Here is a 55,628-nt window from a genome sequence, read left to right as displayed (position 1 = left end):
CGGCGCGGAAGGGGCGGAGCCGTTCTACACCGGTGACATCGCCCGTGCGGTGTCCGAACGGGTGTGCGCGGGCGGCGGCGTGCTGACCCCGGCCGACCTCGCGGCCTACCACGTCGTGCCGCGCGTCCCGCTGCGCGTCGACTACCGCGGGCGCGAGGTGTTCACCAACCCGCCGCCGAGCGCGGGCGGCACGCGGCTGGTGCGCGCACTGGCGCAGCTGGACGCCGAACCGGGTGCGCCGGACGTGGCCGGCATCGCCGCGGCACTCGCGGTGGGGGAGCGCGCCCCGGCGCCGTCCGCCGCCGGAAGGCTCGGCTCCACCACCCACGTCTCCGTGCTGGACGCCGACGGGTGGGCCTGCTCGGTGACCTGCTCCAACGGCGCCTGCTCCGGCGTCACGGTGCCCGGCACCGGCGTCCACCTCAACAACATGCTCGGCGAGCACGACCTCGTCGGCCCGGCCGAACCCGGGCAGCGGCTGCCGTCCTCGATGGCCCCCACCGTGGTGCGCCGCGCCGGCGCCGCCGAGCTCGTGGTCGGCTCCGCGGGCTCGCGCCGCATCCGCAGCGCGCTCCTGCAGGTCCTCGTGAACGCGATCGACCGGGGCATGTCGCTGCAGGACGCGGTGGACGCCCCGCGGTTGCACGTCGAGAGCGGGATCGCCTACGCCGAGCCCGGAATCGACCTCGCGGCGCTCGAGGCCGTCTGCGGGCGCGTCATGGTCTTCGACGCCCCGAACCTGTTCTTCGGCGGGTGCCAGGCCGTCCGCCGCGACCCCGGCACCGGCGCCGTCACCGGGGGAGCGGACGCCCGGCGGTGCGGCGCCGTGGCGGTGGCTTGAACGGCCTCTCTACGCGGGTCACTGCCGCCGCGCCCGCGCCCGCCGCTTCCCCTCGTGCATGGCGGCGACCCGCGCGATCGGGATCTCGTGGCCTTCCTCCAGCAGGTCGGCGGGTGGCTTCTGCGGCTGCGGCATGCGCTCGCGCCACGGGTCGGCGTCGCCGAGCAGGCCGACGGCCGTGTGGACGGTGAAGTCGCGGGGCGTCACCCGGTCGAGGTCGTCCCAGGCCACCGGGAACGACACCGGCACGCCCGGCCGCACCCGCGGGCTGTACGCCGCCACCACCGTGGCACCACCCGACCGGGTGGAGTCCAGGAACACCTTCCCGTCCCGGTCGTCCTTGATGTACGCCGTGGTGGCGACGTCGGGATCGACGCGCTCGGCCCGCGCGGCGAGCGCCCGGGTGGCTGCGGCGGCGTCCTCGAAGCCGACGTCGTCGGCGAGGGGCACGAAGATGTGCAGGCCCTTCGAGCCGCTCGTCTTGACCACGCCCTCGAGCCCGCTGTCGGCGAGCGCCTGCTGCACCAGCCGCGCCGCCCGCACGACGTGCGCGAAGTCGTCGCCGGCGGGCGGGTCGAGGTCCAGGACCAGGTACGTGGGGTGCGGCTCACCCACGCGCATCAGGGTCGGGTGGAACTCCACCGAGCGCTGGTTGGCGAACCACAACAGCGTGCGGCGGTCGTTCGCCAGCGCGTAGCGCACCTGGCGCCGCGACGCCTCGGCCCACACCGTGGTGGTCTCGATCCAGTCCGGGGTGTACTTGGGCACGTTCTTCTGCATGAACGGCTCCTGCCCCGGCCGGACCCGGATCACCGAGAGCGGCCGCTGCCGCAATTCGGGCAGGATGCGGTCGCGCACCGCGTCGAGGTAGTCGACGAGGTCACGCTTGGTGGCGTCGGCGCCGTCGAAGAGCGGCTGGTCGAGGTTGGTCAGCTCCACCCCGTCCCGCGTCTCCACGGTCTTCGCGCGGCTCACCAGGGCACTCAACCACGCCCGCCCGTGCTCAGCCAGGTGGCAGGTGGTGGAGATCCACGTCGATGAGGGCGCCGTCGGCGACCCGCGCCGTCATCCACGTGAACGTCGGCTGCCGCCGCCGGTCGGTGGGGGAACCGGGGTTGAGCAGGCGCAGCCCGCCCTCCGCCGTGGTGTCCCACGGGATGTGGCTGTGGCCGAAGACCAGCACGTCCACGTCGGGGTACGCCCGCGCGCAGCGCCGCTCGCGCCCCGCGGAGGCGCCGGTCTCGTGCACCACGGCGAACCGGACGCCGCCAAGCTCGACACGGGCGACCTCCGGCAGGCGGGCCCGCAATGCGGCGCCGTCGTTGTTGCCGAACACCCCGACGAGGCGCTGCGCCCTGGCCTCGAGCGCGTCCAGCAGGTCGACCGACACCCAGTCACCCGCGTGGATCACCACGTCGGCGGCGTCGACGGCCGCCCACACCGGCGCGGGCAGGTCCTTCGCCCGCACCGGGACGTGGGTGTCCGAGATCAGCAGCAGGTCCAGGATCAGTGCACGTTCACGAGGTCGACGACGAAGATCAGCGTCTCGCCGGGCTTGATCGCACCGCCCGCGCCGCGGTCGCCGTAACCGAGGTGCGGCGGGATCACCAGCCGGCGGCGGCCGCCGACCTTCATGCCGGCCACGCCGCGGTCCCAGCCCGCGATGACACGGCCCGCGCCGAGCGGGAACTGGAAGGTCGAGCCGCGGTTCCAGGAGGCGTCGAACTCCTCGCCGGTGGAGTGGGCCACGCCCACGTAGTGCACCTCGACGGTGCGGCCCGGGGTCGCCTCCTCCCCGATGCCGGGGTTCAGGTCCTGGACCAGCAGGTCCGCGGGGGCCGGGCCGTCGTGCGGGTCGACGTCGGGTCGTTGCAGTGCCACGTTCTTCCTCCTGACGGTGGGCCCGCCCAGCGTGCCAGACCGCGCGGCGGCGGGTAGACAGGGCTCGTGGCGACGCCGGATGCGCGGCGGTCCGACGCGGAGGCGCCGGACCCGAACCGGTGGCGGGCCCTGTCGGTCACCCTGGTGGCCGGCTTCATGAGCCTGCTCGACGTCAGCATCGTCTCGGTGGCGCTGCCGTCGCTGCAGCGCAGCCTCGGCGCCGAACCGGCGGCCGTGCAGTGGGTCGTCTCCGGGTACGCGCTCACGTTCGGACTCGCGCTCGTCCCCGCGGGCCGGCTCGGCGACGCGCTCGGGCGGCGGCGGATGTTCCTCGGAGCGCTCTCGGCGTTCGTGCTGTTCAGCGGGCTGGCCGGCATGGCCCCCGGCATCGGGCTGCTGGTCGCCGCCCGGCTCGCGCAGGGTCTCGCCGCCGGGGCGCTCGCCCCGCAGAACTCGGGGTTGATCCAGCAGCTCTTCGACGGCGACGAGCGCGGGAGGGCCTTCGGCCTCTTCGGCGCCACCGTCGGGATCTCCACGGCGGTCGGCCCGGTCGTCGGCGGCGTGATCCTCGCGCTCGCGGGCGGGCCCGACGGGTGGCGGTGGATCTTCCTCGTGAACGTGCCGATCGGGGTGGTCGCGCTCGTGCTCGCCGCCCGGCTCCTGCCCCGGGCGGCGCCCGGGCGCACCGGGCAGATCGACGTCGTCGGCGGCCTCCTGCTCGGCGGCGCCGTGCTCGCGGTGCTGCTCCCGCTCGCCGACGCCGACTCAGGCGGCGTGGGCAGGATGTGGTGGCTGTTCCCCGTCGCGGCCGGGTTGATCACCCTGTTCCTGTGGTGGGAGCGGCGTGTGATGCGCAGGCGCGGCGCCCCGCTGCTCGACCTGCGTCTGTTCTCCGGCACGCGCGGCTACGCCCCCGGCGCGGCGCTCGGCACCGTCTACTTCCTGGGGTTCTCCGGCATCTGGCTGGTGTTCGCGCTGTTCCTGCAGAACGGGCTGGGCTACACCCCGCTGCAGTCGGGGCTCTCGGTCACCGCGTTCGCGCTCGGGTCCGCGGTGTCGGCAGCCGTCGGCGGGCGGCTGGTGGAGCGCTTCGGCCGCCGGCTGACCGTCATCGGGTTGGTCGGCGTGCTCACCGGACTGGTCGCCACCGTCGGGGTGGTGCTGCTGGTGCCCGCGCACCAGCTCACGGGAGCGCTCGCACCGGCCCTGCTCGTCGCCGGGATCGGCGGCGGCCTGGTGATCTCCCCGAACATCACGCTGACGCTGCGCGAGGTGCCGGTGCGGATGGCCGGCTCGGCCGGGGGCGCGCTGCAGACCGGACAGCGGGTCGGCGCGGCGGTCGGCACGGCCGCGCTGCCCGGCGTGTACTACCTGGTCCTCGACGTCACCGGGCAGAACTTCCGGCTCGCCGCGGCCGTGGCGCTCTCCGGCGCGGTGTTGTCGGTGACCGCGGCGCTCGTCATCGCCGTGTGGGACCTGCGGCACGAGCGCATCGCGCGGCGCCGCTGCTCCGAGGAGGAGGTGCACGGCTACGACCACGCCGCGCACGGCTGACACCCCGCGAGTCCCCCGTCCGGCGGCGTGAGTCGCGCGTTTGACGGCGTGAGTCGCGCGTTCCCTGGGCCGAGTTGCGCGCGGTGCGAGGGGACGGTCGTCGGGCCCCGACGCGGGGACGACGCCACGCGCGGGTGCCGCGGCCCCGTCGGATGCGCGAACGGGGGCCGCGGCCCGGAGACGGGAGACTCGCGCGTCGAAACGGGAGACTCGCCCCAGGGGTCCGCGAGTCTCGCGTTTGGCGGCGTGAGTCGCGCCTTCCCTGGGCCGAGTTGCGCGCGGCGCGAGGCGACGGTCGTCGGGCGCCGACGCCGAGGGCCACGTCACGCGCGGCTGCCGCGGCCCTGTCGGATGCGAACGGGGGCCTCGAGCCTGGAGACGGGAAACTCGCCCACCTCAGACGAGGGACTCGCCGACCGAAGGGGGGACTCGCGCACCGGATGGGGGACTCGCGCACCGAGATGGGGGATTCGCGCGTCGAAACGGGAGACTCGCCGTCCTGAACGCGAGACTCGCGCATCGGATGGGGGACTCGCCGCCTGAGACGGGGGACTCGCCCCCGGTGCGCGAGTCTCGCGTTTCGGGGGGTGAGTTGCGCGCGGGGTCAGGGCGCGGTCATGCGGCGCCGATGCCGAGGGACTGCTTCAGGAACTGGACCTGCAGCAGCAGCAGGTTCTCCGCCACGACCTCCTGGGGCGTCATGTGCGTGACCCCCGACAGCGGGAGCACGCTGTGCGGCCGTCCCGCGGCGAGCAGGGCCGACGACAGGCGCAGGGTGTGGGCGGCCACCACGTTGTCGTCGGCGAGGCCGTGGACGAGCAGGAGGGGCCGGGTCAGCCGGGGCGCGTCGGCGATCAGGGACGAGCGCTCGTAGGCCTCCGGGTCGGTGTCCGGGCGGCCGAGGTAGCGCTCGGTGTAGTGGGTGTCGTACAGCGCCCAGTCGGTGACGGGGGCGCCGGCCACGGCCGCGTGGAAGACGTCCGAGCGGCGCAGCACGGCGAGCGCGGCGAGGTACCCGCCGAAGGACCAGCCGCGGATGCCGACGCGGGTGAGGTCGAGGTCCGGGTGCTGTTCGGCGGCGGCGTGCAGCGCGTCGACCTGGTCCTGCAGGACGGGGCCCGCGAAGTCGCCGAGGATCGCGCGCTCGAAGTCCGGCCCGCGCCCCGGCGTGCCCCGCCCGTCGGTGACGACGACGGCGAAGCCCTGGTCGGCGAACCACTGGCTGGTGAGGAACGCACCCCGGGCGGCGAGCACGCGCTGGGAGTGCGGGCCGCCGTAGGGGTCCATGAGGACGGGCAGCCGCGTGCCCGGCTCGTGGTCGGTGGGGAGCAGCACCGCGGTGCGCAGCGCCCGCTCGCCCGCGCTGAGCAGCGTGACCCGCGGCGTGAGGCCGGGGAGGTCGGCGAACGACGCGATCGTGCGTTCGGTGCCGTCGCGCCGCACGGTGGTGGTCGTGCCGTCGGTGTCGAGGTCCTGGCGCGTCACGACGAGCGTGCCCGCGGTGAGCCGCCCGCCGTGGACGCCCGGACCGGTGGTGACGGCGGCGAGGCCGTCCGGTCCCCACGTCCACAGCCCGATCGAGGTGGGGTCCTCGCTCGCCCGGAACAGCACGACGTCGCCGTCGATGTCCGCGACGTCGCGCACCTGCAGCGCCGGGGGCGTGACGGGCTCCCCGTCGGCGAGCAGGCGCAGTCCGCCGTCGACGGCGCCGACGGTGAGGAGCGCGCCCGACGCGGTGTGGGCGGGTACGCCGGGCACGAGGTCGACCCACGCGGGATCGGTCTGCTCGTGCACGGGTGTGGTGGCGCCGGTGTCCGGGTCGACGCTCAGGATCCGCAGGGCGCGCTGGTCGCGGGGCTGCACGACGATCATGAGGCCGTGGCCGTCCCAGACGGCGTCGGCGAGGTACTCGTCGCGCTCCTGGTCCCACCGCACCGGAACGACGGTGCCGTCGAGGTCCACCACCTCCAGCGTGACGCGGGCGTTCGGGGTGCCCGCTGCCGGGTAGGCGACGACGGTGGGTTCGCGGTCCGGGTGCTCGGGGTCGGCGATGTGCCAGCGGTGCACGGGCGAGTCGTCCACCCGCGCCACCAGCAGGGCGTCGCCGTCGGGTGCCCACCAGTAACCGCGCATGCGGCCCATCTCCTCGGCGGCGACGAAGTCGGCGAGGCCGTAGGTGACGTGCGGGCCGTCGGGCTCGGCGAGCGCGGTGGTGACGCGGGAGGTGACGTCGTGGACGTGGAGCGCACCGCCTGCCACGAACGCGATGCTGCGCCCTGAGGGGTCGGGCCGGGGGTCGATCACGCCGGGCGGGGTGTCGACGAGGCGCGGGGTCAGCCCGCCCGCGAAGTCGGTGAGGTAGAGCCGCCCGGACAGGGCGAACGCGGCCGTGGTGACGGGCCGGTCGGTGGCGTAGCCGACCACGCCGCCCGCCTGCTCCCGGGTGCGCTCGCGGCGCGCCTTCTCCTCGGGCGGCAGGTCGTCCTCGCCTGCGGCGTCGAGTTCGCGCGGGTCGACGACCAGCCGTTCCTCGCCGGTGCCGAGGTCCAGCGTCCAGAGGCAGGTGACGGGGTCGGTGCCGCCCCGGCTGCGCAGGAACACCACCCGCTGACCGTCGGGGGACACGGTGATGCCGCGCGGCGCGCCGAGGGTGAAGCGACGGGTGCGGGCCTGCCGGCGGGGGAAGCTGTCGGTCACGGGAGATCAGTCTGCCCGGCCGCCGGTCAGTTCACGCAGGGCACGCCGGTGGTGATCACGGGAGGCGCGGACGTGCGGGTCGACCCGGGCACGTCCGCGGGTTCGACGGTGAGGTCGTCACCGTCGTCGTCGGTTTCGGGCGGCGTCGTGGTGGGCGCCGGTGCCGGTGCCGTGGGCGTCGCCGTCGTGGGGGTGTCGGCCGGGTCGAGGAGCGATCGGACGAACGTGCGCACCTCGTCGCGGTCGATCTGCACGGCGATGCCGTCGACGGGGGTGCGCAGGTCGGGGCGTCCGGTCGGGATGGTGTGGAACGTCAGCGACGAGCCGGAGACCCGGCGGAGCTGGGCGAGGGCCTTGTCGAGCTGCCAGCCGCGGTCGAGCACCACGTAGCGGGTGGCGATGTCGACGAGGCGCTGCAGCTGCGCGGGGGCGGTGACCGTGCCCGTGGCGAGCACCCGTTGGGCGAGGCCCGCGGCGAAGGCCTGCTGGCGGGCGATGCGGTCGAGGTCGCCGCCCTCGAGGCCGTGCCGCTGCCGGACGAACGCGAGCGCGCCCGGGCCGCTGACGAGGTGCCTTCCTGCGGGCAGGTCGACCCCGGAGTAGGAGTCGTGGACGGGGGCGTTCAGGCACACGGGCACGCCGCCGAGTGCCTCGGTGAGCTCGACGAAACCGGCCATGCCGATTTCGGCGAAGTGGTCGATCCGGGCCCCGGTGAGCTGTTGGACGGTGGCGACGAGGGTGCGCCTGCCGGACTCGCGGGCGCGCCGGTCGAGCTCCGCGCCGTCGAGGCCCTGGGCGCGCAACGCCTCCGCGGAGTCCTCCATCCCGCGCCGGTACGCGGAGTTGATCTTGTGGGTGCCCTTGCCGCCCGCGATCGGCACGAACGAGTCGCGCGGGATGGAGATGGCGACCGCGCGACCGTCGAGCCCCGCGGGCACGTGCAGGAGGATGATCGTGTCGGTGTGCAGCTGACCCTCGTCCGGGCCCGCGTGCAGGGCGTCGAGCACGGCGGGTGGGAGCGGGTCGCCCTGTGCGTCGGTGCGGGCGTCCAGGCCGACCAGCAGCGCCGTGAACGCTTCGCCCTCGGGGGTGGGGCGCGGGGTGGGGATCGCGGCGTCGCTGGTGACGACGGCCGTGTCGACGCGCTGGTGCAGCGACCACGCGAACCCGGTGGCGACGAACGCCGCGGCCGACGCGAGCGCGACGAGCGTGCGCACGGCCGCGAGCGTCGTGCGTCTGGCATCCATGATGTGCACTCCGGGTGACCCGCGGCGGCCCTCGCGTCGCGCGCCGCGACCGTGCAGGGCTCCCACCACCGCCGTTGCGGCTTCCGTCCACTGTAGTCACGCAATGTGCGAAGCGACTGCTCCGAACGGAGCAGGTCACACGTCCGGTGTGCCGTGTCACGGCACGGTCGGTGACCAAAGCATGATCAACGCGCTAGTGTCGCCGCCTACTTGACGGTGCCACCGGGGGGAGACGCGCGATGAGCGACCTGAAGAGCACGTGCCGGGAGGCACCGAGAGCACGGCCGGACGTGCCCGGACGCCACCCGTAACGGCTTCCGGTGCAGCCCGAGGTCTACGACAAGATCACAGCGCAGAACGGACGTTCGCGATGACCGCTCCCCACCAGTCACGCCGCGAGTCGGCGTTCCCGGAACGACCCCTACCGCACGAGCCCCACCAACCGCCCCAGCAGCCGACGCGGCCGCCGGTGGCGCCGGGCCAGCACCTGCGGCCCTGGCCGCTGAACCCGGAGCAGCAGCCGCAGCACGCCTACCCGGAGCAGCCCTACCACCAGCCCGGCCAGCCGGAGCCGCAGTCGGGGCGCCACGCCGCCGAGGAGGAGTTGCGCCGGGCGCGCGCCCAGGGCACGGCCCCCGGGGCCCCCGACACCGGGTCGATTCCGATCTTCGTGCCGCGGCAGCGGTTCGTGGGCCTGGCCGTCACGGCGCTCATCCTCGGCATCGTCGGGCTCGTCGGAGGCGTCGTCGGCGCGCTCGTCGGCACGTCGGTGGCCGCCCTGCAGTACCTCACGATCGGGCTCGCCGCGCTCGGCGCCGTGCTCGGGGTGATCGCGATCCTCGGCACCCGCAAGGTCCTCGCGGCCCTCGGTACGGTGCTGTGCGTCGGCGCGGTCGTCGTGGCGCTCACGGCCCAGGTGGCCGAGGTGCCGGAGGGCGAGGCCAGGCTCGGCGGCACCGACGACGCGATGCAGGACGTGGCGCTGCAGGACTGCACCGTGGTGCGCGAGGGCGCCGAGGCGCGGGCCGAGGCCACGCTGGAGATCAGCAACCGCACCGACCAGCGCCAGTCGTACAACATCACCGTCACGGTGAACGACAAGGGCGGCCCCCGCGTCGGCGAGATCCACGCGATCGCCACCACCGTCGAGCCGGGCCAGACCATGGTGCTGTCGGGCGCGCAGGCGAGCGGCACCGTCAGCGGGCGGGCGCAGGCCGGGCCTGCGGACTGCCGGGTGTCCGACGTCAACCGGCTGGAACTGGGCTGACCGTTTCAGGTCGGGCCGGCTCGGGTCAGGTCATCGCGCGGGCGCTGTCGGCTGCCTCGAGGAGCGCGCGGGCGAGCTGCTCGGCCTCGTCCGGGCTGAACGACCACCGGTGGGCGCGGCTCTCCGGGCGGCCGTCCCCTCCGCCGGGGAACACGACGACCTGCGCCTCGGCGTCCGCGTCGTCGTTCCGCGCAGCGGCGGGGATCCCGATCTCGACCTGCAGGTCCATGGCGAGCGTCGTGTCCTCCTGGATGCGCATCGGCCCACCATGCCCCACCGGGCGGCGGGCCGCCGGATGTCAGGGGAAGGGCCTAGCGTCACACCCGTGACCACAATCGAGAACCCCCCGGGGCGGGGCATCGCCCGCCTCGGCGTCGTCGCGCTCGACTGCCCGGACACGGTGGCCCTCGCGCGCTTCTACAGCGCGCTCACCGGGTGGCCGCTTCCCCCGCCCGACGAGGACGACCAGTGGGTCCAGCTCGACCCGCCCGACGGCCAGGGGGCGGCGCTGGCGTTCCAGAAGTCGCCGGACCACCGCCCGCCGCAGTGGCCCGACGGCGACGTGCCCCAGCAGCTGCACATCGATTTCGACGTGCCCGACCTCGACGAGGGCGAGCGTGCGGTGCTGGCCATCGGGGCGCGCAAGCACGAGGTGCAGCCCAAGCCGGATAGCTTCCGCGTGTACCTCGACCTGGCGGGCCACCCGTTCTGCCTGGTGCGGGCCTGACGGTCTCGTTCCGCCGAGCCTCACTCCGGAGGCGTCAGCCGCCGTGGTGTCGTGTTCGGCAGAGCTGGCCGGCTGGTTCGCCACTCACCGCGGTCCAGGACGTCTTCGCGGAGGAGTTGGGGGTGCCGTGGCCCGCTCGGGCCGGAGCGGTGCCGGACGCCGACGCGCGGGTCGAGGGCCATCGGCTCACCGTGTGGTTCGGGGCCGAGTCGGCGCCGGCCCTGACGCTCGCCCCGGTGCCGCTGGGCCCGTGATCCCCGCGCGAGACGTACTCCTCGTCGTGATGGGCGCCCTGGCGTACTGCTCACGCTGATCATCGGGCGTCAGCAGTACCTGAGGGCCGTCGTGACCGCGCTGGTGCGCTTCGGCGTGGCCGGGTCGGCCGGGCCGCGCGTCAGCTCACCAGCCGCGTTCCCGCCATTCGCCGAGGTGCGGGCGCTCGGCACCGAGGGTGGTGTCGTCGCCGTGGCCGGGGTACACCCAGGTCTCGTCGGGGAGCGGGCCGAAGATGCGCTCCTCCAGGTCGTCCATGAGCTGGTTGTGGTCCTCGGCGGTGGTGGTCTTGCCGTGGCCGCCGGGGAAGAGCGAGTCGCCGGTGAAGACGTGCGGGTGGCCGCCCTCGGCCGGGTCGCGGTAGACGAGGGCGATCGAGCCGGGGGTGTGGCCGCGCAGGTGCACCACCTCGAGCTCGATGTCGCCGAACCGGATGGTGTCGCCGTGTTCCACCAGCAGGTCCATCGGGATCGGCAGCTCGGGCGCGTCGAGCGGGTGGGCGATCTGGCGGGTCTGGAACATGCCGGCCACGGCGCCGAGCGCCTGCCAGTGGTCGTAGTGCTGGTGCGTGGTGACCAGGTGGTTCAGCTCGGGGCGGCTGTCGTCGGCGCCGACGAGGTCGGCGAGCCGGTCGGGTTCGTTGGCCGCGTCGATCAGCAGCGCCTCGTTGGTGGCCCGGCAGACCAGCAGGTAGGCGTTGTTGTCCATCGGGCCGACCGAGATCTTGGTGATGCTGAGGGCCTCGAGGTCGCGACGGGTGGCAGCGCCGCCCGGGTCGACGTGGCCGGTGTAGCTGTCGAGGACGTCCACCCGGCCAGCCTAGTCGTGTCGCCGGACCGTCACGATCGGATCGCGGTGGGATGCGCGGTTAGCCCGAATCGTTGACAGCGGATCCGTCGCTCGACAACGATCCGTCGACACTCGGCCCGGCATGACGAGTTCGACGAGGAGCTGTCTGCAATGGATCCCCACCTGCTCACCCGACGGCGTCTGCTGGGTCTCTTCGGCGCGGCGGCGTCCGTGCCGGTGATCTCGGCCTGTGGGAGCAGCGTCGGCGGCTCCGGTGGCGGGGAGACGGGCGGCGGGGGAGGCGGCGCGGTCAAGGTCGGGCTCGTCGTGCCGCAGTCGGGCGTCTACGCGGCCCTCGGCACGGACATGCAGCGCGGCTGGGAGCTCTGGCTGGAGCAGAACGGCGGCAAGTTCGGCGACCGCACCGTGGAGACCGTGATCGCCGACGAGGGCGAGACGCCGCAGACCGGCGTGCCCGCCGTGCAGAAGGTCCTGCAGAGCGACGGCGTGGACGTGGTGGTCGGGCTGGTCAACTCCGCCACCGCGCTGGGCGTGCGGGACACGATGGCGGAGGCGCGCAAGCTCCTGATCGTCACCAACGCGGGCGCGGAGGACGTCACCGGCCCGGGCCGCACCCCCTACGTCTGGCGCAGCTCCTTCACCAACGGCCAGATCGCGGCCGCGATGGGCACGCACCTGGCGGAGTCGGGGTTCGCGGAGGGGGTCTTCGCGATCGCGCCGGACTACGCCGCGGGCAAGGAGGTCATCTCCAACTTCACGCGGGCGTTCGAGACCGGCGGCGGCCAGGTCGTCGGGTCGGCGACGCCGCCGTTCGGCACCACCTCGGACTACCAGCCCTTCCTGACGCAGATCCAGGGGTCGGGTGCGCGGGCCACGTTCTGCTTCTTCTCCGGCTCCGAGGCCATCACGTTCGTGCAGCAGTACGCGCAGTTCGGGCTGGCCGACACGATCCCGTTGTACGGGTCGGGGTTCCTCACCGAGGGCAACGTGCTGCCGCAGCAGGGCGACGCCGCGCTCGGGGTGCAGACCACGCTGCACTACAGCGACCAGCTGGACACCCCGGTCAACAAGGCGTTCGTCGACGCCTACTCGAGCGCCCACGGCGAGGCGCCGAGCTGTTTCGCCGTGCAGACCTACGACGCCGCGAACGTCCTGAACCGCGCCCTGCGCACCGCCACCGCGCTCGACGGCGACGCGCTCGGTGCGGCGCTCGGCCAGGTGGGCACGATCGACGACAGCCCGCGCGGCCCCTGGGTGTTCGAGAACCAGACGCCGCGCCAGAACATCTACCTGCGGCGGGTGGAGAACGTGGGCGGCACGCTCGTGAACGCCGTGGTCCAGGACCTCGGGCCGCAGAGCCAGCCGGCTCCGGCGTGACGGTGGCCTGATGCTCGTCAGCGTCCTCAACGGGCTGGCCGTCGGGTTCCTGCTGTTCATCCTCGCGGTCGGGCTGTCGCTCGTCTTCGGGATGATGGACGTGCTCAACCTCGCCCACGGAGCGCTCTTCGTGCTCGGCGCCTACCTCGGTGCCGCGTTCTCCGGCAGCTGGGGCGGCTTCCTCGCGGCGCTCGGGATCGCGGCGGTGGCCGGGCTCGCCGCCGGTGCGCTGCTGTCGCTGATGACGGCTCCGCTGCGCCGCCGCTCGCACCTCGACCAGGCGTTGCTTACGCTCGGGGTGGCGTTCGTCGTGGCCGAACTGCTGATCATCTTCTTCGGCGACGACCCGTTGTCGGTGGCGGCGCCGCCCGCGCTGGACGGCTCCGTCACCGTGTTCGGCGCGGTCTACCCGGCCTACCGGCTGGTGCTCATCGGTGTCGGGGCCGTGCTGGCGGTGGTGGTCTACCTGGTGGTGGAGCGCACCCGGGTGGGCGCGCTGGTGCGGGCCACCGTGGCCGACCGGGACATGGTGGCCACCGTCGGCATCGACAACCGGCTCGTCACCACGGCCGTGTTCGCGGTCGGCTCGCTGCTGGCCACCACCGCGGGCGTGCTCGGCGGGCCGATCTACGGGGCCCGGCCGGGCCTCGACGCCACCGTGCTCATCCTCGCGCTGGTCGTCGTCGTGATCGGCGGACTCGGCTCGGTGCGCGGGGCGCTCGTGGGAGCGCTGATCATCGGCCAGGTCGACACGCTCGGCCGGTTGATGCTGCCGGAGCTGGCCTCGTTCGTGCTGTTCGCGGCGCTCGCGGTGGTGCTGGTGCTGCGCCCGCAGGGCCTGTTCGGCGGGCCGGTCGCGGCGGGTGCCCGGTGACGGCGGTGGAGGCTCCGGCGGTCCCCGGCGGCGCGGCGGCCGCCCCACCGCGGGCGCCGCGGGGCCGGGTGGGCCTGCTCGTGACCGCGATCGTCGTCGTGCTCGCGGCGGTGCCGCTCTTCCTGGCCCCGTTTGCCACCACCACGCTCACCCGCATCCTGGTGTTCGCGCTGTTCGCGGTGAGCCTCGACCTGCTCGTGGGCGTCACCGGGCTGCCGTCGCTCGGGCACGCCGCCTACTTCGGGTCGGGCGCGTACGCCGCGGGCTGGGTGTCGATCAACGTCACGGCGGAGGCACCGGTGCCGCTGCTGGTCGGGGGCGCGGTCGGGGCGCTGGTGGCCGCGCTCACCGGCTGGATCACGGTGCGCAGCGCCGGCGTGTTCTTCCTGATGCTGACGCTCGCCATCGGCGAGACCGTGCAGCAGCTCGCGAACGCCTGGGACTCCGTCACCGGCGGCGCGAACGGCCTCACCGGCATCCCCTCGGTGCGCATCGCCGGCGCACCGCTCACGAACGCCGGCTTCACCTACTGGTACGTGCTCGCCGTGTTCCTGGTCGGGTTCGTGGTGGTCTGGCTGGTGGCCCGCTCCCCGTTCGGAGCGGCCCTGCGCGGCATCCGCGACAACGAGCCCCGGATGCGGGCGATCGGCTACCCGACGGCGCTCTACAAGTACGCGGTGTTCGTGCTGGCGGGCGGGGTCGCCGGGCTCGCCGGGTCGCTGCTCGCCGCGCAGGCGCGGATCGTCGCGCTGCCCGACCTCGGCTTCCTCACGGCGTCGTTCGCGCTCCTCGCCGTGATCATCGGCGGCGCGGGCTCGCTCTGGGGCGCCTGCCTGGGCGCGGCGCTCGTGATCGTCATCCGCGACGCGCTCGGCCCCAGCCTCGGCGGCCACGGCACGCTGGTGCTCGGGGCGGTCTTCGTGCTGGTCGTCTACTTGCTGCCGCGCGGGGCGGCGGGGATCCGGCTGCGCGGGAGGCGGTCGTGACGGCACTGCGGTGCGCCGGGCTGCGCCGGTCCTTCGGGGCGCTCAACGCCGTCGACGGCGTGGACATCACCGTGGAGCCGGGCGCCCGGCACGCGCTGATCGGTCCCAACGGCGCCGGGAAGTCCACGCTGTTCAAGCTGGTCAGCGGCACGATGCGGACGCACGGGGGCACGGTGGAGCTCGCGGGCCGCGACGTCACCCGGCTGTCGGAGGTGGCGCGCTGCCGGCTCGGGATGAGCCAGACGATGCAGCACGCGAGCCTCTTCGGCTCGATGACGGCGGCCGAGACCGTGGCGCTGGCGGCGGCCCGGCACGGCGGCGGGCGGATCTCGCCGCTGCCGCGCAGGCAGCCCGCGGTGCAGGAGCGCGCCGAGGAGCTGCTCGAGGGCGTCGGGCTCGCCGACCGGCGCGACGTACCCGTGCCGGCCCTCTCGCACGGGGAGCGCAAGCAGCTGGAGGTGGCGCTCGCGCTGGCGTGCCGCCCGTCGCTGCTGCTGCTCGACGAACCGGCGGCCGGGATGTCGCCCGCCGAGAGCGCGCGGCTGCTCGAGCTGCTCGCGGGGCTTCCCGCGGAGATCACGGTGCTGTTCGTGGAGCACGACCTCGACCTCGTGTTCTCCCTCGCCGACTCGGTCACCGTGCTGCACCTCGGCCGGGTGCTGCTGTCCGGCACACCCGACGAGGTGCGCGCCAGCGAGGCGGTGCGGGAGGCCTACCTCGGGGCGGGCCGGCGCGAGGAGTTGTTCGGGTCATGAGCTTCCTGCAGGTCCGCGGGCTCGTCTCCGGCTACGACCGGGGCGTCGTGCTGCACGGTGTCGACCTCGACCTGGACGCGGGCGCGGTGCTCGGGCTCCTCGGGCGCAACGGCGTCGGCAAGTCCACGTTGATCATGACGCTGGCTGGGCTCGTGCCGCCCTCGGCGGGCTCGGTGCTGCTGGACGGCCACGAACTGGCCGGGCAGCGCGCGGACCGGATCGCGCGGGCCGGGGTGGCGCTCGTGCCGCAGGGGCGGCGGGTCTGGGCCACGCTGACCGTTGCCGAGCACCTCGCGCTCGCCGCCCGCCGCGGCCGCTGGACCGTCGCCACCGTGCTCGACCTGCTGCCCCGCCTCGCCGAGCGCCGCAAGCAGCTTGCCGGCCAGCTCTCCGGGGGCGAGCAGCAGATGCTCGCCATCGCCAGGGCGCTGCTGACGAACCCCCGGCTCGTGCTGCTCGACGAGCCGTCCGAGGGGCTCGCGCCCGCGGTCGTCGACCAGATCGCCGGCGTCGTCACCACCCTGCGCGACGAGGGGGTGGCGGTGCTGATCGTCGAGCAGGACCTGCACCTGGCCTTCGCCGTGGCCGGGGAGATCGCGGTGATGGAGAAGGGCGCGCTCGTGCACCGGGTGCCGACGCCGGAGTTCCGGCGCGACCCGGACACGGCGTACCGCCTGCTCGGCGTGGCCTGACGGGTGCCTGGCGTGGCCGGCATGACGGAGCAACCCGACGACGTCTCCCGGTTCCGCGCGGAGCTGGACCAGCGCTCGGCGCACGCCAAGCGCGTGCTGGACCTGGGACCCGACGTCGTGCACCCGCTCTCCGACGTCGTGCGGAGCGCCGACGGCCCGGACGACGTGCCGGCGTGGGCCGTCGAGCTGTTCCGGCGCGCCGAGGAGCAGGAACCCTGGAGCCGGGCCGGCGAGATGCCGCCGCCCTGACCCCGCGGCGCCGGGGCTACCCCGTCGTCAGCACCGTGCGGATCGTCACCGCATCGCGCAGCAGCACCGTGATCGGCGTGCTGTCGACCACCGCCGCGAGCTGCTCCCGCAGGTCGGTGCCCACCTCGCCGTCCACGGTGACGCGCCGGTCGAGCATCGGCGGCGTCTCCGGGTGCACACCCACGTGCACCGTGACCGCGCCGGGGTCGACGTGCCAGCGCTGCAGGAACGTGCGCACCGACATGGCCGTGCAGGCCGACAGGGAGGCCGCGAGCAGGCCGAACGGGGTGGCGCCCGGCGGTTCGGCCCCGGACCCGTCCGGCACGGCGCAGCTCAGCTCCAACCCGTTGACGACCAGGTCGGCGGCGTCGCTCCCCGCCTCGGGCAGGCGTGCGACGGACCAGACGTTCGGCTCTCCCACCGGGGCAGCCTATGGCCCCACCGGGTGGTTCAGGAAAGCCACATTCAAGGCCTCTCCGGCCCTGAATGTGGCTTTCCTGAACTTAGGGAGGCCGCGCGGACCGCGCCGGACCAGCCCCCGCCGGGGGAGATCGAACGTGTGTGCGATCCTTCTCGTGGCTGCCCGGCTCCCGGGGCAGCCGCCCGCCGGGCGACGCACCGGTTCTGTCGGTGGCCGCGCCTAGCATGGATCGAGGGCCGCTCTCGGCCCTCCACCCGCATCTCAGGAGGCTTCCCCACCGTGGCCGACCGTCTGGTAGTACGCGGCGCCCGCGAGCACAACCTGCGCGGCGTCGACCTCGACCTGCCGCGCGACAGCCTCGTGGTGTTCACCGGCCTGTCCGGGTCCGGCAAGTCGAGCCTCGCGTTCGACACGATCTTCGCGGAGGGGCAGCGCCGGTACGTCGAGTCGCTGTCGGCGTACGCGCGGCAGTTCCTCGGGCAGATGGACAAGCCCGACGTCGACTTCATCGAGGGGCTGTCACCCGCGGTGTCGATCGACCAGAAGTCCACCAACCGCAACCCGCGGTCCACGGTCGGCACCATCACCGAGGTCTACGACTACCTGCGCCTGCTCTACGCGCGCGCAGGCGTCCCGCACTGCCCCGTCTGCGGGCACGTGATCGAGAAGCAGACGCCGCAGCAGATCGTCGACCAGGTCCTCGCGATGGAGGAGGGCAGCCGGTTCCAGGTGCTGGCGCCGGTGGTGCGCACGCGCAAGGGCGAGTTCGTCGACCTGTTCTCCACGCTGCAGGCGCAGGGCTACTCCCGGGTGATGGTCGACGGCACGGTCCACCCGCTCACCGACCCGCCCAAGCTCAAGAAGCAGGAGAAGCACGACATCTCCGTGGTGGTCGACCGGCTCACGGTCAAGGAGTCGGCCAAGCAGCGGCTCACCGACTCGGTGGAGACGGCGCTGCGGCTCGCCGACGGGCTGGTCGTGCTCGACTTCGTCGACCTGCCCGACGACGACCCCCACCGCGAGCGCCGCTTCTCCGAGCGCATGGCCTGCCCCAACGGCCACCCGTTGTCCCTCGACGACCTCGAGCCGCGCACGTTCTCGTTCAACTCGCCCTACGGCGCGTGCCCGGAGTGCACGGGGATCGGCATCAAGAAGGAGGTCGACCCGGAGCTGGTCGTCCCCGACCCGGAGGCGAGCCTCGCCGACGGCGCGATCGCCCCCTGGTCGGGCGGGCAGTCCGCGGAGTACTTCGGGCGGCTGCTGGACGGCCTGGCGAAGGCCGTCGGGTTCCGGATGGACACGCCGTGGCGCAAGCTCCCGGCCGCCGCACAGAAGGCCGTGTTGCACGGCACCACCGACCAGGTGCACGTCCGCTACCGCAACCGGTACGGCCGCGAGCGCTCCTACTACGCCAACTACGAGGGCGTCATCCCGTTCCTGGAGCGGCGCCTCGACCAGACGGAGTCGGAGTCGCAGCGCGAGCGCTACGAGGGCTACATGCGCGACGTGCCGTGCCCGGCCTGCAAGGGGGCGCGGCTCAAGCCGGAGGTCCTGGCCGTCACGCTCGCCCACCGCACCCAGGGCGACCGGTCCATCGCCGAGGTGTCGGCGATGTCGGTGGCGGAGTGCTCGGAGTTCCTCGACGGCATGGTGCTCGACGAGCGCCAGGCGATGATCGCGGGCCGGGTGCTCAAGGAGGTGCAGGCGCGGCTGGGCTTCCTGCTCGACGTCGGGCTCGACTACCTCTCGCTCGACCGCGCCGCGGGCACCCTGTCCGGTGGCGAGGCGCAGCGCATCCGGTTGGCCACGCAGATCGGGTCCGGCCTGGTCGGCGTGCTGTACGTGCTGGACGAGCCGTCGATCGGGCTGCACCAGCGCGACAACCGGCGGCTGATCGAGACGCTCACCCGGCTGCGCGACCTCGGCAACACGCTCATCGTCGTCGAGCACGACGAGGACACCATCCGCTCCGCCGACTGGGCCGTCGACATCGGCCCGGGGGCGGGGGAGCACGGCGGCCACATCGTCCACAGCGGGCCGGTGCCCGAGCTGGAGGCGCACGACACGTCGCTCACCGGCGCCTACCTCTCGGGCCGGCGCTCCATCCCGGTGCCCGACATCCGCCGCCCGCGCGACCGCAAGCGGCAGCTCACGATCGTCGGGGCGCGGGAGCACAACCTGCGCGGCATCGACGTCGACATCCCGCTGGGCTGCCTGGTGTCGGTCACCGGGGTGTCCGGGTCCGGCAAGTCCACGCTGGTCAACGACATCCTGGCCACGGTGCTGGCCAACAAGCTCAATGGTGCGCGGCAGGTCCCGGGGCGCCACACGCGCATCACCGGGCTCGACGGGCTCGACAAGCTCGTGCGCGTCGACCAGTCGCCGATCGGGCGCACCCCGCGCTCCAACCCGGCCACCTACACCGGGGTGTGGGACAAGATCCGCACGCTGTTCGCGTCCACCACCGAGGCGAAGGTGCGCGGCTACCAGGCGGGCCGGTTCTCGTTCAACGTCAAGGGCGGGCGCTGCGAGGCGTGCTCCGGCGACGGCACCATCAAGATCGAGATGAACTTCCTCCCGGACGTCTACGTGCCGTGCGAGGTGTGCAAGGGCGCCCGCTACAACCGCGAGACGCTCGAGGTGCACTACAAGGGCAAGACCGTCGCCGACGTCCTCGACATGCCCATCGAGGAGGCGGCGGAGTTCTTCGCGCCGATCACCTCGATCTCGCGCTACCTGCGCACGCTCGTCGACGTCGGGCTGGGGTACGTCCGGCTCGGGCAGCCGGCGCCCACGCTGTCCGGTGGCGAGGCCCAGCGCGTCAAGCTGGCCTCCGAGCTGCAGAAGCGCTCCAACGGCCGCACGATCTACATCCTCGACGAGCCCACCACGGGCCTGCACTTCGAGGACATCCGCAAGCTGCTCAGCGTGATCAACGGCCTGGTCGACAAGGGCAACTCGGTGATCGTCATCGAGCACAACCTCGACGTCATCAAGACGTCCGACTGGATCATCGACATGGGCCCGGAGGGCGGTTCGGGCGGTGGCACGGTGATCGCGCAGGGCACGCCGGAGCAGGTGGCGGCCGACCCGGCGAGCTACACCGGCCAGTTCCTCAAGAGCCTGGTCACGCCGGAAGAGGCCCCGGCCCCCAAGACCCGCCGGAAGCGGGCGGCGGCCGCGAGCTGATCCCGTACGAACGGCACCCTCGTACCGCTCTATCGGACGAGGGCGCCGTTCGTACTGCGGGGCAGCGCGGGTTGGCGGGGTTGGCGCGGATTTCGGGCGCGCCTCGCGTCGGCCTGGCGGAGACGGGCTGCATCTGGTCTCGGCGCACCGTCGGACCTCCACACAGCGACACCCGTTGGCATGTGGCGCGCTGCGCGCTGCGGTGATCGACGGGGCCGGGTCGGAGATCATCGATCTCGTGGGCGCTCTGCGAGGTGCCCGGTTCGCCTCCCGGACCTGGGCGCGAGCCGTCGGCCCGGGGAGCGGGCTGACCGGCTGTGGTCGCCGTGGGGCGAGGCGGGGCGGGCCATGATCGTTGCGAAGTTGCCCGCAGCGCCCTTGTGAGGGCGCTTCTCTCCATCTCACGCCGATCATGGCGCGTTGATCGTTACGAGATCCTGCTCCGCGCCCTCGTGAGGGCTGGTTCGCGCATCTCGGAACGATCAGCAGCCGGGCCCGCGAGCCACACGTTGGACGAACGGCACCCTCGTACCGCTCCATCGGACGAGGGTGCCGTTCGTACGAGCGTCAGTGCAGGGCGGCCTCGCGGGTGTCGCGTTCCACCCAGGTCATGTCCGGGTAGCGGTCGCCAGCGGGCCGCAGGCCGTCGAGCCGGGCGACGTCGGCGGGCGTGAGGGTGACGTCGAGCGCGCCGGCGTTCTCCTCCAGGTAGCGGACGCGCTTGGTGCCCGGGATCGGCACGACGTCCTCGCCCTGCGCGAGCAGCCACGCCAGCGCCACCTGCCCCGGCGTGGCGCCGTGCGCCTCGGCGATCTCCCGCACGGCGCCCACCAGGGCGAGGTTGCGGTCGAGGTTCTCGCCCTGGAAGCGGGGGAGGGTGCGGCGGAAGTCGTCGTCGGCCAAGGCGGGAAGAGCGCCGGTCAGCAGGCCGCGCCCGAGCGGGCTGTAGGGCACCACGCCGATCCCGTGTTCCCGGCAGGCCGGGAGCACGGCGCGTTCGATGTCGCGGCTGAACACCGACCACTCCGCCTGCACCGCCGCGATCGGGTGCACCGCCACCGCCCGGCGGATCGTGGTGGCCGAGCCCTCGGACAGGCCGAGGTGCCCGACCACCCCGTCCTGCACGAGTTCGGCCATGGCCCCGACGGTGTCCTCGATCGGCACCTCCGGGTCGGGCCGGTGCAGGTAGTACAGGTCGATCCGGTCGACGCCGAGCCGGCGCAGCGAGGCCTCGCAGGCCTGGCGGACGTACTCCGGCCTGCCGTTCACGCCGGCGGGGAGGCCGTCGGTTCCGGGGATGATGCCGAACTTGGTGGCCAGTACGACCTCGTCGCGACGGTCGGCCAGCACCTCGGCGAGCAGTTCCTCGTTGGCGCCGCTGCCGTAGATGTCGGCGGTGTCGAGGAACGTGACGCCGAGGTCGACGGCCCGGTGCAGGGTGGCGATGGCCTCGGTCCGGTCGGCGGGGCCGTAGGCGTAGCTCATGCCCATGCAGCCGAGGCCGAGAGCGCTCACCGGGAGGGGTCCGAGGGCACGGGTGGGTAGGGACATGGGTGTCTCCTGGGTGAAGGGTGAAGGGGTGCGCCGGGCGGCGGGCTACGGCTCGGGGTTGCCGCCGTAGGCGGCGATCTTGAACTCGACGGTCTCGAGCGTGAAGACGAGTTCCTGCAGCTGGGCCCGGATCGCGTCGCGGTGGGCGAGCATCATCGCCCGGCGTTCCGGAACGGTGGCCTCGCCCTGCTGGACGAGGGCGACGTAGCGCTGCAGGTCACGGATGGTCATCCCGGTCATCCGCATCCGGTTGAGGAAGACCACCCTCGCGTAGTCGGCCGCGCGGTACACGCGGTAACCCGCGGCGTCGCGGCCCACCGAGAGCAGCCCGATCCGCTCGTAGTACCGCAGCGTGTGGGCGGACACGCCGGTGCGCTCGGCCATCTCGGCGATCGTCAGCGTGGCGTCCGGTGTGGGTGCCGCGGCGTCCTGCCTCTTGAGGCGGTCCAGCGCGGCGTCCACCGATGCGGTCATGGCGACGACGCTAAAGCTTCGAGCGCGCTCGAAGGCAAGCCCTTCACCACGAAATCGGGAGGGTGTGCACGCCGAAGATCGTGGAGTGGACGCGCAGCGGGACGTCCGCCGGGTCGCAGTCGAGCCGCAGCGTGGGGAACCGGGCGAACAGCGCGGGGAACGCCACCTGCATCTCGACCCGGGCCAGTTGCTGGCCGAGGCACTGGTGGATCCCGTGGCCCAGCGCCAGGTGGCCGGTGGTGCGCCGGCGCAGGTCGAGGGTGTCGGGGTCCGGGTACTGCGCGGGGTCGCGGTTGGCGGCGTGCATCGCGATCGTGACGCTCTCACCCGCCCGGATCAGCTGCCCCTCCACTTCGACGTCCTCGAGCGCGGCGCGGACGTTGGTGTGCGCGATGGTGAGGTAGCGCAGCAGCTCCTCCACCGAGTTCTCCGGATCCGAGCGCAGCGCGGTGATCTGGTCGGGGTGGCGGAGCAGCGCGAACGTGCCGAGGGCGAGCATGTTGGCCGTGGTGTCGAGGCCGGCCGCGAGCAGGAACGCGCCGGTGCCGGCCAGCTCGTCGTCGGAGAGGTCGCTGCCGGTGAGACTGCTGAGGATGTCCTGGCCGGGCCGGGCCCGCTTCGCCCGCACCAGGTCGAGCAGGTACGCCTGCAGGGCGTCGATGGCCGCGCCCTTCTCCTCGGCTGCGCTGATCGTGTCGGTCAGCGTGAGGACGTGGCGGCGGAACGTGTCGCGGTCGCCGTAGGGCACGCCGAGCAGCTCGCAGATGACGAGGGCGGGGATCGGCGACGCGAACTCCGCCACCAGGTCCACCGGCGCGCCCGTGCGCTCCATGGCGTCGAGCCGGTCCGCGGTGATCTCCTCCACGCGCTCGGTGAGCGCGCGCATCCGGCGCACGGTGAACCAGCCGATCAGCAGGCGCCGCAGCCGCGTGTGCTCGGGCGCGTCGATCCCGGTGAGGTCGCCGACCGGGGCGGGCGGCAGCTCGGGCGGCGCGCCCACGATCGGCACCGGCAGGTGCATGAGCTCGTAGCGGGAGCTGAAGCGGCGGTCGGCGAGCACGGCGCGGCAGGCGTCGTAGCCGGTGGCGAGCCAACCGTCGTGCCCGTCGGGGTAGGTCATGCGCACGAGCGGGTGCCGCTCGCGGAACCCGGCCAGCTCGGCTGGCGGGTCGAAGGGCCGGTCCGGGTGGCGCCCGGTCGGGAGGGCGGTGACGCGCGGGGTGAGGGTCTCGGCCATGTCGGCTCCGTTCAGCGGCGGTTGTAGCGGCGGACCGCCCAGAGGTAGGAGCCGATCCCGATCGCGGCGCTCCAGGCGAGGGCGGCGGCGACGTGGCCGCCGGCGGGCGTGCCCATCAGCAGGGCGCGTACGGCCTCGATCACCGGGGTGAACGGCTGGTGGTCGGCGAACCAGCGCAGCCCGGCCGGCATGGATTCGGTGGGCACGAAGCCGCTGCCGAGGAAGGGCAGCAGCATGAGCGGCATGGGCGTGTTGCTCGCGGTCTCGACGCTGCCCGCGCTCATGCCGAGCGCGACGCCGAGCCAGATCAGGGCGAGGGAGAAGGCGGCGATGACGCCGAGGGCGCCGAGCCACCCGGCGACGCCCGCGCCCGGGCGGAAGCCGACGAGCACCGCGACGCAGGCGACGACGAGGACCGACAGCGCCGTCTGGACGGTGCTGCCCAGCACGTGCCCGGTCAGCACCGACGGCCGGAAGATCGCCATGGTGCGGAACCGGGCGACGATGCCCTCGGTCATGTCCATCGCCACCGAGACGGACGTGCCGTTCACGGCGGCGCCGACGGTCATCAGCAGAACCCCCGGGGTGACGTAGGTGGCGTAGTCGCCGCGGTCGCCGCCGAGCCCCGTGCCCAGCGTGCCGCCGAGCACGTACACGAAGAGCAGCAGGAAGATCACCGGGATCCCGGCGAGCATCAGCGTCAACGAGGGGTAGCGCTGCAGGTGCCGCAGCTGGCGGCGCAGCATCGTCGAGCAGTCCCGCAGCGCGAGGGTTGCGGTCATCGGGACATCGCCTCCGTGGGGGCCGGGTGCCCGGTGAGGGCGAGGAACACGTCGTCGAGGTCGGGGGTGTGCACGGTGAGCCGCTCGGCGACGAGGCCACGGCGGTCGAGCTCGTCCAGCAGGTACCGGATCTCGTGGGCGGTGCCACCGCTCGCGACCTGCAGGGCCAGCGCGGCGTCGTCGCGGACGGCGCCGGTGAGCACGCGGGCTGCCGCGTCGTACCGGGCGGGGTCGGGGAAGGTCAGCCGGACGTGGCCGCCGGGTACGAGGTTCTTGAGCTCGTCGGGCGTGCCGGCGGCGACGATCCGGCCGTGGTCGAGCACCGCGACGCGCTCGGCGAGCTGATCGGCCTCCTCCAGGTACTGCGTGGTGAGCAGCACCGTGACGCCGCCGGTGGCGAGCTCGCGGATCACGTCCCAAAGCGCGCGCCGGCTGCGCGGGTCGAGGCCGGTGGTCGGCTCGTCGAGGAACAGCACCCGCGGGCGGCCGACGAGACCCATGGCGAGGTCGAGCCGGCGCCGCATGCCGCCGGAGTACGTGGCCGCGGGCCGGCGCGCGGCGTCGACGAGGTCGAAGCGCCCCAGCAGCTCGCGGGCCCGGCGGCGGCCCTCGGCCCGGCCCAGGTGGTGCAGGTCGGCCATCAGGACGAGGTTCTCCTCGCCGGTGAGCAGGCCGTCGACGGCGGAGAACTGGCCGGTGGCGCCGATCGCCGCCCGTACCGCGTCGGGGTCGGTGGCCGGGTCGTGGCCTGCGACGCGCACGCTCCCGCCGTCGGCGGGGATCAGCGTGGAGAGGATGCCGACGGTGGTGGTCTTTCCGGCGCCGTTCGGCCCGAGCAGCGCGAAGATCGAGCCCGCCGGGATCTCGAGGTCGAGGCCGTCGAGCACGACCTCGGCGCCGTACGCCTTGCGCAGGCCGCGCACGCTGATCGCGGTGGTGCTCATCGGACAGCCCCGGATTCGGGACGCCGGATGACGATGTCGCCGACGGACGTGCGGGTGCTGATGGTCGCGACCTCGTCGGAGTCGCCGGGGCCGTCGGTGGCGTCGAGGCCGTTGCGGACCCGGCCGAACTTCGTGTGCACGTCCAGCCGCGCGGCCGTGCCGGGGCGGATGCCGATCTCGACGTGGCCGTTGGCGGTCTTGAGCGAGATGTCGCCGCGCACGACCTCCTCGACGCGGATGGCACCGTTGGAGGTCGTGGCCTTCACGTCGGCCAGCGCGGTGCCGACGGAGACGTCCCCGTTGGCGGAACGGCAGGTGAGCTCGGCCTCGACCCGCCCGACCTCGGTGGCGCCGTTGAGGTTCTTGATCGTCGTCGGACCGCCGATCTCGTCGATGCGCACGGCACCGGCGGACTTGATCTCGGCGGTCCCGCCGATCCGGCGCGCGGTCACCCGGCTGTTCGTGGCCAGCTTCGCGGGGCCGGTGCGGTCGACGGTGAGATCACCCAGCGAGGTGCTGAACTCGACGCGCCCGAGCTCGCCCGTGGCGTGCAGGTCGGCGATCCACGCCTCCCCGTGCACCTCGGATCCGGTGGGCAGTTCGATCTCGACGTCGAGCGCCCCGGCGTTCCGGGACGGGCCGAGCACGCGCCACGGTTGCGGGGCGCGGATCTCGAGCCGGTCGTCGGCGAAGTCGGTGCGGGTGCGCTCCGCGAGCTCGACGTCCTTGGCGTTGGCCGGGTCGCGGGGTGCGACCGTGACGACGGTGTCGGTGCGCTCGCTCGCACGCAGCCGGATGTCGGCGGCGGTGAGCGTGAGGGTGAGCGTGATCGGGTCCGGTGTGGCGAACGTGGGCATGGCGAAGCCCTCCCGGTAGGGGTGGTGGGGACGGGCAGGTGTCAGCGGACCCAGCCGCTGAGGCTCTGACCGCCGCGTGGGGTGCGTGGCACCGGCTGGGCGGTGCCACGTGTGTCGGATCCGAGTGCCGCCGCGGCCGCGCGCACCAGCCACGCGTTCACCGAGAGCCGCTCGCGGCCCGCGGCCTCCTCGACCCGGGCCTTCAGGGTGTCGGGGAGCCGGAGGTTGATGCGCGTCATGGCGCCTTCGTCGAGCTCGGGTGGTGCCACGCCGGATCCGGGATCGGGGTCGGCGGTGGCGACGTCGGCCGGGGCCGGGGTGACCGCGAAGCCCGGCTCCCGCCCGCGCAACCGCATCTCGACGGAGCCGGGCGCGAGCTCGCGGGTGATCTCGTCGGCGGCCTCGGACAGAGCTTCCAGCAGCATCAACCGCACGGCGGACTCCAGGGGGGCGGTGAGCCGCTCGGCGAGCGCCCGCGCCTCGTCGCCGCCGGCGGCTGCGGCGACCGCGAGCTCGTGGCGCAGCCGTTCCACGTGAGGCGTCAGGTCCATGCGAGCCAGAGTGGCACCACATTGGCACCACGTCAAGCGAGCGATGATGCCACGGGTGGCGCCGCGCAGACTGTGGCTGCGCGGCGTCGCTACGGCGCGCGGTGACACCCCGCTGACGGAGCCGGTGCGCGCGGGCCGCCGCCGGCCCTGGTACCCTCCGGAATGCGACCACCCTGTCGCGCGTTGTTCGATGCGTCAGGGCGTACAAGCGGAGCCCCGCTCCCACCCGCCGCCGCTCAGGCGTCCGGGTTCCGGTCCGCCGGTTGAGCTGCACGGCTCGACCGGTGTATCACGGGTCTTCGCTCCGTCGCGCCGGACGACGTCGAACACGAGGAGACCCCATCAGCACAGAGACGCGCATCAACGACCGCATCCGCGTTCCCGAGGTCCGCCTGGTCGGGCCGAACGGGGAGCAGGTCGGCATCGTGCGCATCGAGGACGCCCTGCGGCTCGCGCAGGAGGCCGAGCTCGACCTCGTCGAGGTCGCGGCTCAGGCCCGCCCGCCGGTCTGCAAGCTCATGGACTACGGCAAGTTCAAGTACGAGAGCGCGCAGAAGGCCCGGGAGTCCCGCCGCAACCAGCAGCTCACCACGATCAAGGAGCAGAAGCTCCGGCCGAAGATCGACACCCACGACTACGAGACCAAGAAGCGCAACGTCGTACGCTTCCTCGAGGGTGGCAACAAGGTCAAGGTCACGATCATGTTCCGCGGCCGCGAGCAGTCCCGCCCCGAGCTGGGCTTCCGGCTGCTCCAGCGTCTCGCAGAGGACGTGGCGGAGCTGGGCACGGTCGAGGCCGCGCCCAAGCAGGACGGGCGGAACATGACGATGGTGATCGCTCCGAACAAGAAGCCCGCCGCCCGCAAGCCGGCCACCCAGCAGGGCTGACGGCACCCAGCGGAACGCGTAGGACGACAACACGACGCCCCCACACCGGGGGCGTCATCGGTGAACGGAACTGTCATGCCCAAGAACAAGACGCACAGCGGGATCGCCAAGCGGGTCAAGGTCACCGGCCGGGGCAAGCTGCTGCGCCAGCAGACCGGTCTGCGCCACCGCCTCGAGGTCAAGTCGAGCAAGGAGACGCGCGACCTGTCCGGCGTCGTGCCGGTGAGCAAGGCCGACGTCAAGCGCGTCAAGAAGCTGCTCGGCCGCTGACCGGCACCGCGAGCTCCCCTCCCGCCTGACCGGCGCGGCCACCCCGCTCCGGCCCGACATTAAGGAATTCCCCCATGGCACGCGTGAAGCGCGCGGTCAACGCTCAGAAGAAGCGCCGCACCACCCTCGAGCTGGCCAGCGGCTACCGCGGGCAGCGGTCGCGCCTCTACCGCAAGGCGAAGGAGCAGATGCTCCACTCGCTGAACTACGCCTACCGCGACCGCCGCGCCAAGAAGGGCGACTTCCGGCAGCTGTGGATCACCCGCATCAACGCGGCTGCTCGCGCCAACGGCATGACGTACAACCGCTTCATCCAGGGCATCAAGGCCGCGGGTGTCGAGGTCGACCGCAAGATCCTCTCGGAGATCGCCATCAGCGACCCGGCCGCGTTCACCGCGCTCGTCGAGCTCGCCCGGGCCAACGTGCCCGCCCAGGACGGGAGCGCCGCCTGAGCGCTCAGGCTCCTGCCGAACCGCCCGGCACCGAACGCACCCCGCGCGTCGTCGCAGCCCGCAAGCTGCTGCGGCGCCCGGGCCGCGATCGGGCCGGGCGGTTCCTCGTGGAGGGGGCGCAGGCCGTCCGCGAGGCGGTCCGGTATGCCCGGGTGCGCGAGCTGTTCGTCACGGCTGCCGCCGCCGAGCGGCATCCGGACCTCGTCGACGCCGCTGCCGGTGCGGGAGCCCGGATCAGCCCCGTCATCGAGCGGGCCGCCGAGTCGCTCTCCGACACCGTCACCCCGCAGGGCCTGGTGGCGGTCTGCGACCTGCTCGACGTTCCCGTCGCGGACGCACTGGGCGGGCGCCCGACGCTCGTCGCGGTGTGCGCCGGCATCACCGATCCGGGCAACGCGGGCACCGTGATCCGGGTGGCCGACGCCGCGGGCGCCGACGCCGTGCTGCTGGCGGGTGACACCGTCGACCCCCACAACGGCAAGGCGGTGCGTGCCTCCACCGGCAGCGTCTTCCACCTGCCGCTCGCCCGTGACCGCGACGCCGCCGCCGTGCTGGACGCCTGCGCCGCCGCCGGGCTCACCCTGCTCGCCGCCGACGCGGAGGGCGAGCTCGACCTGCACGAACCCGCCGCGCAGCCGGTGCTCGCCGGGCCTGTGGCCTGGGTGTTCGGTGGCGAGGCGCACGGCGTGCCCGCCGACCTCGCGGCCCGCGCCGACCACCGCGTCCGCATCCCCATCCACGGCCGCGCGGAGAGCCTGAACCTGGCCACCGCGGCCGCCGTCTGCCTCTACGCGAGTGCTGCAGCACGTCGTCGATAGGATCCCCCACACCATGACTGAGAGCACGGACCTCGACGTTCCCAGCTTGCTGGACCCCGACGCGCTGAAGGCCGCCGTCGCGGCCGCGCAGCGGGCCTTCGCCGAGGCGTCCGACCTCGCCGAGCTCGCCGCCGTGCGCCCGGCCCACCTGGGCGACCGCGCCCCGATCCTGCTGGCCCGCCGCGAGCTCGGCTCGCTGCCCGGCCCGGAGCGCGCCGCCGCGGGCAAGCGCGTCAACGCGGCGCGGCAGGAGGTGCAGGAGGCGTACGACGCCCGCCGCGCCGTGCTCGTCGAGGAGCGCGACGCCCGCGTGCTCGTCGAGGAGACCGTCGACGTCACGCTGCCGTGGGACCGCATCCCGCGCGGTGCCCGCCACCCGATCACGCAGATCGCCGAGCGCATCGCCGACGTGTTCGTCGCGATGGGCTGGGAGGTGGCCGAGGGGCCCGAGGTCGAGTCGTCCTGGCTCAACTTCGACGCGCTGAACTTCGGCAAGGACCACCCGGCCCGCACCATGCAGGACACCTTCTACCTGGGGGAGTCCGAGCAGTCGGGCACGGTGCTGCGCACCCACACCTCACCGGTGCAGGTCCGTGCCCTGCTGGAGCGTGAGCTGCCGGTCTACGTCGTGTGCCCGGGCCGCACGTTCCGCACCGACGCCCTCGACGCCACCCACACCCCGGTGTTCCACCAGGTGGAGGGCCTCGCCGTCGACCGCGGCATCACCATGGCGCACCTCAAGGGCACGCTCGACGCGTTCGCCCGCGCCATGTTCGGGCCTGCGTCGCGCACCCGGCTGCGGCCGTCGTTCTTCCCGTTCACCGAGCCGTCCGCCGAGGTGGACGTCTGGTTCCCGGAGAAGAAGGGCGGGGCCGGCTGGGTCGAGTGGGGCGGCTGCGGCATGGTCAACCCGAACGTCCTGCGCGCCTGCGGCATCGACCCGGAGGTGCACTCCGGGTTCGCGTTCGGCATGGGGCTGGAGCGCACGCTCCAGTTCCGCAACGGCATCCCCGACATGCGCGACATGGTCGAGGGCGACGTCCGCTTCAGCCGCGCGTTCGGCGTCTGAGTCTGCCCCGGAGGGCGAAGAAGTGCGTGTACCGCTGTCCTGGCTCGCCGAGCACATCGGCGAGCTCCCGCCTGTCGACGACACGGCCGAGGCTTTCGTGCGCGTCGGGCTGGAGATCGAGGACGTCCACCAGCCGCCGGAGCTCACCGGCCCGATCGTCGTCGGGCGGGTGCTGGAGTTCGAGGTCCTGGAGGGGCTGAAGAAGCCCATCCGGTGGTGCCAGGTCGACGTCGGCGAGAAGGTGCGGGGCATCATCTGCGGCGCCTCCAACTTCGCGGCGGGTGACCTCGTCGTCGTCGCACTGCCGGGCGCCGTGCTGCCCGGCGACTTCGCCATCTCGGCGCGCAAGACCTACGGCCACGTCTCCGACGGCATGATCGCCTCGGCCCGCGAGCTCGGCCTCGGCTCCGACCACGCCGGGATCATGGTGCTCCCGCCCGGCACCGCCGAGCCCGGCGACGACGCGCTGCCGCTGCTCGGGCGCGACGACCCGATCGTCGAGCTCGCCATCACCCCGGACCGCGGCTACTGCTTCTCCGTGCGCGGGCTCGCCCGCGAGCTGGCAGGCTCCCTCGACGTCGACTTCCCCGACCCGGCCGCCCGGGTCGAGGTGCCCCCCGCCGATGGCGACGCCTGGCCGGTGGAGCTCCCCGACCCCGGCTGCGCGCGGTTCGTCGCCCGCCGCGTCGACGGCGTCGACCCGGCCGCCCCCTCGCCGTGGTGGATGCAGCGCAGGCTCCTCGCCGCCGGGATGCGCCCGATCTCCCTGATCGTCGACGTCACCAACTACGTGATGCTCGAGCTCGGCCAGCCGCTGCACGCCTACGACGCCCACCGCGTGTCGGGCGCGATCGTCGTACGCCGAGCGGAGGCGGGGGAGAAGCTCGTCACCCTCGACGACGTCGAGCGCACCCTCGACCCCGACGACCTGCTCATCACCGACGACTCCGGCCCGATCGGCCTCGCCGGCGTGATGGGCGGGGCGTCCACCGAGATCGGCGAGCCGGGGGAGGACGGGCGCATCGACGTCCTCATCGAGGCCGCCCACTTCGACCAGGCCGTGATCGCGCGCGCCGCCCGTCGGCACAAGCTGCCGTCGGAGGCGTCGAAGCGGTTCGAGCGGGTCGTCGACCCGCAGCTGCCCCCGGTCGCCGCCGAGCGCGCCGCGCAGCTGCTCGTCGAGCACGGCGGCGGCACGATCGCGCCCGGCCGCACCGACGCCGGTGCAGCGCCCGTGCGGGAGCCCGTGCGGATGCCGATCAACCTGCCCGACGAGGTCGCGGGCGTCGCCTACGCGCCGGGCGTCACCGTCCGGCGCCTCAGCCAGATCGGGTGCGCCGTCGACCTGGTCACCGGCGACGACGGCCGCGCCCGCGTGGTCGCCCACCCGCCGTCGTGGCGCCCCGACCTCACGCAGCCCGCCGACCTGGTGGAGGAGGTGCTGCGCCTCGAGGGCTACGACGTGATCCCCTCGGTGCTGCCCGCCGCGCCCGCCGGCCGCGGCCTCACGCCGAGCCAGGAGCGGCGCCGCGCTGTGTCGCGGGCCCTCGCCGAGGCCGGGTACGTCGAGGTGGAGCCGTTCCCGTTCGTGGGCCCCGCCGCGTGGGACGCGTTCGGGCTGCCCGCCGACGACGTGCGCCGCCGCACCGTGCCCGTGCTCAACCCGCTCGACGCCGAACGCGCCGAGCTCGCCACCACCCTGCTGCCGGGCCTGCTCGACACGCTGGTGCGCAACCACTCCCGCGGCGCCACCGACCTCGCGCTCTACCACATCGGGCAGGTCGTCCTGCCGCACGCCGAGGCCAAGCCGATGCCCGACCCGGACGTCACCGGCCGCCCCTCCGACGCCGAACTGGCCCAGATCGAGGCCGCACTGCCGGCACAGCCGCTGCACGTCGCGGCCGTGCTCGCCGGCGAGCGCGAGCGGCGCGGCTGGTGGGGGCCCGGACGCGCGGCCGGATGGGCCGACGCCGTGCAGGCCGCCCGGCTCGTCGGGCAGGCCGCGGGCGTCGAGCTGCGGGTCACCGCGGCCGCGCTGCCGCCGTTCCACCCCGGCCGGTGCGCCGCCCTGCGCGTCGGCGACTGGGTCGTCGGCCACGCGGGGGAGCTGCACCCCAAGGTCGTGGAGGCCCTCGGGCTGCCGGAGCGCACCTGCGCCATGGAGCTCGACCTCGACGCGATCCCGCTCTCCGACCGCAGGCCCGCGCCCAAGGTCTCGCCGTACCCGCCGATCGCGGTCGACGTCGCGCTCGTGGCCGACGCCGCCGTGCCCGCCGCCGACATCGCCGACACCCTGCACGACGGCGGCGGCGAACTCCTCGAGGACGTCCGCCTCTTCGACGTCTACACGGGTGAGCAGGTCGGCGAGGGTCGCCGGTCCCTGGCGTTCACGCTCCGGTTCCGCGCGCCTGACCGCACCCTGACCAGCGAGGAAGCCAACGCCGCCCGGGACGCCGCGGTCGCCATGGCCGCGGAACGGCACCACGCGGTGCTGCGCGCCTGACCCGGCGACCGGTGCCTCGGAGTCCATGATCGCCAGTCGGGCGCGAAACCCGACACCTGGCGTCGGGAAACGCACCCATCTGGTGATCAAGCTCCCCGGTTTCGGGTGAGGAGCTCCTTGCCGCCGGTCCGGGTGTGCTCGCGCGGGCCGAGCAGTACGTGGCGGTGGTGGGGACCGCGCCGGCGTACGGCTCGTGGTGATCGTCTCGGGTGAGTCGCACCTGGGGGTGGTCCCGGCGGCCCTGAGGTACTGGTCGGAAGGATCATGGGTCGGACGGCCCCCGCGGCCCGGGGCACTCGTCGTGCTGTGGGCCGGTTCGGTGGGTCCAGCTCCGGCGGGTTCTGAGCGGCTTCCCATGAGAGGCCGCCGCCGCAGCTCATGATCGCCAGTCGGGTGCAGAATCCGCCGCCTGGCGTCGGGAAACGCGCCGATCTGGTGATCAAGCTCCACGGCGCCGGGTGGGGAGACCCGGTCGGCGCGAGCTCGGATGGCTGTACACGTCAGTTGCTGTGGCCGCGCTGATGTGCGGCTCGTGAGCTCCTCGCGACTGGTCCGGCGGTCAAGCGGGGCGAGCAGTGCGTCACGGTGGTGGTGACCGCGCTGGTGTGCGGTTCGTGATGGTCGTCCCGTGGTGAGTCGTACCCGGGAGTGGTCCCGGCGGCCCTGTGGTACTGGTCGGGATGATCATCGGTCGGACGCGCCGCGCGGCCCGGGGCACCTCTGGTGCTGTGACCGGCTCGGGCGCGTCTCGATCCTGCCGATCATGGGTGTGCGCCCACGAGAGGCCACCGCACGCAGCGAAGCGGGACCGCACACATCGCGGGCGGTGTGTGCCGCCCCCATCTGGTGTGCGGTGGCCCGGAGCCGGTGATCACCTCACCGTGCCGCGGGCGGTGCGGGCGTGGTGGCGAAGAGGTTGCGCTGCACCTCCGCGCGGTAGCCGGCCAGCGCGTTGTCGACGTGGAGGCGCATCGCCGACTCCGCGGCCCCGGGGTCGCCGTCGGCGACGGCGTCGGCGACCGCCTGGTGCTCCGAGGCGCCTCGACGCATCCCCGCACCGGGCTCGTCACCGAGCCCGACCGTCAGCACCCGTCGCTTGAGCGTCGTGACCGTCCCCACGATGGATGTCAGGAACATGTTGTGCGCGGCCTCGGCGAGCGCCTGGTGGAACTGCTCGTCCGCCTCGGCGAACGCGGCCGGGTCGTCGTCGCGGGCGGCGACGAGCGTGCGTTCCGCGAGCTCCCGCAGGGCCCGGACCTGCAGCGGGGTGGCACGCTGAGCGGCCAGCGCCGCCGTCTGCCCCTCGACCGTGCGGCGGCACTCGAACAGCATCTCCACGTGCTCGAGGTTCTCGACCAGCAGGCTGCCCCAGACCTCCGGTGGTAGCTGCTCCTCCGGCTGCCCCACGAAGATCCCCGCGCGTTTGCGGACGGTGAGGTGACCGCGCGCGCACAGCAGTTTGACGGCCTCGCGGGCCACCGTGTGGCTCACCCCGAGGTCGGCGGCGAGCTGCTTCTCGGTCGGCAACCGGTCGCCGGGGTTCAAGCCGGCCGAGCGGATGTGCGCGAGTATCCGCTCCGCCGCGATCTGGTAGCCCGGGCGGTAGGCCCGCTCATCGGTCACGTCCACCTCACCGTTCTTCGTGCGGCCGCCATCCTCCCCCAGCCCATATTTGATGGCAACTATTGACCCCGCGCTCCCTGGCGATCTACGGTCCGCGCGGCGTTAGTTGCTATCTAACGGCAGCGGATCAAGGGAGACCGATGCGACCCGACCTCGTCAGGGCCGGCGCCGTCCGCTGCGTCCACGACCGCCGCTCCCCGCGCGCCGTTCCCCGGCCCTGCGCACGGCGGCACGATCCCGAGGAGAAGACGTGGTTGCCGTCACCGGAGTGACGACCAGGGTGTTCGAGCTCCCCTACACACGCCCGATCGGCGACGCCAACGATCCCGTCGGACGCAGCCGGACCACGGTCCTGGCGGTGCAGCTGGAGACCGACGAGGGGCTCACCGGCCTCAGCATCGGGAACCCGGCGGCCCGGCAGACCGTCGTCGAGTTCGCGGAGATGCTGAAGGGGGAGGACCCGGCAGGCGTCCGGGGGCTCTGGCAGCGGATGGCCGATCGCGCCTTCAAGGGTGGGGTCGAGGGGATCGTCAAGGAAGCCATCTGCCACCTCGACGTCGCGCTGTGGGACCTCAAGGCCAAGGCCAACGGCGAGCCGCTGTGGAAGACCCTCGGCGCCTCGTCGGGCCAGGTCCTGGCGTACGCGAGCGGAATCGACCTGCCGCTGCCGGACGAGGAGATCACCGCGTTCTACCGGCGGATGGCCGACCTCGGGATCACCCTCGGCAAACTGAAGGTGGGCCGCGACCTCGAATCCGACCTGCGGCGGATCGACCTGATGCGCCAAGCCCTGAGCACGGGCGGGCGCACCGCACGCCTGGCCATCGACGCCAACGAGTACTGGTCGCCGAAGGAGGCGGTGCGGTACGTCCGCGAGGTCGAGAAGACGTTCGACCTGGAGTGGTGCGAGGAGCCGACGCGCCGGTGGGACGTGCGCGGCCTGCGCGCGGTGTCGCGCCAGATCAGCACCGCCGTCGCCACCGGGGAGAACTTGAACGGCACGTGGGACTTCCTCCCCCTCGTCCACGGCGAGGCCGTCGACATCGTGCAGGTGGGCCAGTACACGAGCGGTATCACCGGGGCGTTGCAGGTGGCGGAGCTCGCGGCGGCGTACGAACTGCCGGTGGCGACCATGAACTGCCCCGGTGACTTCATGGCGCACATCGGAGCGGTCATGCCGCAGCACCTGGGCGTGGAGCTGGTCTGGCCGGGGTGGGACGCGATCGTCGACAACCACCAGGTGGTGTCCGACGGCTGGATCACCCTGAGCGACCGGCCCGGCCACGGGATGGAGCTGCGCGCGGACGCGGGGCGGTACGAGCTGGCCGAGCTCCCGCACGGCGCGATGGTGTCCACGCAGGGACGGCGCCGCAAGCACTCGTGGTCCGACCACGTCGAGCCGGGTTCACCGGCCGCGGCGGCGGGGAGGGCGTGACGATGGGTGCCCAGAGGACGAGCATCAGCCGGCGCACCCTGCTGCGCGGAGCGGGACTCGCGGCCGCGGGAACCGCCCTGAGCGCCTGCATCCCGGGACCGGGCACGGGGGGTGGCGGCTCCTCCGGCGGATCGCAGAAGCTGCGCCTGCGCTACTGGGCGTGGGTCGACGACCCGACGTCCCGCGTGCTGGACGACCTGGCCGACCGGTTCAACGAGAACCACCCGTCGATCGAGGTCGACGTGGAGTTGATGCCGGCGAGCGCCGTGTACGAGCGGCTGCTGGCCGCGATCAACGCGGGCGATCCGCCGGACGCCTCGGCGATCCACGTGAACAACGTCGCGGACATCGCGGCGATGGGCGCCCTGCATCCGCTCGACCAGTACTTCGACGCCATGCCGGACAAGGACGACTTCGTCCCCACCGCGGTGCTGGGCTCCCGCCTCGGCGACGAGAGCGCCCCGCTGCACACGATGCCGTGGTACGGACTGGTGAGCTACCTGTACTACCGGCCCGACTGGTTCCGGGACGCCGGGCTGCCCGAACCGCGGACCACAGACGACTTCGTGGCGGCCTGCCGCGCCATCACCGACCCGGCCGCCGGCCGGTACGGCTACGGACTGCGCGGCGCCACCCACGGGCACATCCATTACTTCATGTGGCTGGCGTCCCTCGCCGGGCTGGACGCGGTACGGGGACCCGGCGGCGCGCCGGTCTTCCACCAGCCCGAGCACATCGCGGGCACCGACTGGTTCCTGGACCTCGCGCGCACGCACCGGGTCGTGCCGCCCACCGCGTCGGGCGACGGCTTCGAGCAGCTGATGAACAACATGAAGGCAGGCGTCACCGGCACCGCCATCCACCACATCAAGTCGTCGGAGACCCTCGTCTCGACGCTCGGTGCGGAGAACATCCGGGCGGTCCCGATGCCCGTCGGGCCGTCCGGGCGGCGGTGGACCGAGTTCGGGCCCAGCATGAACGCGGTCTACGCAGGCGGGCAGGACCCCGACGCCGCGTGGGAATGGGTGTCCTACCTGGCCTCCCCCGAGGCGATGCGGATCTTCTGCACGGAGGACGGCGGGCTGCCGGTGCGGCAGTCGGTCGGCTCCGACCCGTACTTCCAGGAGAACCCGTTCGCGAAGGTGTCGATCGACAGCCTCCCCGACGCGTACCTCATCCCGTTCACCGAGCGCCCGGGCTACGCGCGGCTGGCCGAGCAGACGTGGCCGCAGCTCACCCAGCCCGCCCTGTCCGGCGAGATGAGCAGCGCGGAGTTCGCCGGCCGGCTCGCCGAGGATGTGCGGTAGACCGTGAGCGCTGGTGCCACCGCCGGCGTCGCGCCCCGCCGCACCGGCCCACCGGCCGCGCCGGTGCGGCGGGCCCGCCGCCGGCCTCGTGACCTGTTGCTCCCGTACCTGCTGCTGCTCCCGGCCTGCGGCGTCGTCGCGCTGGTCGTGGCCTTCCCGATCGTGCAGTCGATCGGCTACAGCCTGCACCACTACAACCTGCGCGAGCCGGACAACGCCTACTTCTCCGGTCTGGACAACTACGTCCGGGCGCTGACCGACGAGATGTTCTGGCGCGCGCTGCGGGCCACCGCGATCTGGGTCGGCGCGGTGCTGCCGATCCAGTTCGCGATCGGCATGGCGATCGCGGTGCTGATGAACCGCGCCTTCCCCGGCCGGCTCGTGCTGCGCGCGTCCGTCCTGCTGCCGTGGGTCGTGCCCAGCGCCGTGGTGGCCCTGCTGTGGCGCTGGCTCCTCGACGGCAACCTCGGCGTCGTCAACGACCTGTTGATCCGCGTCGGCCTCATCGACACCGGCATCCCGTGGCTGAACGACCCGAGCACCGCCATGGCCGTCGTCGTGCTCGCGATGACCTGGCACGGCATGCCGTTCTTCGCGCTGATGCTGCTGGCGGCCCTGCAGGCGGTGCCCGCGGAGATGTACGAGGCCGCGCACCTGGACGGGGCCTCCGGGCTCCAGCGGTTCCGCTACATCACCTGGCCCAGCATCATCGACACGATCCGCACGACGACGCTCCTGCGGATCATCTGGCTCGCCAACTCGATCGAGATCATCTGGATCATGACGGCGGGCGGGCCGAACTTCGCCACGACCACCCTGCCGGTGGTCACGTTCTTCGAGGCCGTGCGCGGACTCGACTTCGGGTACGCGTCGGCGGTCAGCGTGCTGCTCGCGCTGATCCTGCTGGCCGTCGTGCACCTCTACGTCCGGCAGATGCGGAAGGACGACTGACCATGACAACGGCTTCCCCGGTCGCCGCCCGCGGGCGCCGGAGCGTGTTCGTGATCTGGCTGCTGGCGCTCCCGGTCATCCTGCTGTCCCTCGGGCCGTTCCTGTGGCTGCTGAAGACCTCGCTCGTGCCGGAGTCGCGCATCTTCGTGCGCCCGCTGGAGTACCTGCCGTCGACGGTGACGCTCGAGAACTTCGTGATGCTCTTCGAGCGGATGAACTTCTTCGGCTACTTCGCCAACAGCTTCGTCGTCGCGCTCGGCAGCACCGCGCTCGGACTGGTCATCTCGATGTCGTCGAGCTACGCGTTCGCCCGCTTCCGGTTCCCGGGTCGGCGGTTCTTCATGACCCTCTTCCTCGTCATCCCGATGTTCCCGACAGTGCTGATCCTCATCCCGATCTACGACATCATGCGGGTGACGGGCCTGCTGAACACCTACGCCTCGCTGATCGTCGCGTACAGCTCGTTCACGATCCCGTTCGCGGTCTGGATGATGACCGGCTACTTCGCGGCCCTGCCGGTCGAGATGGAGGAGGCCGCCCGGGTGGACGGCTGCAGCCGGCTCGGCGCCTTCGTGCGCGTGCTGCTGCCGACCGCCGTTCCCGGGATCTCGGCGACAGCCCTCTACATCTTCATCGTGTCCTGGAACGAGTACACGTTCGCCGCGATGCTCGCGCAGGACGAGTCGGTGCGCACCCTGCCCGTCGCGCTGCAGTTCTTCATCACGGAATTCACGGTGAACTGGGGGCTGCTGGCCGCCGGGGGCGTGATCGTGTCGCTTCCGGTGATCCTGCTGTTCATCGTGCTGCAGCGGCAGCTGATCGCGGGCCTCACCGCCGGGGCCGTGAAGTAGCGGCCGCCCGGGCCGCGCGCTACCCGGACCGGAGCCGTGCGAGCGCGGCCTCCCCGGCGGCGCGCCACTCCTCGTCGGAGGGCGCGCGGCCCGAGACCAGGATCGTCACGAGGTACCGCTCGCCCGCGAGCTGCAGGGTGGGTCCCGCGGCGGTGCCGATCACCGCGGCCCCGGCGCCGACGCCCGGCAACTCCCGCCGCCCGGACGCGCCGGCGGCCTGCACGTAGTCGGCGGGCGAGCCGGACCGCACGCCGTACACGTTGATGAGGGCGACCGGCCCGGACTCCGCATTCGCGACGCAGCCGGCGCTGCGGGTGCCGTCGCCGCGCTCGACGGCCCCCTGCTGCGGCGGCTCCACCGCCACGTCGACGAGGTCGCCGAGCTCGTCCGCCGTGAGGAGGCACTCGTCGGCCACCACGTCGGGCTCCAGGCCGCCGACCTGTGCGCCCACCGCCCCGGCCGAGCCCGCGACGACGCTGGTGCACCCGGCGAGTGCGAGCGCCACCAGCACGCCGCACGCCCACGCCCACGCCACGGGTGGGACGGTAACCGGCGCAACCCCGGTCCCGGGGCGGTTCCGCGGGATTGCCCGGGTCGGCGGGCACCGGCTCGCGGGATCAGGGGTCGAGGCGGCGCAGGGCCTCCTTGTGCGACAGCGGGGACAGCCCGGGGTGCTCGGCCACGAACGCGCGGACCCAGTTCGGGTCGGTGCGGGCGTACTGGCGCAGGGCCCACCCGATGCCCTTGCGGAGGAAGAAGTCGGGATCGTCGATGTTGGCCTCGATCGCCTCGGTGAGCAGGGCGATGTCCGTGTCGCCCGCCGCCTGCAGCTGGCAGATCACGGCTGTGCGGCGCAGCCACCGGTCCTCGTCGGTGATCCAGCCGCGCACCACGGGCCGCACGGTGCCGGGGTGCGCGCGCAGGAGCGGGCCGATGCGGCGGCTCGCGATCTCGTCGGTGAAGTCCCACCACGCGCCCGTGACGATCCAGTGCTCCAGCAGGGGGATCCACGTCGGGTCGAGCCACGCGGCGTGCCGGCGCAGGTTCGAGAGGGACAGGGCCAGGTACCGCTCCTCGCGGAACCGCGCCGCGTCCCAGAGCTCCCGCACGACGGCGTCCAGCTCGGCGGCGTCGGCGAGCGGGTGGTCGGCCACGGCGGCCTTCAACAGCCGCTCGCGGGCGGGCTTCGGGACGCCGCGGAACGGCATCGGCGACTTCATGTACCGCTGCATCTCCGCTGCTGCGACCGGGTCGGCGCAGGCGGCGAGGTCGGTCCGCAGCCGCGTGATGATCGGGTGCACGGGACGGACGGTACGACCCGGAATTGTCGGTGACCCCTGTCACCCTCGACGTGGGAGAAGGGGGACGAACGATGAAGGTGCTCGTGGCCACGGCCCGTACGCAGGGCGACCGGCCTGACGACTACCACTGGTGCATCGAGGGCGAGCTCGTGCGGATCGGGGAGGTGTGCGCGGCCGACCTCGCCGATCCCGACGCCGGCTGCGGGTGCGGGCGTGCGTTCGCCGGGCTCAACTCGCACCGGGCCACCACCACGGCCCGGATCGCCGAGGTGCCGCTGTCGCAGGCCGACTACGTCGAGGCGATCCGCTCGAGCCTGCAGCAGCAGGGGTGGGATCCCTGTGGCGACTGCGCGGCGGGCGAGGCGGTCCAGCTGGCCGCGCTCGTGGTCGACTGGCCGGTGGGCACGGTGGTCGAGCGGCGCCTCGACGACCTGTTCGTGCGCTGCCTGGCCGACACGAGCTGACGGTCAGGTGGCGCGGTCGAAGGTGCGGGCCCAGCGGCGCACGTGGTCGAGCAGCTCGGGTGGGGACACCACCTCGAAGTCGGCGTCCAGGCTGCCGAGGAGCATGGCGGGCCAGTCGAGCGAGTCGGCGCGCATCGTCAGCCGGCACCGGCCGTCGGCGGCGTCCTCCACGGTGCCCCAGCGGCTCGCCGCGGAGCGCACGCGGTCGGCGGGGGCGGCCACGAGCACCTCCACCGTCCACCCGGCGGGCACCTGCTCCATCGACGCGCGCACGAACGCGGCCGCGTCCTCGGCGGGCAGGGTGCGGGGGAGGAAGCGGGCGCCGGTGGTGCGGGGGCCGGTGATGCGGTCGGCGCGGAAGCTGCGCCAGCCGTGGCGCACGAGGTCGTAGGCCACGAGGTACCAGCGCCGTCCGAGCGACACGAGGCGCAGCGGCTCCACGTGGCGGTCGCTGCGCTCACCCGCCGCGCTGGTGTAGCCGAACTCGAGCCGTTCGGTGTCGCGGCATGCCTGCGCGAGGGCGGTGAGCACGGCCGGGTCGGTGCTGGGCGCCGTGCTGTTCCAGGTCAGCGGCACCGTCATCGCCCGTAGCGCGTCGACGCGGCGCCGCAGCCGGGGCGGCATCACCTGCACCACCTTGGCGAGGGCGCGCACCGACGACTCGGCGATCCCGGCCACGCCGCCCTGCGCCGCGGTCTGCAACCCCACGGCGAGGGCCACCGCCTCCTCGTCGTCCAGCACGAGCGGGGGCAGCGCCGCGCCCGCGGCGAGCTGGTAGCCGCCGTCCACGCCGCGGCTCGCCTCCACGGGGTAGCCGAGCTCGCGGAGCCGGTCGATGTCGCGCCGCAGGGTGCGCACCGAGACGCCGAGGCGATCGGCCAGCTCGGGGCCGGGCCAGTAGCGGTGGGTCTGCAGCAGGGACAGCAGCCGCAGGGTCCGCGAGCTCGTGTTCGCCATGGCCCCAGATTCTCGCGAATTGAGGTCAGGAAGTGGCACTTGAGGCCCATAACATCGTGCTCAACAGCAGCGATACGGAGAGGCGCACCGATGACCAGCTCGATCCAGCAGGAGGCCACCGACATGATCGCCACGCTCACCGGCGAGCGAGCCGACATCCTGGAGGCGCTGATCACGCACCGGCAGTTCCTGCGCCACACCGTGCAGGGGCTCACCGACGACCAGGCCCGGCAGCGCACCACCGTCAGCGAGCTCACGCTGGGCGGGCTGATCAAGCACGTTGCGCAGATGGAGAAGGGCTGGGCCGACTTCATCGTCGACGGGCCGGCGGCGCTGGGTGGCGACATCGACTGGAGCGAGCCCACGCCGAAGCAGGTCGAGGAGTTCCGGGCGGGGTTCCAGCTGCTCCCGCACGAGACGCTCGAGGGCGCGCTCGCGCGCTACGAGGAGATCGCCCGCCGCACCGACGAGCTGGTCGCCACGGTCGACCTGGACTCCTCGCACCCGCTCCCCGCGGCCCCCTGGTTCCCGGCGGGGGCCCGCCGGTCGGCGCGCCGGGTGTTCCTGCACATCGTCGGCGAGACGGCCCAGCACGCCGGGCACGCCGACATCATCCGCGAGGCCCTGGACGGTCAGAAGACGATGAGCTAGTTGTCACCACCGTGGCGAACTCCGCCACCGTCGGCACGATGTGGGTGTGCGGCGCGATGCCGAGCTCGGCGATGCCGTGTGCGCCGGTGAGCACGCCGGCCACGATCCCGGCACCCGCCCGCGTGCCCGCCACCAGGTCGTTCACGGTGTCGCCCGCCACCGCCACGCGTGCCATCGACCCGGCGCCCAGCTCCAGCGCTGCGGTGAGCACGAGGTCGGGTGCCGGGCGGCCCCGCCGGACGTCGGACGACGACAGCACCAGATCGGCGAGCGACGACCAGCCGAGCGTCTCCACCAGCACGTCGCGGATCGGCCCGGCGAATCCCGTCACCAGCGCGACCGCCACCCCGGCGGCCCGCAGCCGGGTGATCGCGTCGACGGCGCCGGGCATGGCGCTCACCCCACCGGCGCGGATCGCGTCGGCGAGCACGTCGCCGAAGACGCACTCGGCCCCGGCGGCCAGGGCCGCGTCGCCGTCGAGGAGCGCGGTGAACATGTCGATCTTCGCGGCGCCCCGCACGGCGGTGAAGCGGGCGTGGAAGTCGTGGGGGAAGGGTGCGCCCACCCGCTCGATCGCGGCCCGGAAGGACGCCTCGACGAGGCCGTCCTCCCGCACCGTCGTCCCCGCCATGTCGATCACGGCGACATCCACGCCGGCCCCCCGTCAGATCACTCGGCGAGCTCGCTCACCGGCAGGGAGCGTATGCCGCCGGACGTCGTTCGAAGATCCGGGTGTGACGAAATCGCCTTGCATTGTCTTGCGTGATCGCGCATAGTCATGCGAATGGTGCGGGTAGCGGTGGCGGGCGCGAGCGGGTACGCCGGGGGAGAGCTCCTCCGGCTGCTGCTCGGGCATCCGGACGTGGAGATCGGGACACTCACGGCGGGGGGCAGCGCGGGCACGCGCCTGGGGGCGCACCAGCCCCACCTGCTCCCGCTGGCGGACCGCGTGCTGGAGGACACGACGGCCGACACGCTGGCCGGGCACGACGTCGTCTTCCTCGCGCTGCCGCACGGGAGGTCGGCGGAGCTCGCGGCGCAGCTCGGCGACGACACCGTGGTGATCGACTGCGGCGCCGACCACCGGCTGGCCGACCCGGCGGCCTGGGAGCGCTGGTACGGCGGAGATCACGCGGGGAGCTGGCCGTACGGGCTGCCCGAGCTGCCCGGCGCGCGGGATGCGTTGCGCGGTGTGAAGCGGGTCGCCGTGCCCGGCTGCTACCCCACGGCGGTCAGCCTCGCGCTCGCCCCGGCACTGGCCGCGGGCATCGTCGACCCGGAGGTCGTGGTCACGGCCGTCACCGGCACGTCCGGCGCGGGCAAGTCGCCCAAGCCGCACCTGCTCGGGGCCGAGGTGATGGGCTCGCTGTCGGCGTACGGGGTGGGCGGGGTCCACCGGCACACGCCGGAGATGGCGCAGAACCTGTCGGCCGCGGCCGGGGTGCCGGTGAGCGTGAGCTTCACGCCGGTGCTCGCCCCGCTGCCGCGCGGCATCCTCGCCACGTGCTCGGCGCGCACCACGGCGTCCACCGCCGACGCCGTGGAGGTGTACGCGAAGGCCTACGCCGACGAGCCGTTCGTGCACCTGCTGCCGGAGGGCAGCTGGCCGGCCACCGCGGCCACGTTGGGCGCCAACACGGTGCAGCTGCAGGTGGTCGTGGACGCCGACGCGGGCAGGCTGGTGGTCGTCGCCGCGATCGACAACCTCACCAAGGGCACCGCGGGCGGCGCGATCCAGTGCATGAACCTGGCGCTCGGCCTGCCCGAGACCGCGGGCCTCCCGGTCACGGGGGTGGCGCCGTGAGTGTCACGCAACCGAAGGGCTTCCGGGCCGCCGGCGTGGAGGCGGGCATCCGCACCGGGGAGCGCCCCGACCTCGCGCTCGTCGTCAACGACGGCCCGCAGCACGCCGCCGCGGGCGTGTTCACCCGCAACAAGGTGAAGGCCGCGCCCGTCCTGTGGTCGGAGCAGGTGCTCGCCACCGGACGGCTGCGCGCGGTCGTGCTCAACGCGGGCAACGCCAACGCCTGCACCGGCCCGGAGGGCTTCCAGACCGCCCACGCCACCGCGGAGAAGGCGGCCGAGTTGCTCGAGTGCGGCGCCGTGGAGGTCGCGGTCTGCTCCACCGGCCTGATCGGCTCCCAGTTGCCGCGCGACAACGTCCTCGGCGGGGTCGCCGCTGCGCACGCCGCCCTCGGCGCCGACGCGGCGGCCGGGCTGGCCGCCGCCACCGCGGTGCTCACCACGGACACGGTGCCCAAGGAGGCCGGGCACGCCGACCCCGCGGGCTGGAGCATCGGCGGGTTCACCAAGGGCGCCGGGATGATCGCGCCGTCGATGGCCACGATGCTCACGGTCGTCACCACCGACGCCGTGCTCGACGCGCCCGCGCTGGACGCGGCCCTGCGCTCTGCCGTGCGGGTGAGCTTCGACCGGCTCGACATCGACGGCTGCATGTCCACCAACGACACCGTGCTGCTGCTGGCGTCGGGGGCATCCGGGGTGGAGCCCGACCCCGAGGCGTTCACCGCCGCGCTGCGTGACCTGTGCAAAGACCTGGCGCGGCAGATGCAGGCCGACGCGGAGGGCGTCACGAAGCGCATCACGGTGCGCGTGGCCGGTGCCGCCACCGAGGACGAGGCCGTCACGGTGGCCCGCACGGTGGCGCGCGACAGCCTGGTGAAGACCGCGCTCTTCGGTTCCGACCCGAACTGGGGCCGGATCGCGGCCGCCGTCGGCTACTCCGACGCCCAGGTCGACCCGGACCGCATCGACGTCACGATCAACGGGGTGCAGCTGTGCCGCGGCGGCGTGGCGGCGGCCGACCGGTCCGCCGCCGACCTGAAGGGCGCGGACGTCCTCGTCGAGATCGGGCTCGGGCTCGGCGACGGCGCGGCGGAGATCCTCACCACCGACCTGTCCCACGGCTACGTCGAGGAGAACAGTGCGTATTCCTCTTGAGGAGCGGCTCAGCCGGGCGGGTGAGAAGGCCGGCGTCCTGGCCGAGGCGCTGCCGTGGCTGCAGCGGTTCCACGACAAGATCGTCGTGGTGAAGTACGGCGGCAACGCCATGGTCGACGAGGAGCTCAAGCAGGCGTTCGCGCAGGACATGGTGTTCCTGCGGCTCGCGGGCATCCACCCGGTGGTCGTCCACGGCGGCGGCCCGCAGATCACCGCGATGCTCGACCGGCTCGGCCTGCCCGCCGAGTTCCGGGGCGGGCTGCGGGTCACCACGCCGGAGACCATCGACGTGGTGCGGATGGTGCTGGTCGGGCAGGTGGGCCGGGAGCTGGTCGGGCTGATCAACCAGCACGGCCCGTACGCCGTGGGCCTGTCCGGCGAGGACGCTCAGCTGTTCACCGCGGAGAAGCGCAACGCGCTGGTCGACGGGGAGGCCGTGGACATCGGTCTGGTCGGCGACGTGGTGCACGTCAACCCGGACGCCGTGGTCGACATCGTGAACGCCGGGCGGATCCCGGTGGTCGCCGGCGTCGCCCCGGACGGCGACGGCACGGTCTACAACATCAACGCCGACAGCGCGGCCGCCGCGCTGGCCGCGGCGCTGGGCGCGGAGAAGCTCGTCGTGCTCACCGACGTGGCGGGGCTCTTCGCGAACTACCCCGACCCGGAGTCGGTGATCAGCGCCCTCACCGCCGATGAGCTGGAGCCGCTGCTGCCCGGCCTGGCGAGCGGGATGGCGCCCAAGATGGAGGCCTGCCTCCGGGCGGTGCGCGGTGGCGTGCCGCAGGCCCACGTGATCGACGGGCGGGTGCCGCACTCGGTGCTGCTCGAAGTCTTCACCACTGAGGGAGTCGGAACGATGGTGACCCCATGAGCGAACTGACGCAGCGGTGGCAGGCCGCGATGATGGCCAACTACGGCACCCCGCCGCTCGCGCTCGTGCGCGGCAGCGGCGCCGAGGTGTGGGACGTCGACGGCAACCGCTACCTCGACCTGGTCAGCGGCATCGCGGTCAACGCGCTGGGCCACGCGCACCCGGCCGTGGTCGAGGCCGTCACGCAGCAGATCCAGAAGCTCGGCCACACGTCCAACCTCTACATCACCGAGCCCCCGCTGGAGCTGGCCGAGAAGCTGCTCGAACTGGTCGAGCGGCCGGGCCGCGTGGTGTTCAGCAACTCCGGCGCCGAGGCCAACGAGGCGGCGTTCAAGATGGCCCGCCGCACCGGCCGGCCGAAGATCATCGCCTGCGAGAACGCGTTCCACGGCCGCACGATGGGCGCGCTCGCGCTCACCGGCCAGGAGCCGAAGCGGGCCCCGTTCGCGCCGATGACGCCGGGTGTGGAGCACGTGCCGTACGGCGACGCCGCGGCGCTGGAGGCCGCGGTCGACGCCGACACGGCCGCGGTGTTCCTGGAGCCGATCCTCGGTGAGGCGGGGGCGATCAACCCGCCGGAGGGCTACCTGCAGGCGGCGCGCCGGATCACTGCCGAGCACGGAGCGCTGCTCGTGCTCGACGAGGTGCAGACCGGGATCGGCCGCACCGGCTCGTGGTTCGCGTTCCAGCAGGCCGGGGTGGTGCCCGACGTCATCACGCTCGCGAAGGGCCTCGCCGGCGGTCTGCCGATCGGCGCGTGCATCGGGATCGACGCCGCGGGCGAGCTGCTCACCCCCGGCCAGCACGGCACCACGTTCGGCGGCAACCCGGTGGTGGCCGCGGCCGCGCTCGCCGTGCTGCGCACGATCGCCGCCGACGGCCTGCTCGACCACGTCGCGCAGGTCGGCAAGGAGATCGCGACCTCGATCGAGGCGCTGGGCCACCCGCTCGTCTCCGACGTGAGCGGCGCGGGCCTGCTGATCGGCATCGGCCTGCGCAAGCCCGTCTCCGGCGCGGTGGCGACGGCGGCGCGCGCGGGCGGGTTCCTCGTCAACAACGCGGTGCCCGACCGCACCCGGCTGGTGCCGCCGCTCGTGCTCACCGAGGCGCAGGCCCGCGAGTTCCTGGCGGCCTTCCCCGGATTCCTGGATGCGGCGAACGATGGTTAGGCACCTCCTGCGCGACGACGATCTCACCCCGGCCGAGCAGGCCGAGGTGCTCGACCTCGCGGACGCGATGAAGCGCGACCGGTACGCCCACCGGCCGCTGGCCGGGCCGCGCCCGGTCGCGGTGCTGTTCGACAAGCCCTCCACCCGCACCCGGCTGTCGTTCGAGGCCGGGATCGCGCAGCTGGGCGGGCACCCGCTGATCGTCGACGCCCGGTCCAGCCAGATGGGCCGCGGCGAGACGATCGGCGACACCGCGCGGATGCTGTCGCGCTTCGTCGACGCGATCGTGTGGCGCACCGGCGACCAGTCGCGGATCGAGGAGATGGCGGCGATCGCCACGGTGCCGGTGGTCAACGCGCTCACCGACCAGTTCCACCCCTGCCAGGTGCTCGCCGACCTGCAGACGGTCCGGGAGCGGTTCGGCCGGCTGGCCGGGCTCACGCTGACCTACCTCGGCGACGGCGCCAACAACATGGCCCACTCGCTGCTGCTCGGCGGCGCCACGGCCGGGATCCACGTCCGCGTGTGCGCGCCGGAGGGGTTCCAGCCCGACGGCGCGGTGCTGCGCGACGCGAAGAACCGGGGCTCGGAGACGGGCGGGGGCGTGGAGCTCGTGGCCGACCCGCACGCCGCCGTCGACGGCGCCGACGTCCTCGTCACCGACACCTGGGTGTCGATGGGGCAGGAGGACGACGGGCTCGACCGCGCCGCCCCGTTCCGGCCGCTGCAGGTCAACGCGGCGCTGCTGGAGCGGGCCGCGCCGGAGGCGATCGTGCTGCACTGCCTGCCCGCCCACCGCGGTGACGAGATCACCGACGACGTGCTCGACGGTCCGCGCAGCGCCGTCTGGGACGAGGCCGAGAACCGGCTGCACGCCCAGAAGGCACTCCTGACGTGGTTGCTCCGGTCGTGACCACGGGGACGCGCGCGGCCCGCCAGGCCCGGATCGTCGAGCTGATCCGGGACCGGGCGGTGCACAGCCAGACGGAGCTGCTCGCCCTCCTGGAGGAGGACGGCATCGCCACCACGCAGGCCACGCTGTCGCGCGACCTCGACGAGCTGGGCGCGCTCAAGGTCCGCGGCGCCTACGTCATCCCGGACGACGGCAGCCCGGTCCGCGGCGTCGAGGGCGGCACCGCCCGGCTGTCGCGGTTGCTGGGGGAGGTGCTCACGTCCACGGACGCGAGTGGGAACCTTGCGGTCCTGCGCACCCCGCCCGGTGCGGCCCAGTACCTGGCGAGCGCGCTGGACCGCGCTGCCCTGAACTACATCGTCGGCACCATCGCGGGCGACGACACCCTCCTGGTGGTGGCCCGCGAGCCCCTCACCGGGGCGGAGCTCGTCGCGCGCCTGCGTGAACTCTGACGCCCTGAACGAGAATCCGAGCAAGGAGCACCCAACCCGTGAGCAAGGTCCTGACCTCCCTCCCGAAGGGCGAGCGCATCGGCATCGCCTTCTCCGGAGGGCTCGACACGTCCGTGGCGGTCGCCTGGATGCGCGACAAGGGCGGGATCCCCTGCACCTACACCGCCGACCTGGGGCAGTACGACGAGTCGGACATCTCCGGTGTCCCCGCCCGCGCGAAGCAGTACGGCGCCGAGATCGCCCGCGCGGTCGACATCAAGCCCCAGCTGGTGGAGGAGGGCCTGGCGGCGCTCGCGTGCGGGGCCTTCCACATCCGCTCCGGGGGCCGGACGTACTTCAACACCACGCCGCTGGGTCGCGCCGTCACCGGCACGCTGCTGGTGCGCGCGATGCAGGCCGACGACGTGAACATCTGGGGCGACGGCTCCACGTTCAAGGGCAACGACATCGAGCGGTTCTACCGCTACGGCCTGCTGGCCAACCCGGAGCTGCGGATCTACAAGCCGTGGCTGGACGCCGACTTCGTGCAGGAGCTGGGCGGGCGCCACGAGATGAGCACGTGGCTCACCGCGCACGGGCTGCCCTACCGCGACTCGGCGGAGAAGGCGTACTCCACCGACGCGAACATCTGGGGCGCCACCCACGAGGCCAAGACGCTCGAGCACCTCGACGTGTCCCTGGAGACCGTCGAGCCGATCATGGGCGTCAAGTTCTGGGACCCGTCGGTGCGGATCGACGCCGAGGACGTCTCGATCACGTTCGAGGCCGGGTACCCGGTGGCGATCAACGGCGTGCGGTTCGCCGACAAGGTCTCGCTCGTGCTGGAGGCCAACCGGATCGGCGGGCGCCACGGCCTGGGCATGTCGGACCAGATCGAGAACCGGATCATCGAGGCCAAGTCGCGCGGCATCTACGAGGCGCCCGGCATGGCGCTGCTGTTCGTCGCCTACGAGCGGCTGGTCAACGCGATCCACAACGAGGACACCGTCGCCAACTACCACAACGAGGGCCGCAAGCTCGGCCGTTTGCTCTACGAGGGGCGCTGGCTGGACCCGCAGGCGCTGATGGTGCGCGAGTCGATCCAGCGCTGGATCGCCTCGCTGGTGACCGGCACCGTCACGCTGCGGCTGCGCCGGGGCGACGACTACACGATCCTCGACACGCAGGGCAGCGGCTTCTCCTACCACCCCGACCGCCTGTCGATGGAGCGCGTCGAGAACGCCGCCTTCGGGCCGGTCGACCGGATCGGCCAGCTCACCATGCGCAACCTCGACATCGCCGACTCCCGCGCCAAGCTGGAGGCCTACGCCGGGCAGCCGACGGAGCAGGGCACGGTGCTCGTGGAGCACGGCACGCTCTTCGGCGAGCTGCCCTCGGGCGGTTTCGACCGCATCGCGGCGGCCGACGGCGCCGGTGAGCCCGACTCGGAGCGCTCCCTCGACGACGCGGCCCTGGAAGCGGGGACGGACTGATGGCCCTCTGGGGCGGCCGGTTCGCCTCCGGCCCGGCCGACGCGCTGGCCGCGCTGTCGAAGTCCACGCAGTTCGACTGGCGGCTCGCGCCCTACGACCTGCGTGCCTCGATGGCGCACGCCCGCGTGCTGCACGGGGCCGGTCTGCTCACCGACGACGAGCTGGCCGGCATGCTCGACGCGCTGGCCAAGCTCGCCGCCGACGTGGAATCGGGCGCGTTCGGACCGGCGCCCGACGACGAGGACGTGCACTCCGCGCTGGAGCGCGGCCTGATCGAGCGGGCCGGGCCGGAGCTGGGCGGCAAGCTGCGCGCCGGGCGCTCGCGCAACGATCAGGTGGCCACGCTGTTCCGGATGTGGCTGCGCGACGCGGCCCGCCGGGTCGGCGCCGGCGTGCTGGACGTCGTCGACGCGCTCGTCGCGCAGGCGCAGGCCCACCCGGACGCGCCCATGCCCGGCCGCACCCACCTGCAGCACGCCCAGCCCGTCCTTCTCGCCCACCACCTGGCCGCGCACGCCCACGCCCTGCTGCGCGACGTCGACCGGTTGCGCGACTGGGACCGGCGCGCCGCGGTGTCGCCGTACGGGTCGGGGGCGCTCGCCGGATCGTCGCTCGGGCTCGACCCGGAGGCCGTGGCCGCCGAGCTGGGCTTCGACTCCTCGTCGGCCAACTCGATCGACGGCACGGCGTCGCGCGACTTCGCCGCCGAGGCCGCGTTCGTGCTCGCCATGGTGGCCGTCGACCTGTCCCGGATCGCGGAGGAGGTGATCGTGTGGGCCACGGCGGAGTTCTCCTACGTCACGCTCGACGACGCCTTCTCCACCGGCAGCTCGATCATGCCGCAGAAGAAGAACCCGGACGTCGCGGAGCTCGCGCGCGGCAAGGCGGGCCGGCTGATCGGCAACCTCGCGGGGCTGCTCGCCACCCTCAAGGGCCTGCCGCTGGCGTACAACCGTGACCTGCAGGAGGACAAGGAGCCGCTGTTCGACTCCGTCGAGCAGCTCGACCTGCTGCTGCCGGCCGTCGCCGGGATGATGGCCACGTCGGAGTTCCACACCGAGCGGCTCGCCGAGCTCGCCCCGGCGGGCTTCACGCTCGCCACCGACGTGGCCGAGTGGCTGGTGCGCCAGGGCGTGCCGTTCCGGGTGGCGCACGAAGCCGCAGGCGGCTGCGTCCGCGCGGCGGAGGCGCGGGGCGTCGGGCTCGAGGACCTCACGGACGCCGAGCTGGCCGCGGTGCACCCGGCCTTGACCCCCGACGTGCGATCGGTGCTGAGCGTGGCAGGCTCGATCGCGTCCCGGGCCGCACGCGGCGGCACGGCGGGCGAGCGCGTGGCCGAGCAGCTGACCGAACTGCGCGCCGCCGCGGCCACCGCGCGGCAGGCCCTCACCGACTCTGGAGGACCAGCATGACCACGCCGGGGGCGGCCGACGCCCGCGCCGCCTACGAGAAGCTCCAGGCCGAGGGGATGAAGCTCGACCTCACCCGGGGCAAGCCGTCGTCGGAGCAGCTCGATCTCGCCACCCCGATGCTGAGCCTGCCCGGCGACGACTTCCGCGCCGCCGACGGCACCGACACCCGCAACTACGGGGGCCTGCACGGCCTGCCCGAGCTGCGGGCGATCTTCGCGCCGTTCCTGCAGGTGCCCGTCGAGCAGCTGGTGGCGTTCGGCAACTCGAGCCTCGAGCTGATGCACGACACGCTCGTGCACGCGCTGCTCAGCCCGCTGCCCGGCGCCGAGCGCCGCTGGGCCGACGAGGAGCGCGTCGTCTTCCTCGCTCCCGTGCCGGGTTACGACCGGCACTTCGGCGTGTGCGAGCGGCTCGGGATCGAGCTGGTGCCGGTGCCGATGACCGACGACGGGCCCGACATGGACGTCGTCGAGCAGCTCGTGGCGGCCGACGCCACGGTCAAGGGCATCTGGTGCGTGCCGAAGTACTCCAACCCCACGGGCGCGGTGTACTCCGACGAGACGGTGCGCAGGCTCGCGTCGATGCCCACCGCCGCGCCGGACTTCCGGATCATCTGGGACAACGCCTACGCCGTGCACCACCTCACCGAGCACGAGGCGGAGATCGCCGACGTGCTGGCGCTCGCCGCGGAGGCGGGCCACCCGGACCGGCCGTTCGTCGTCGGCTCCACGTCGAAGATCACACTCGCCGGTGCCGGGGTGGCGTTCCTCGGCGCGTCGGCGGAGAACGTCGACTGGTGGATCCGCCTCACCTCGAAGCGCACGATCGGCCCGGACAAGACCAACCACCTGCGCCACGTCCGGTTCCTGCGCGACGCCGACGGTCTGCGGGCGCACATGCGCCGCCACCGCGAGATCATCGCGCCGAAGTTCGCCGTGGTGGACGAGATCCTCACGCGTGAGTTCGCCGACACCCCCGGCATCGAGTGGTCCAAGCCGGCCGGTGGGTACTTCGTCACGCTCACCGTGCCGGAGGGCACCGCCACCGAGATCATCCGCCTCGCGAAGGAGGCAGGACTCGCGCTCACCCCGGCCGGCGCCACGCACCCCTACGGCGAGGACCCGCAGGACAGCATCATCCGGCTCGCGCCCACGTTCCCGCCGCTGCCCGAGGTCCGCAAGGCAATGGAGGGCGTGGTGGTGTGCGTGCGGCTGGCACTCTCCGAACGTGGGTGACCTCCTCCCGCGGGAGGAGCTCGCCGTCGACGTGCTCGAGGCGGCCGGCCGGCTGCTCGGCTGCACGGTCGTCTCGGACACGCCGGAGGGTCCCGTGGCCGTCCGGCTCGTCGAGGTGGAGGCCTACCGCGGCGCCGACGACCCCGCCTCGCACAGCTTCCGCGGGCGGACGGCCCGCAACGGTGTGATGTTCGGCCCGGCCGGCCACCTGTACGTCTACTTCGTCTACGGCATGCACTTCTGCGCCAACGTCACGGCGCTGGAGGACGGGGAGGCCGGGGCGGTGCTGCTGCGGGCGGGCGAGGTCGTCTCGGACCTCGCGGTGGCGCGCGTCCGGCGGCCCACCGCGCGACGTGATGATGATCTCGCCCGCGGCCCGGCCCGGCTCGCGTCGCTGCTCGGGCTGGGACGCGAGCACAACGGGGTGGACGTGACGAACCCCGCATCTCCGGTCCGGCTGCTGGCCGGTCCGCCGGTCGACCCGGCCCTCGTGCGCACCGGCCCACGGGTCGGGGTGGCCGCCGCCCACGAACGGCCGTGGCGGTTCTGGCTCGACGGCTCGCCCGCGGTGAGCCCGTACCGACCCGGCCGTGGCGCGCCCGTCACGTCGACTGGACGGAATAGATAGGGCAGCCTAACCTTCACTCGTGATCGTCCATGTCCGTGCCTGCGTGGCCCTCCTCGCCGCCGTCGTCCTGCTCAGCGCCTGCGGGGGTGGATCGGCTCCGCCGGCGCAGGCGCGCGCCGCGGTCACCGTGGAGCACGCGTTCGGCACCACGGAGATCACCGGGACGCCCCAGCGGGTGGTGTCCCTCGGCTACACCGACCAGGACGCGATCCTGGCCCTGGGAGTAGTGCCCGTGGCCATCCGCGAGTTCACCGGCAACCGGCCGTCGGCCACGTGGCCGTGGGCGAGCGACCGCCTCCAGGGCCAGCAGCCACAGGTCCTGGTGGGCGAGGAGATCAACGCCGAGACGGTGGCCGCTCTGCAGCCGGACCTGATCGTGGCGGTGTCCGCCGGGCTCGACCAGCAGGAGTACGACACCTTCTCGCGGGTGGCCCCCACCATCGCGCACCCGGCCGGCGTGAACCCGTTCCAGATCGCCTGGCAGGACTCCACCCGGCTGATCGCCACCGCCCTGGGCCGCACGGCGGAGGCGGAGCGCGTGATCGGCGACCTCGAGGCGCGGTTCGAGGAGGTGCGGGCGCAGTACCCGCAGTTCGCGGGCCGCCGCGCCGCCATCGCCGCCTCCAGCGCGACGAACACCTCCTACTTCGTCTGGACCTCCGAGGACAACCGCGGCCGGTTCCTGACCTCGCTCGGGTTCACCGTGCCCGCCACGTTCGACGAGCTCGCGGGCGACAACTTCTACGCCGACATCAGCAACGAACGGCTGGGGCTGCTCGACGAGAACGACGTCGTCGGGTGGCTGGAGATCCCCGGCAACGAGAACGCCGCCCTCGAGGCGCAGCCCGGCTACCCGGCGCTGCGCGTCGGCCGGGAGAACCGCGTGGTGCAGCTCACCGAGGAGCAGGGAGTCGCGTTGACCTTCAGCAGCGTGCTGAGCCTCCCCGCGCTGCTCGACGAGCTGCCCGCCGAGTTCGCCGCGCACCTGGGCGGCTGACGCGAGCCCGCTGACGTGCGGGAGGATCGTCGGGTGGGAACGAACATCCTCGACGAGCTGGAGTGGCGCGGCCTGATCGCGCAGAGCACCGACCTCGACGCGCTGCGGCGGGATCTGGACGGCGGCGTGCTCACCCTCTATGCCGGGTTCGACCCCACGGCGCCGAGCCTGCACGCGGGCAACCTCATGCTGTTGCTCACACTCCGCCGGTTCCAGCAGGCGGGGGCCCGGCCGATCGTCCTCGCGGGCGGCGCCACCGGGTTGATCGGTGATCCGCGCGACGTGGGGGAGCGGACGCTGAACAGCGCCGACACGGTGCGCGAGTGGGCGGGCCGGATCCGGGGCCAGCTGGAGCGCTTCGTCGACTTCCACGACGGACCCAGCGGCGCCGTCGTCGTCAACAACCTCGACTGGACCGGGAGCCAGACCACCCTCGAGTTCCTGCGTGACATCGGCAAGCACTTCTCGATCAACGTGATGCTGAACCGGGAGACGGTGCGGCGCAGGCTCGAGGGCGACGGCATGTCGTACACCGAGTTCAGCTACCTGCTGCTGCAGAGCCAGGACTACCTGCACCTGCACCGCGAGTACGGCTGCCTGCTGCAGATCGGCGGGTCCGACCAGTGGGGCAACATCGTGGGCGGGGTGGACCTGATCCGGAAGGTCGAGGGCCGTGCCGTGCACGCCCTCACCACACCGCTGGTCACCGACGCCGAGGGACGCAAGATCGGCAAGTCCACCGGCGGGGGCAGCATCTGGCTCGATCCCGAGATGACCTCGCCGTACGCCTGGTACCAGTACTTCGTGAACGTCGCCGACGCCGACGTGATCCGGTACCTGCGGTACTTCACGTTCCTCACCCGCGAGGAGATCGACGAGCTGCAGCGCGAGGTCGATGAACGGCCGCACGCGCGTGCCGCGCAACGCAGGCTGGCCGCGGAGCTCACCACCCTCGTCCACGGGCAGCGCGCCACGGACCAGGTGGTGGCGGCGAGCTCCGCGCTGTTCGGCCGCGGGGACCTGCGGGAACTCGACGCGGGCACGCTCGACGCCGCACTGGCCGAGGTGCCGCACGCCGACGTGTCGCTCGGCGAACGGCCCACGATCGTCGATCTCCTGCTCTCCACCGGCCTGGTGGAGAGCCGCAGCGCCGCCCGGCGCACGGTCGGGGAGGGCGGGGCGTACGTGAACAACTCCAAGATCCCCGACGAGGGGTGGACCCTCGCCGAGACGGACCTCCTCGCCGGGGGATGGGCCGTCGTGCGCCGGGGCAAGCGGAACCTCGCCGGCGTCCGCGCGAGTTGAGCCGTGCGACGCCCCTCGCGGCTCGAGGGGCGTCGCACCGCCTCTGACCAGCGCAGATGCAAAAAGGACCCCCCCGGTGTGAGGGCCTCTGACGGGGGTGTGTAACTTTCTCCTCGTCGCCACGGAGGGCAGCACGACAGACCGGGACGGAATCTCCGGCCCAGAGTCAGCCCCCGGACACGGCGGCCGCCCCGGAAGGCCGAGCACCTCGGTGCTAGCCTGAAGGAGTGGGCCTGGCGGAGCTTGACTCCGCGCCCAGGACCACGTACTCTGTAAAAGTTGCCCCGGACCCGGTCCGCAAGGATCGTGATGGTGTGCGGGTGTCTCTTGAGAACTCAACAGTGTGTCGAGCTTGTTCATGGACTGGTTTTGTGCCAGTTTGAACATTAAGTCGTCGAGGCCCCGTCCTCGGCGCAATTGTAGGGCCAGTTTTTG

At 73.2% G+C, this 55,628-nt stretch carries 56 protein-coding genes (1 of these 56 running past the window's edge); 36 read left to right on the top strand and 20 right to left on the bottom strand.

Annotated features, from left to right (window positions below; translation table 11 throughout):
- On the top strand, positions 1-841 hold the 3' portion of the coding sequence (locus tag ACFPL3_RS17930; protein WP_343946910.1) for a gamma-glutamyltransferase. It extends 581 nt beyond the left edge of the window; only the last 841 of its 1,422 coding nucleotides appear in the window; its start codon lies off the left edge, out of view; its stop codon occupies positions 839-841.
- Positions 842-859: 18 nt separating this feature from the next.
- Here ACFPL3_RS17930 and ligD read toward each other — a convergent pair whose 3' ends face one another.
- The 3 genes from ligD to ACFPL3_RS17915 are packed head-to-tail and all read right to left on the bottom strand — an operon-like array spanning position 860 to position 2,722.
- A complete protein-coding gene (gene ligD, locus ACFPL3_RS17925) occupies positions 860-1,816 on the bottom strand; it encodes a non-homologous end-joining DNA ligase (RefSeq protein WP_343946909.1) in 957 nt (318 codons plus the stop codon).
- A gap of 28 nt (positions 1,817-1,844) precedes the next feature.
- Entirely contained in the window at positions 1,845-2,345 is a 501-nt protein-coding gene (locus ACFPL3_RS17920; RefSeq protein ID WP_343946940.1) for a metallophosphoesterase family protein, read from the bottom strand.
- A gap of 2 nt (positions 2,346-2,347) precedes the next feature.
- Complete coding sequence (locus ACFPL3_RS17915; RefSeq protein ID WP_343946908.1) at positions 2,348-2,722, bottom strand: FKBP-type peptidyl-prolyl cis-trans isomerase; 375 nt, start codon at positions 2,720-2,722, stop codon at positions 2,348-2,350.
- 66 nt (positions 2,723-2,788) lie between these two features.
- Here ACFPL3_RS17915 and ACFPL3_RS17910 point away from each other — a divergent pair, with 66 nt between their 5' ends.
- On the top strand, positions 2,789-4,276 hold the full coding sequence (locus tag ACFPL3_RS17910) for an MFS transporter (RefSeq protein ID WP_343946907.1): 1,488 nt from the start codon (positions 2,789-2,791) through the stop codon (positions 4,274-4,276).
- Between the two features lie 615 nt (positions 4,277-4,891).
- On the opposite strand, the gene ACFPL3_RS17905 is transcribed toward ACFPL3_RS17910, so the two are convergent.
- Together ACFPL3_RS17905 and ACFPL3_RS17900 are read right to left on the bottom strand one after the other, a co-directional pair.
- Positions 4,892-6,973 (bottom strand): S9 family peptidase, encoded by a 2,082-nt coding sequence (locus tag ACFPL3_RS17905; RefSeq protein WP_343946906.1) that lies wholly within the window; start codon positions 6,971-6,973, stop codon positions 4,892-4,894.
- A gap of 26 nt (positions 6,974-6,999) precedes the next feature.
- Positions 7,000-8,220, bottom strand: coding sequence for an LCP family protein (locus tag ACFPL3_RS17900; RefSeq protein ID WP_343946905.1), 1,221 nt, complete (start codon positions 8,218-8,220; stop codon positions 7,000-7,002).
- Positions 8,221-8,590: 370 nt separating this feature from the next.
- Between ACFPL3_RS17900 and ACFPL3_RS17895 the strand changes: the two genes are divergently transcribed.
- Positions 8,591-9,487, top strand: a complete 897-nt coding sequence (locus ACFPL3_RS17895; RefSeq protein ID WP_343946904.1) for a hypothetical protein — start codon at positions 8,591-8,593, stop codon at positions 9,485-9,487.
- Positions 9,488-9,512: 25 nt separating this feature from the next.
- On the opposite strand, the gene ACFPL3_RS17890 is transcribed toward ACFPL3_RS17895, so the two are convergent.
- Entirely contained in the window at positions 9,513-9,746 is a 234-nt protein-coding gene (locus tag ACFPL3_RS17890; RefSeq protein ID WP_343946903.1) for a hypothetical protein, read from the bottom strand.
- A 66-nt stretch (positions 9,747-9,812) separates the two neighbouring features.
- On the opposite strand from ACFPL3_RS17890, the gene ACFPL3_RS17885 reads away from it, so the two are divergent.
- Positions 9,813-10,214, top strand: coding sequence for a VOC family protein (locus tag ACFPL3_RS17885; protein WP_343946902.1), 402 nt, complete (start codon positions 9,813-9,815; stop codon positions 10,212-10,214).
- Positions 10,215-10,336: 122 nt separating this feature from the next.
- Positions 10,337-10,468, top strand: coding sequence for a hypothetical protein (locus ACFPL3_RS17880; RefSeq protein WP_343946901.1), 132 nt, complete (start codon positions 10,337-10,339; stop codon positions 10,466-10,468).
- 145 nt (positions 10,469-10,613) lie between these two features.
- Here the strand turns inward: ACFPL3_RS17880 and ACFPL3_RS17875 are convergent, their stop codons facing one another.
- The gene (locus tag ACFPL3_RS17875; RefSeq protein ID WP_343946900.1) at positions 10,614-11,297 is read right to left on the bottom strand and encodes an MBL fold metallo-hydrolase; all 684 of its coding nucleotides are present in this window, start codon (positions 11,295-11,297) and stop codon (positions 10,614-10,616) included.
- Between the two features lie 150 nt (positions 11,298-11,447).
- Here ACFPL3_RS17875 and ACFPL3_RS17870 point away from each other — a divergent pair, with 150 nt between their 5' ends.
- The 6 genes from ACFPL3_RS17870 to ACFPL3_RS17845 are packed head-to-tail and all read left to right on the top strand — an operon-like array spanning position 11,448 to position 16,230.
- The gene (locus ACFPL3_RS17870) at positions 11,448-12,674 is read left to right on the top strand and encodes an ABC transporter substrate-binding protein (protein WP_343946899.1); all 1,227 of its coding nucleotides are present in this window, start codon (positions 11,448-11,450) and stop codon (positions 12,672-12,674) included.
- A 10-nt stretch (positions 12,675-12,684) separates the two neighbouring features.
- Positions 12,685-13,548, top strand: coding sequence for a branched-chain amino acid ABC transporter permease (locus ACFPL3_RS17865; protein WP_343946898.1), 864 nt, complete (start codon positions 12,685-12,687; stop codon positions 13,546-13,548).
- A gap of 5 nt (positions 13,549-13,553) precedes the next feature.
- Positions 13,554-14,534: a branched-chain amino acid ABC transporter permease gene (locus ACFPL3_RS17860; protein WP_343946897.1), complete on the top strand. Its 981-nt coding sequence runs from the start codon at positions 13,554-13,556 to the stop codon at positions 14,532-14,534.
- Positions 14,531-15,289 carry an ABC transporter ATP-binding protein gene (locus ACFPL3_RS17855; protein WP_343946896.1) on the top strand — a complete coding sequence of 253 codons (759 nt, stop codon included), beginning with the start codon at positions 14,531-14,533 and terminating at the stop codon, positions 15,287-15,289. The genes ACFPL3_RS17860 and ACFPL3_RS17855 overlap by 4 nt, the downstream gene beginning before the upstream one ends.
- The gene (locus ACFPL3_RS17850; RefSeq protein ID WP_343946895.1) at positions 15,286-15,981 is read left to right on the top strand and encodes an ABC transporter ATP-binding protein; all 696 of its coding nucleotides are present in this window, start codon (positions 15,286-15,288) and stop codon (positions 15,979-15,981) included. Before ACFPL3_RS17855 ends, ACFPL3_RS17850 begins: the two co-directional genes overlap by 4 nt.
- A 21-nt stretch (positions 15,982-16,002) precedes the next feature.
- On the top strand, positions 16,003-16,230 hold the full coding sequence (locus tag ACFPL3_RS17845; RefSeq protein WP_343946894.1) for a hypothetical protein: 228 nt from the start codon (positions 16,003-16,005) through the stop codon (positions 16,228-16,230).
- Positions 16,231-16,246: 16 nt separating this feature from the next.
- Here the strand turns inward: ACFPL3_RS17845 and ACFPL3_RS17840 are convergent, their stop codons facing one another.
- On the bottom strand, positions 16,247-16,651 hold the full coding sequence (locus tag ACFPL3_RS17840; protein ID WP_343946893.1) for an OsmC family protein: 405 nt from the start codon (positions 16,649-16,651) through the stop codon (positions 16,247-16,249).
- A gap of 279 nt (positions 16,652-16,930) precedes the next feature.
- Here ACFPL3_RS17840 and uvrA point away from each other — a divergent pair, with 279 nt between their 5' ends.
- Complete coding sequence (uvrA, locus tag ACFPL3_RS17835) at positions 16,931-19,840, top strand: excinuclease ABC subunit UvrA (RefSeq protein WP_343946892.1); 2,910 nt, start codon at positions 16,931-16,933, stop codon at positions 19,838-19,840.
- Between the two features lie 567 nt (positions 19,841-20,407).
- Here the strand turns inward: uvrA and ACFPL3_RS17830 are convergent.
- From ACFPL3_RS17830 to ACFPL3_RS17800, 7 genes are read right to left on the bottom strand one after another with little or no spacing between them, the layout of a single operon-like run.
- Positions 20,408-21,391 carry an aldo/keto reductase gene (locus ACFPL3_RS17830; RefSeq protein WP_343946891.1) on the bottom strand — a complete coding sequence of 328 codons (984 nt, stop codon included), beginning with the start codon at positions 21,389-21,391 and terminating at the stop codon, positions 20,408-20,410.
- 45 nt (positions 21,392-21,436) lie between these two features.
- Positions 21,437-21,865 (bottom strand): MerR family transcriptional regulator, encoded by a 429-nt coding sequence (locus tag ACFPL3_RS17825; RefSeq protein ID WP_343946890.1) that lies wholly within the window; start codon positions 21,863-21,865, stop codon positions 21,437-21,439.
- Between the two features lie 43 nt (positions 21,866-21,908).
- Positions 21,909-23,102 carry a cytochrome P450 gene (locus tag ACFPL3_RS17820; RefSeq protein ID WP_343946889.1) on the bottom strand — a complete coding sequence of 398 codons (1,194 nt, stop codon included), beginning with the start codon at positions 23,100-23,102 and terminating at the stop codon, positions 21,909-21,911.
- A gap of 11 nt (positions 23,103-23,113) precedes the next feature.
- Positions 23,114-23,884, bottom strand: coding sequence for an ABC transporter permease (locus tag ACFPL3_RS17815; protein WP_343946888.1), 771 nt, complete (start codon positions 23,882-23,884; stop codon positions 23,114-23,116).
- Positions 23,881-24,828: an ATP-binding cassette domain-containing protein gene (locus tag ACFPL3_RS17810; protein WP_343946887.1), complete on the bottom strand. Its 948-nt coding sequence runs from the start codon at positions 24,826-24,828 to the stop codon at positions 23,881-23,883. The genes ACFPL3_RS17815 and ACFPL3_RS17810 overlap by 4 nt, the downstream gene beginning before the upstream one ends.
- Positions 24,825-25,685 (bottom strand): DUF4097 family beta strand repeat-containing protein, encoded by an 861-nt coding sequence (locus ACFPL3_RS17805; protein ID WP_343946886.1) that lies wholly within the window; start codon positions 25,683-25,685, stop codon positions 24,825-24,827. The genes ACFPL3_RS17810 and ACFPL3_RS17805 overlap by 4 nt, the downstream gene beginning before the upstream one ends.
- A gap of 41 nt (positions 25,686-25,726) precedes the next feature.
- Positions 25,727-26,236 carry a hypothetical protein gene (locus ACFPL3_RS17800; protein WP_343946885.1) on the bottom strand — a complete coding sequence of 170 codons (510 nt, stop codon included), beginning with the start codon at positions 26,234-26,236 and terminating at the stop codon, positions 25,727-25,729.
- Positions 26,237-26,520: 284 nt separating this feature from the next.
- On the opposite strand from ACFPL3_RS17800, the gene infC reads away from it, so the two are divergent.
- The 6 genes from infC (at position 26,521) to pheT (ending at position 32,235) form a co-directional block, all read left to right on the top strand.
- On the top strand, positions 26,521-27,123 hold the full coding sequence (infC, locus tag ACFPL3_RS17795) for a translation initiation factor IF-3 (RefSeq protein ID WP_343946884.1): 603 nt from the start codon (positions 26,521-26,523) through the stop codon (positions 27,121-27,123).
- Between the two features lie 75 nt (positions 27,124-27,198).
- The gene (gene rpmI / locus ACFPL3_RS17790; RefSeq protein WP_147258920.1) at positions 27,199-27,393 is read left to right on the top strand and encodes a 50S ribosomal protein L35; all 195 of its coding nucleotides are present in this window, start codon (positions 27,199-27,201) and stop codon (positions 27,391-27,393) included.
- A 74-nt stretch (positions 27,394-27,467) separates the two neighbouring features.
- Positions 27,468-27,845 carry a 50S ribosomal protein L20 gene (rplT, locus tag ACFPL3_RS17785; RefSeq protein WP_142104034.1) on the top strand — a complete coding sequence of 126 codons (378 nt, stop codon included), beginning with the start codon at positions 27,468-27,470 and terminating at the stop codon, positions 27,843-27,845.
- A complete protein-coding gene (locus ACFPL3_RS17780; protein WP_343946939.1) occupies positions 27,842-28,663 on the top strand; it encodes a TrmH family RNA methyltransferase in 822 nt (273 codons plus the stop codon). Before rplT ends, ACFPL3_RS17780 begins: the two co-directional genes overlap by 4 nt.
- Before the next feature lie 13 nt (positions 28,664-28,676).
- Positions 28,677-29,732, top strand: a complete 1,056-nt coding sequence (gene pheS / locus ACFPL3_RS17775; protein WP_343946883.1) for a phenylalanine--tRNA ligase subunit alpha — start codon at positions 28,677-28,679, stop codon at positions 29,730-29,732.
- A gap of 22 nt (positions 29,733-29,754) precedes the next feature.
- A complete protein-coding gene (pheT, locus tag ACFPL3_RS17770) occupies positions 29,755-32,235 on the top strand; it encodes a phenylalanine--tRNA ligase subunit beta (RefSeq protein WP_379589361.1) in 2,481 nt (826 codons plus the stop codon).
- An 876-nt stretch (positions 32,236-33,111) separates the two neighbouring features.
- Here pheT and ACFPL3_RS17765 read toward each other — a convergent pair.
- Positions 33,112-33,858: a FadR/GntR family transcriptional regulator gene (locus ACFPL3_RS17765; RefSeq protein WP_343943450.1), complete on the bottom strand. Its 747-nt coding sequence runs from the start codon at positions 33,856-33,858 to the stop codon at positions 33,112-33,114.
- 250 nt (positions 33,859-34,108) lie between these two features.
- Between ACFPL3_RS17765 and ACFPL3_RS17760 the strand changes: the two genes are divergently transcribed.
- The 4 genes from ACFPL3_RS17760 to ACFPL3_RS17745 are packed head-to-tail and all read left to right on the top strand — an operon-like array spanning position 34,109 to position 38,402.
- On the top strand, positions 34,109-35,293 hold the full coding sequence (locus ACFPL3_RS17760; protein WP_343943449.1) for a mandelate racemase/muconate lactonizing enzyme family protein: 1,185 nt from the start codon (positions 34,109-34,111) through the stop codon (positions 35,291-35,293).
- A 2-nt stretch (positions 35,294-35,295) separates the two neighbouring features.
- A complete protein-coding gene (locus ACFPL3_RS17755; RefSeq protein ID WP_343943448.1) occupies positions 35,296-36,600 on the top strand; it encodes an ABC transporter substrate-binding protein in 1,305 nt (434 codons plus the stop codon).
- A gap of 3 nt (positions 36,601-36,603) precedes the next feature.
- Positions 36,604-37,551, top strand: coding sequence for a carbohydrate ABC transporter permease (locus tag ACFPL3_RS17750; RefSeq protein ID WP_343943447.1), 948 nt, complete (start codon positions 36,604-36,606; stop codon positions 37,549-37,551).
- A 2-nt stretch (positions 37,552-37,553) separates the two neighbouring features.
- Positions 37,554-38,402, top strand: coding sequence for a carbohydrate ABC transporter permease (locus tag ACFPL3_RS17745; protein ID WP_343943446.1), 849 nt, complete (start codon positions 37,554-37,556; stop codon positions 38,400-38,402).
- 19 nt (positions 38,403-38,421) lie between these two features.
- Here ACFPL3_RS17745 and ACFPL3_RS17740 read toward each other — a convergent pair whose 3' ends face one another.
- Positions 38,422-38,937, bottom strand: a complete 516-nt coding sequence (locus ACFPL3_RS17740; RefSeq protein ID WP_343943445.1) for a hypothetical protein — start codon at positions 38,935-38,937, stop codon at positions 38,422-38,424.
- A gap of 82 nt (positions 38,938-39,019) precedes the next feature.
- Positions 39,020-39,703 carry a DNA alkylation repair protein gene (locus tag ACFPL3_RS17735; RefSeq protein ID WP_343943444.1) on the bottom strand — a complete coding sequence of 228 codons (684 nt, stop codon included), beginning with the start codon at positions 39,701-39,703 and terminating at the stop codon, positions 39,020-39,022.
- A 71-nt stretch (positions 39,704-39,774) separates the two neighbouring features.
- Here ACFPL3_RS17735 and ACFPL3_RS17730 point away from each other — a divergent pair, with 71 nt between their 5' ends.
- Positions 39,775-40,167 carry a DUF7715 family protein gene (locus ACFPL3_RS17730; protein ID WP_343943443.1) on the top strand — a complete coding sequence of 131 codons (393 nt, stop codon included), beginning with the start codon at positions 39,775-39,777 and terminating at the stop codon, positions 40,165-40,167.
- A gap of 3 nt (positions 40,168-40,170) precedes the next feature.
- Here ACFPL3_RS17730 and ACFPL3_RS17725 read toward each other — a convergent pair whose 3' ends face one another.
- The gene (locus tag ACFPL3_RS17725; RefSeq protein WP_343943442.1) at positions 40,171-41,124 is read right to left on the bottom strand and encodes a helix-turn-helix transcriptional regulator; all 954 of its coding nucleotides are present in this window, start codon (positions 41,122-41,124) and stop codon (positions 40,171-40,173) included.
- Between the two features lie 90 nt (positions 41,125-41,214).
- Here ACFPL3_RS17725 and ACFPL3_RS17720 point away from each other — a divergent pair, with 90 nt between their 5' ends.
- Positions 41,215-41,775, top strand: coding sequence for a DinB family protein (locus tag ACFPL3_RS17720; RefSeq protein ID WP_343943441.1), 561 nt, complete (start codon positions 41,215-41,217; stop codon positions 41,773-41,775).
- Here the strand turns inward: ACFPL3_RS17720 and ACFPL3_RS17715 are convergent.
- Entirely contained in the window at positions 41,735-42,427 is a 693-nt protein-coding gene (locus ACFPL3_RS17715) for an HAD family hydrolase (protein ID WP_343943440.1), read from the bottom strand. The two genes, ACFPL3_RS17720 and ACFPL3_RS17715, sit on opposite strands and share 41 nt — an antisense overlap.
- A 126-nt stretch (positions 42,428-42,553) precedes the next feature.
- Between ACFPL3_RS17715 and argC the strand changes: the two genes are divergently transcribed.
- From argC to tyrS, 12 genes are read left to right on the top strand one after another with little or no spacing between them, the layout of a single operon-like run.
- A complete protein-coding gene (gene argC, locus ACFPL3_RS17710; RefSeq protein WP_343943439.1) occupies positions 42,554-43,579 on the top strand; it encodes an N-acetyl-gamma-glutamyl-phosphate reductase in 1,026 nt (341 codons plus the stop codon).
- Positions 43,576-44,736: a bifunctional glutamate N-acetyltransferase/amino-acid acetyltransferase ArgJ gene (gene argJ, locus ACFPL3_RS17705; RefSeq protein WP_343943438.1), complete on the top strand. Its 1,161-nt coding sequence runs from the start codon at positions 43,576-43,578 to the stop codon at positions 44,734-44,736. Before argC ends, argJ begins: the two co-directional genes overlap by 4 nt.
- Positions 44,720-45,610: an acetylglutamate kinase gene (argB, locus tag ACFPL3_RS17700; RefSeq protein WP_343943437.1), complete on the top strand. Its 891-nt coding sequence runs from the start codon at positions 44,720-44,722 to the stop codon at positions 45,608-45,610. Before argJ ends, argB begins: the two co-directional genes overlap by 17 nt.
- Positions 45,607-46,779, top strand: coding sequence for an acetylornithine transaminase (locus ACFPL3_RS17695; protein ID WP_343943436.1), 1,173 nt, complete (start codon positions 45,607-45,609; stop codon positions 46,777-46,779). The genes argB and ACFPL3_RS17695 overlap by 4 nt, the downstream gene beginning before the upstream one ends.
- Positions 46,772-47,692, top strand: coding sequence for an ornithine carbamoyltransferase (argF, locus tag ACFPL3_RS17690; RefSeq protein WP_343943435.1), 921 nt, complete (start codon positions 46,772-46,774; stop codon positions 47,690-47,692). Before ACFPL3_RS17695 ends, argF begins: the two co-directional genes overlap by 8 nt.
- Positions 47,674-48,144, top strand: coding sequence for an arginine repressor (locus ACFPL3_RS17685; RefSeq protein ID WP_379589359.1), 471 nt, complete (start codon positions 47,674-47,676; stop codon positions 48,142-48,144). Before argF ends, ACFPL3_RS17685 begins: the two co-directional genes overlap by 19 nt.
- A gap of 38 nt (positions 48,145-48,182) precedes the next feature.
- Positions 48,183-49,616: an argininosuccinate synthase gene (gene argG / locus ACFPL3_RS17680; RefSeq protein WP_343943433.1), complete on the top strand. Its 1,434-nt coding sequence runs from the start codon at positions 48,183-48,185 to the stop codon at positions 49,614-49,616.
- The gene (gene argH / locus ACFPL3_RS17675; protein ID WP_343943432.1) at positions 49,616-51,028 is read left to right on the top strand and encodes an argininosuccinate lyase; all 1,413 of its coding nucleotides are present in this window, start codon (positions 49,616-49,618) and stop codon (positions 51,026-51,028) included. The genes argG and argH overlap by 1 nt, the downstream gene beginning before the upstream one ends.
- The gene (locus ACFPL3_RS17670; RefSeq protein ID WP_343943431.1) at positions 51,025-52,263 is read left to right on the top strand and encodes an aspartate aminotransferase type Ic; all 1,239 of its coding nucleotides are present in this window, start codon (positions 51,025-51,027) and stop codon (positions 52,261-52,263) included. Before argH ends, ACFPL3_RS17670 begins: the two co-directional genes overlap by 4 nt.
- Entirely contained in the window at positions 52,256-52,891 is a 636-nt protein-coding gene (locus tag ACFPL3_RS17665; protein WP_343943430.1) for a DNA-3-methyladenine glycosylase, read from the top strand. The genes ACFPL3_RS17670 and ACFPL3_RS17665 overlap by 8 nt, the downstream gene beginning before the upstream one ends.
- Before the next feature lie 19 nt (positions 52,892-52,910).
- A complete protein-coding gene (locus tag ACFPL3_RS17660; protein WP_343943429.1) occupies positions 52,911-53,888 on the top strand; it encodes an iron-siderophore ABC transporter substrate-binding protein in 978 nt (325 codons plus the stop codon).
- Between the two features lie 33 nt (positions 53,889-53,921).
- Positions 53,922-55,193: a tyrosine--tRNA ligase gene (gene tyrS / locus ACFPL3_RS17655; protein WP_343943428.1), complete on the top strand. Its 1,272-nt coding sequence runs from the start codon at positions 53,922-53,924 to the stop codon at positions 55,191-55,193.
- Positions 55,194-55,628 lie beyond the last annotated feature (435 nt).

Source organism: Pseudonocardia zijingensis, from assembly GCF_042657305.1.
GTDB lineage: Bacteria > Actinomycetota > Actinomycetes > Mycobacteriales > Pseudonocardiaceae > Pseudonocardia > Pseudonocardia zijingensis.
The sequence above is the reverse complement of the archived record's forward strand: the minus strand, read 5'-3'. Positions and strand labels throughout refer to the sequence as shown.

What these genes read in the sequence shown, in the direction of transcription:
- ACFPL3_RS17900 (WP_343946905.1), bottom strand. Translation starts at nt 8,220, where the DNA reads ATGGATGCCAGACGCACGACGCTCGCGGCCGTGCGCACGCTCGTCGCG.
- ACFPL3_RS17895 (WP_343946904.1), top strand. Translation starts at nt 8,591, where the DNA reads ATGACCGCTCCCCACCAGTCACGCCGCGAGTCGGCGTTCCCGGAACGA.
- ACFPL3_RS17890 (WP_343946903.1), bottom strand. Translation starts at nt 9,746, where the DNA reads ATGCGCATCCAGGAGGACACGACGCTCGCCATGGACCTGCAGGTCGAG.
- ACFPL3_RS17870 (WP_343946899.1), top strand. Translation starts at nt 11,448, where the DNA reads ATGGATCCCCACCTGCTCACCCGACGGCGTCTGCTGGGTCTCTTCGGC.
- ACFPL3_RS17865 (WP_343946898.1), top strand. Translation starts at nt 12,685, where the DNA reads ATGCTCGTCAGCGTCCTCAACGGGCTGGCCGTCGGGTTCCTGCTGTTC.
- ACFPL3_RS17850 (WP_343946895.1), top strand. Translation starts at nt 15,286, where the DNA reads ATGAGCTTCCTGCAGGTCCGCGGGCTCGTCTCCGGCTACGACCGGGGC.
- ACFPL3_RS17845 (WP_343946894.1), top strand. Translation starts at nt 16,003, where the DNA reads ATGACGGAGCAACCCGACGACGTCTCCCGGTTCCGCGCGGAGCTGGAC.
- ACFPL3_RS17830 (WP_343946891.1), bottom strand. Translation starts at nt 21,391, where the DNA reads ATGTCCCTACCCACCCGTGCCCTCGGACCCCTCCCGGTGAGCGCTCTC.
- ACFPL3_RS17825 (WP_343946890.1), bottom strand. Translation starts at nt 21,865, where the DNA reads ATGACCGCATCGGTGGACGCCGCGCTGGACCGCCTCAAGAGGCAGGAC.
- ACFPL3_RS17820 (WP_343946889.1), bottom strand. Translation starts at nt 23,102, where the DNA reads ATGGCCGAGACCCTCACCCCGCGCGTCACCGCCCTCCCGACCGGGCGC.
- ACFPL3_RS17815 (WP_343946888.1), bottom strand. Translation starts at nt 23,884, where the DNA reads ATGACCGCAACCCTCGCGCTGCGGGACTGCTCGACGATGCTGCGCCGC.
- ACFPL3_RS17810 (WP_343946887.1), bottom strand. Translation starts at nt 24,828, where the DNA reads ATGAGCACCACCGCGATCAGCGTGCGCGGCCTGCGCAAGGCGTACGGC.
- ACFPL3_RS17805 (WP_343946886.1), bottom strand. Translation starts at nt 25,685, where the DNA reads ATGCCCACGTTCGCCACACCGGACCCGATCACGCTCACCCTCACGCTC.
- ACFPL3_RS17800 (WP_343946885.1), bottom strand. Translation starts at nt 26,236, where the DNA reads ATGGACCTGACGCCTCACGTGGAACGGCTGCGCCACGAGCTCGCGGTC.
- rpmI (WP_147258920.1), top strand. Translation starts at nt 27,199, where the DNA reads ATGCCCAAGAACAAGACGCACAGCGGGATCGCCAAGCGGGTCAAGGTC.
- rplT (WP_142104034.1), top strand. Translation starts at nt 27,468, where the DNA reads ATGGCACGCGTGAAGCGCGCGGTCAACGCTCAGAAGAAGCGCCGCACC.
- pheS (WP_343946883.1), top strand. Translation starts at nt 28,677, where the DNA reads ATGACTGAGAGCACGGACCTCGACGTTCCCAGCTTGCTGGACCCCGAC.
- ACFPL3_RS17755 (WP_343943448.1), top strand. Translation starts at nt 35,296, where the DNA reads ATGGGTGCCCAGAGGACGAGCATCAGCCGGCGCACCCTGCTGCGCGGA.
- ACFPL3_RS17745 (WP_343943446.1), top strand. Translation starts at nt 37,554, where the DNA reads ATGACAACGGCTTCCCCGGTCGCCGCCCGCGGGCGCCGGAGCGTGTTC.
- ACFPL3_RS17730 (WP_343943443.1), top strand. Translation starts at nt 39,775, where the DNA reads ATGAAGGTGCTCGTGGCCACGGCCCGTACGCAGGGCGACCGGCCTGAC.
- ACFPL3_RS17725 (WP_343943442.1), bottom strand. Translation starts at nt 41,124, where the DNA reads ATGGCGAACACGAGCTCGCGGACCCTGCGGCTGCTGTCCCTGCTGCAG.
- ACFPL3_RS17720 (WP_343943441.1), top strand. Translation starts at nt 41,215, where the DNA reads ATGACCAGCTCGATCCAGCAGGAGGCCACCGACATGATCGCCACGCTC.
- argC (WP_343943439.1), top strand. Translation starts at nt 42,554, where the DNA reads ATGCGAATGGTGCGGGTAGCGGTGGCGGGCGCGAGCGGGTACGCCGGG.
- ACFPL3_RS17695 (WP_343943436.1), top strand. Translation starts at nt 45,607, where the DNA reads ATGAGCGAACTGACGCAGCGGTGGCAGGCCGCGATGATGGCCAACTAC.
- argF (WP_343943435.1), top strand. Translation starts at nt 46,772, where the DNA reads ATGGTTAGGCACCTCCTGCGCGACGACGATCTCACCCCGGCCGAGCAG.
- argH (WP_343943432.1), top strand. Translation starts at nt 49,616, where the DNA reads ATGGCCCTCTGGGGCGGCCGGTTCGCCTCCGGCCCGGCCGACGCGCTG.
- ACFPL3_RS17670 (WP_343943431.1), top strand. Translation starts at nt 51,025, where the DNA reads ATGACCACGCCGGGGGCGGCCGACGCCCGCGCCGCCTACGAGAAGCTC.